This is a genomic window from Kitasatospora sp. NPDC048407, from assembly GCF_043200475.1.
In the GTDB taxonomy this organism is placed as follows: domain Bacteria; phylum Actinomycetota; class Actinomycetes; order Streptomycetales; family Streptomycetaceae; genus Kitasatospora.
The window spans coordinates 1-57,671 of sequence record NZ_JBICXW010000011.1 but is presented as its reverse complement, the minus strand read 5'-3'; the positions used below and the strand labels follow the sequence as shown (position 1 = coordinate 57,671).

Annotated in this window: 44 protein-coding genes (1 of these 44 running past the window's edge); 27 read left to right on the top strand and 17 right to left on the bottom strand. The window is 73.0% G+C overall.

Annotated features, from left to right (window positions below):
- From ACGFWJ_RS20985 to ACGFWJ_RS20975, 3 genes are all read left to right on the top strand, one after another.
- Nucleotides 1-836: the final stretch of a 3-hydroxyacyl-CoA dehydrogenase NAD-binding domain-containing protein gene (locus ACGFWJ_RS20985; protein ID WP_392951679.1), read on the top strand. The gene continues 1,291 nt to the left of window position 1, outside the view; 836 of the gene's 2,127 nt are visible here — the last part of the coding sequence; its start codon lies off the left edge, out of view; the stop codon is at nucleotides 834-836.
- A 109-nt stretch (nucleotides 837-945) separates the two neighbouring features.
- A complete protein-coding gene (locus ACGFWJ_RS20980; RefSeq protein WP_392951676.1) occupies nucleotides 946-1,311 on the top strand; it encodes a hypothetical protein in 366 nt (121 codons plus the stop codon).
- 168 nt (nucleotides 1,312-1,479) lie between these two features.
- Entirely contained in the window at nucleotides 1,480-2,073 is a 594-nt protein-coding gene (locus ACGFWJ_RS20975) for an alpha/beta fold hydrolase (protein ID WP_392951673.1), read from the top strand.
- On the opposite strand, the gene ACGFWJ_RS20970 is transcribed toward ACGFWJ_RS20975, so the two are convergent.
- The 7 genes from ACGFWJ_RS20970 to ACGFWJ_RS20940 all read right to left on the bottom strand — a co-directional run bounded on the left by ACGFWJ_RS20970 (nucleotide 2,060) and on the right by ACGFWJ_RS20940 (nucleotide 10,912).
- Nucleotides 2,060-2,509 carry a hypothetical protein gene (locus ACGFWJ_RS20970; protein ID WP_392951671.1) on the bottom strand — a complete coding sequence of 150 codons (450 nt, stop codon included), beginning with the start codon at nucleotides 2,507-2,509 and terminating at the stop codon, nucleotides 2,060-2,062. The genes ACGFWJ_RS20975 and ACGFWJ_RS20970 overlap by 14 nt on opposite strands.
- A gap of 6 nt (nucleotides 2,510-2,515) precedes the next feature.
- A complete protein-coding gene (locus ACGFWJ_RS20965) occupies nucleotides 2,516-4,033 on the bottom strand; it encodes an ArnT family glycosyltransferase (RefSeq protein ID WP_392951669.1) in 1,518 nt (505 codons plus the stop codon).
- Nucleotides 4,034-4,168: 135 nt separating this feature from the next.
- Nucleotides 4,169-6,070 (bottom strand): 1-deoxy-D-xylulose-5-phosphate synthase, encoded by a 1,902-nt coding sequence (dxs, locus tag ACGFWJ_RS20960; protein WP_387646516.1) that lies wholly within the window; start codon nucleotides 6,068-6,070, stop codon nucleotides 4,169-4,171.
- 206 nt (nucleotides 6,071-6,276) lie between these two features.
- Nucleotides 6,277-7,533: a sugar ABC transporter permease gene (locus ACGFWJ_RS20955; protein ID WP_392951665.1), complete on the bottom strand. Its 1,257-nt coding sequence runs from the start codon at nucleotides 7,531-7,533 to the stop codon at nucleotides 6,277-6,279.
- A complete protein-coding gene (locus ACGFWJ_RS20950; protein WP_387862704.1) occupies nucleotides 7,530-8,318 on the bottom strand; it encodes an ATP-binding cassette domain-containing protein in 789 nt (262 codons plus the stop codon). The genes ACGFWJ_RS20955 and ACGFWJ_RS20950 overlap by 4 nt, the downstream gene beginning before the upstream one ends.
- A gap of 140 nt (nucleotides 8,319-8,458) precedes the next feature.
- The gene (locus tag ACGFWJ_RS20945) at nucleotides 8,459-9,553 is read right to left on the bottom strand and encodes a sugar ABC transporter substrate-binding protein (RefSeq protein ID WP_387646521.1); all 1,095 of its coding nucleotides are present in this window, start codon (nucleotides 9,551-9,553) and stop codon (nucleotides 8,459-8,461) included.
- 189 nt (nucleotides 9,554-9,742) lie between these two features.
- Nucleotides 9,743-10,912 carry an ROK family protein gene (locus ACGFWJ_RS20940; RefSeq protein ID WP_387646524.1) on the bottom strand — a complete coding sequence of 390 codons (1,170 nt, stop codon included), beginning with the start codon at nucleotides 10,910-10,912 and terminating at the stop codon, nucleotides 9,743-9,745.
- Nucleotides 10,913-11,071: 159 nt separating this feature from the next.
- Between ACGFWJ_RS20940 and pepN the strand changes: the two genes are divergently transcribed.
- Nucleotides 11,072-13,636 carry an aminopeptidase N gene (pepN, locus tag ACGFWJ_RS20935; protein ID WP_392951661.1) on the top strand — a complete coding sequence of 855 codons (2,565 nt, stop codon included), beginning with the start codon at nucleotides 11,072-11,074 and terminating at the stop codon, nucleotides 13,634-13,636.
- Nucleotides 13,637-13,760: 124 nt separating this feature from the next.
- Here pepN and ACGFWJ_RS20930 read toward each other — a convergent pair whose 3' ends face one another.
- Nucleotides 13,761-15,305: a sensor histidine kinase gene (locus tag ACGFWJ_RS20930; protein WP_392951658.1), complete on the bottom strand. Its 1,545-nt coding sequence runs from the start codon at nucleotides 15,303-15,305 to the stop codon at nucleotides 13,761-13,763.
- Complete coding sequence (locus ACGFWJ_RS20925; RefSeq protein WP_392951656.1) at nucleotides 15,302-16,006, bottom strand: response regulator transcription factor; 705 nt, start codon at nucleotides 16,004-16,006, stop codon at nucleotides 15,302-15,304. The genes ACGFWJ_RS20930 and ACGFWJ_RS20925 overlap by 4 nt, the downstream gene beginning before the upstream one ends.
- Before the next feature lie 178 nt (nucleotides 16,007-16,184).
- On the opposite strand from ACGFWJ_RS20925, the gene ACGFWJ_RS20920 reads away from it, so the two are divergent.
- From ACGFWJ_RS20920 to ACGFWJ_RS20910, 3 genes are read left to right on the top strand one after another with little or no spacing between them, the layout of a single operon-like run.
- Nucleotides 16,185-17,543, top strand: coding sequence for a ferric reductase-like transmembrane domain-containing protein (locus ACGFWJ_RS20920; RefSeq protein WP_392951653.1), 1,359 nt, complete (start codon nucleotides 16,185-16,187; stop codon nucleotides 17,541-17,543).
- A 14-nt stretch (nucleotides 17,544-17,557) separates the two neighbouring features.
- A complete protein-coding gene (locus ACGFWJ_RS20915; protein ID WP_392951650.1) occupies nucleotides 17,558-18,043 on the top strand; it encodes an FMN-binding protein in 486 nt (161 codons plus the stop codon).
- Nucleotides 18,044-18,066: 23 nt separating this feature from the next.
- Nucleotides 18,067-18,753 carry an FAD:protein FMN transferase gene (locus ACGFWJ_RS20910; RefSeq protein ID WP_387646677.1) on the top strand — a complete coding sequence of 229 codons (687 nt, stop codon included), beginning with the start codon at nucleotides 18,067-18,069 and terminating at the stop codon, nucleotides 18,751-18,753.
- Between the two features lie 238 nt (nucleotides 18,754-18,991).
- Here ACGFWJ_RS20910 and psbW read toward each other — a convergent pair whose 3' ends face one another.
- Together psbW and malQ are read right to left on the bottom strand one after the other, a co-directional pair.
- Complete coding sequence (psbW, locus tag ACGFWJ_RS20905) at nucleotides 18,992-19,210, bottom strand: photosystem II reaction center protein PsbW (RefSeq protein WP_387646538.1); 219 nt, start codon at nucleotides 19,208-19,210, stop codon at nucleotides 18,992-18,994.
- 21 nt (nucleotides 19,211-19,231) lie between these two features.
- A complete protein-coding gene (gene malQ, locus ACGFWJ_RS20900) occupies nucleotides 19,232-21,388 on the bottom strand; it encodes a 4-alpha-glucanotransferase (RefSeq protein ID WP_392952011.1) in 2,157 nt (718 codons plus the stop codon).
- Between the two features lie 338 nt (nucleotides 21,389-21,726).
- Here malQ and ACGFWJ_RS20895 point away from each other — a divergent pair, with 338 nt between their 5' ends.
- On the top strand, nucleotides 21,727-25,533 hold the full coding sequence (locus ACGFWJ_RS20895; protein WP_392951647.1) for a beta-N-acetylglucosaminidase domain-containing protein: 3,807 nt from the start codon (nucleotides 21,727-21,729) through the stop codon (nucleotides 25,531-25,533).
- A 165-nt stretch (nucleotides 25,534-25,698) separates the two neighbouring features.
- Here ACGFWJ_RS20895 and ACGFWJ_RS20890 read toward each other — a convergent pair whose 3' ends face one another.
- Nucleotides 25,699-26,310 carry an HNH endonuclease gene (locus tag ACGFWJ_RS20890; RefSeq protein ID WP_387646544.1) on the bottom strand — a complete coding sequence of 204 codons (612 nt, stop codon included), beginning with the start codon at nucleotides 26,308-26,310 and terminating at the stop codon, nucleotides 25,699-25,701.
- Between the two features lie 308 nt (nucleotides 26,311-26,618).
- Here ACGFWJ_RS20890 and ACGFWJ_RS20885 point away from each other — a divergent pair, with 308 nt between their 5' ends.
- Nucleotides 26,619-27,686 (top strand): mechanosensitive ion channel family protein, encoded by a 1,068-nt coding sequence (locus tag ACGFWJ_RS20885; RefSeq protein ID WP_392951644.1) that lies wholly within the window; start codon nucleotides 26,619-26,621, stop codon nucleotides 27,684-27,686.
- Between the two features lie 77 nt (nucleotides 27,687-27,763).
- Here ACGFWJ_RS20885 and ACGFWJ_RS20880 read toward each other — a convergent pair whose 3' ends face one another.
- Together ACGFWJ_RS20880 and ACGFWJ_RS20875 are read right to left on the bottom strand one after the other, a co-directional pair.
- Entirely contained in the window at nucleotides 27,764-30,403 is a 2,640-nt protein-coding gene (locus ACGFWJ_RS20880; RefSeq protein WP_392951641.1) for a SpaA isopeptide-forming pilin-related protein, read from the bottom strand.
- Between the two features lie 223 nt (nucleotides 30,404-30,626).
- Nucleotides 30,627-33,257, bottom strand: coding sequence for an SdrD B-like domain-containing protein (locus ACGFWJ_RS20875; RefSeq protein ID WP_392951639.1), 2,631 nt, complete (start codon nucleotides 33,255-33,257; stop codon nucleotides 30,627-30,629).
- Between the two features lie 304 nt (nucleotides 33,258-33,561).
- On the opposite strand from ACGFWJ_RS20875, the gene ACGFWJ_RS20870 reads away from it, so the two are divergent.
- From ACGFWJ_RS20870 to ACGFWJ_RS20835, 8 genes are all read left to right on the top strand, one after another.
- The gene (locus tag ACGFWJ_RS20870) at nucleotides 33,562-34,752 is read left to right on the top strand and encodes an ROK family transcriptional regulator (protein ID WP_392951636.1); all 1,191 of its coding nucleotides are present in this window, start codon (nucleotides 33,562-33,564) and stop codon (nucleotides 34,750-34,752) included.
- A gap of 127 nt (nucleotides 34,753-34,879) precedes the next feature.
- On the top strand, nucleotides 34,880-36,241 hold the full coding sequence (locus tag ACGFWJ_RS20865; RefSeq protein WP_392951633.1) for an extracellular solute-binding protein: 1,362 nt from the start codon (nucleotides 34,880-34,882) through the stop codon (nucleotides 36,239-36,241).
- Nucleotides 36,242-36,246: 5 nt separating this feature from the next.
- Entirely contained in the window at nucleotides 36,247-37,194 is a 948-nt protein-coding gene (locus tag ACGFWJ_RS20860; protein WP_387646558.1) for a carbohydrate ABC transporter permease, read from the top strand.
- Between the two features lie 6 nt (nucleotides 37,195-37,200).
- Complete coding sequence (locus tag ACGFWJ_RS20855) at nucleotides 37,201-38,094, top strand: carbohydrate ABC transporter permease (RefSeq protein ID WP_392951630.1); 894 nt, start codon at nucleotides 37,201-37,203, stop codon at nucleotides 38,092-38,094.
- Between the two features lie 8 nt (nucleotides 38,095-38,102).
- Nucleotides 38,103-39,383: a 6-phospho-beta-glucosidase gene (locus ACGFWJ_RS20850; protein WP_392952008.1), complete on the top strand. Its 1,281-nt coding sequence runs from the start codon at nucleotides 38,103-38,105 to the stop codon at nucleotides 39,381-39,383.
- 46 nt (nucleotides 39,384-39,429) lie between these two features.
- Nucleotides 39,430-40,449 (top strand): N-acetylglucosamine kinase, encoded by a 1,020-nt coding sequence (locus ACGFWJ_RS20845; RefSeq protein WP_392951627.1) that lies wholly within the window; start codon nucleotides 39,430-39,432, stop codon nucleotides 40,447-40,449.
- A gap of 136 nt (nucleotides 40,450-40,585) precedes the next feature.
- Nucleotides 40,586-41,668 carry a MerR family transcriptional regulator gene (locus tag ACGFWJ_RS20840; RefSeq protein WP_392951624.1) on the top strand — a complete coding sequence of 361 codons (1,083 nt, stop codon included), beginning with the start codon at nucleotides 40,586-40,588 and terminating at the stop codon, nucleotides 41,666-41,668.
- Nucleotides 41,669-41,843: 175 nt separating this feature from the next.
- Nucleotides 41,844-42,395 carry a hypothetical protein gene (locus ACGFWJ_RS20835; RefSeq protein WP_392951621.1) on the top strand — a complete coding sequence of 184 codons (552 nt, stop codon included), beginning with the start codon at nucleotides 41,844-41,846 and terminating at the stop codon, nucleotides 42,393-42,395.
- A 69-nt stretch (nucleotides 42,396-42,464) separates the two neighbouring features.
- Here the strand turns inward: ACGFWJ_RS20835 and ACGFWJ_RS20830 are convergent, their stop codons facing one another.
- On the bottom strand, nucleotides 42,465-43,037 hold the full coding sequence (locus ACGFWJ_RS20830; protein WP_392951618.1) for a nucleosidase: 573 nt from the start codon (nucleotides 43,035-43,037) through the stop codon (nucleotides 42,465-42,467).
- Between the two features lie 180 nt (nucleotides 43,038-43,217).
- On the opposite strand from ACGFWJ_RS20830, the gene ACGFWJ_RS20825 reads away from it, so the two are divergent.
- The 10 genes from ACGFWJ_RS20825 to ACGFWJ_RS20780 all read left to right on the top strand — a co-directional run bounded on the left by ACGFWJ_RS20825 (nucleotide 43,218) and on the right by ACGFWJ_RS20780 (nucleotide 56,326).
- Entirely contained in the window at nucleotides 43,218-44,570 is a 1,353-nt protein-coding gene (locus ACGFWJ_RS20825; RefSeq protein ID WP_392951615.1) for a hypothetical protein, read from the top strand.
- Between the two features lie 14 nt (nucleotides 44,571-44,584).
- The gene (locus ACGFWJ_RS20820) at nucleotides 44,585-45,499 is read left to right on the top strand and encodes a glutamate ABC transporter substrate-binding protein (RefSeq protein WP_392951613.1); all 915 of its coding nucleotides are present in this window, start codon (nucleotides 44,585-44,587) and stop codon (nucleotides 45,497-45,499) included.
- A 107-nt stretch (nucleotides 45,500-45,606) separates the two neighbouring features.
- Nucleotides 45,607-47,046 (top strand): hypothetical protein, encoded by a 1,440-nt coding sequence (locus tag ACGFWJ_RS20815; protein ID WP_392951610.1) that lies wholly within the window; start codon nucleotides 45,607-45,609, stop codon nucleotides 47,044-47,046.
- Complete coding sequence (locus tag ACGFWJ_RS20810; protein WP_392951607.1) at nucleotides 47,039-49,603, top strand: tetratricopeptide repeat protein; 2,565 nt, start codon at nucleotides 47,039-47,041, stop codon at nucleotides 49,601-49,603. The genes ACGFWJ_RS20815 and ACGFWJ_RS20810 overlap by 8 nt, the downstream gene beginning before the upstream one ends.
- A gap of 2 nt (nucleotides 49,604-49,605) precedes the next feature.
- Nucleotides 49,606-50,721: a PP2C family serine/threonine-protein phosphatase gene (locus ACGFWJ_RS20805; RefSeq protein ID WP_387646581.1), complete on the top strand. Its 1,116-nt coding sequence runs from the start codon at nucleotides 49,606-49,608 to the stop codon at nucleotides 50,719-50,721.
- A gap of 31 nt (nucleotides 50,722-50,752) precedes the next feature.
- Nucleotides 50,753-52,090, top strand: coding sequence for a VWA domain-containing protein (locus ACGFWJ_RS20800; RefSeq protein WP_387862653.1), 1,338 nt, complete (start codon nucleotides 50,753-50,755; stop codon nucleotides 52,088-52,090).
- Between the two features lie 111 nt (nucleotides 52,091-52,201).
- Entirely contained in the window at nucleotides 52,202-53,611 is a 1,410-nt protein-coding gene (locus tag ACGFWJ_RS20795; RefSeq protein WP_392951604.1) for an FHA domain-containing protein, read from the top strand.
- Nucleotides 53,612-53,769: 158 nt separating this feature from the next.
- Nucleotides 53,770-54,687, top strand: coding sequence for an ABC transporter ATP-binding protein (locus ACGFWJ_RS20790; protein ID WP_392951602.1), 918 nt, complete (start codon nucleotides 53,770-53,772; stop codon nucleotides 54,685-54,687).
- Nucleotides 54,684-55,805, top strand: a complete 1,122-nt coding sequence (locus ACGFWJ_RS20785; protein ID WP_392951600.1) for an ABC transporter permease — start codon at nucleotides 54,684-54,686, stop codon at nucleotides 55,803-55,805. The genes ACGFWJ_RS20790 and ACGFWJ_RS20785 overlap by 4 nt, the downstream gene beginning before the upstream one ends.
- Nucleotides 55,806-55,927: 122 nt before the next feature.
- Nucleotides 55,928-56,326 carry a globin gene (locus tag ACGFWJ_RS20780; RefSeq protein WP_392952005.1) on the top strand — a complete coding sequence of 133 codons (399 nt, stop codon included), beginning with the start codon at nucleotides 55,928-55,930 and terminating at the stop codon, nucleotides 56,324-56,326.
- Between the two features lie 15 nt (nucleotides 56,327-56,341).
- Here the strand turns inward: ACGFWJ_RS20780 and ACGFWJ_RS20775 are convergent, their stop codons facing one another.
- Nucleotides 56,342-57,034 carry a hypothetical protein gene (locus ACGFWJ_RS20775; protein WP_392951597.1) on the bottom strand — a complete coding sequence of 231 codons (693 nt, stop codon included), beginning with the start codon at nucleotides 57,032-57,034 and terminating at the stop codon, nucleotides 56,342-56,344.
- Between the two features lie 58 nt (nucleotides 57,035-57,092).
- On the bottom strand, nucleotides 57,093-57,530 hold the full coding sequence (locus ACGFWJ_RS20770) for an acyl-CoA thioesterase (protein WP_387646600.1): 438 nt from the start codon (nucleotides 57,528-57,530) through the stop codon (nucleotides 57,093-57,095).
- Between the last annotated feature and the right edge of the window lie 141 nt (nucleotides 57,531-57,671).

Here is a 57,671-nt window from a genome sequence, read left to right as displayed (position 1 = left end):
GCGTCAAGCAGAAGGTGTTCGCGGAGCTGGAGGCGGTGGTCTCGCCGACCACCATCCTGGCCACCAACACTTCCTCGCTGTCGGTCACCGAGATGGCCTCCAAGCTCCAGCACCCCGAGCGCGTGGTCGGCTTCCACTTCTTCAACCCGGTCGCGATCCTCCCGCTGCTGGAGATCGTCCGGGCCGAGAAGACCGACGACGCCTCGCTGGCCACCGCGTTCGGTGTCGCCAAGAAGCTGAAGAAGACCGCGGTGCTCACCAAGGACGCCCCGGCGTTCGTGGTCAACCGCATCCTGACCCGCTTCATGGGCGAGATCCAGAACATCATCGACGAGGGCACCTCGTTCGAGACCGTCGAGGCCGCGGTCAAGCCGCTCGGCCTGCCGATGTCGCCGATCGCCCTGCTCGAACTGGTCGGCCCGGCCATCGCCCTGCACGTCTCCGAGACGCTGCACGGCGCGTTCCCGGAGCGGTTCACCGTCTCCGAGAACCTCGGCAAGGTCGTCAAGGCCGGCAAGCGCGGCTTCTACATCTGGCAGGACGGCGCCCAGGTCCTCGACCCCGAGGTCCTCGCCCTCCTCACCTTCGGCGACTCCGTCCTGACGGAGGACCAGGTCCGCGCCCGCGCCCTGGACGCCGTCGCCCAGGAGATCGGCCTGATGCTCGACGAGGGCGTCGTCGGCGAGGCGCAGGACATCGACCTGTGCATGATCACCGGCGCCGGCTGGCCCTTCCACCTCGGCGGCATCACCCCGTACCTCGACCGCGAGGGCGTCTCCGAGCGCGTCAACGGCAAGAAGTTCCTGGCCCCCGGCCTGGCTTCGATCCCCGCCTGACGCGAAGCGTTCCGTCCACGGGCGGGCAGCACTCCCCCACGGGGGACGGCTGCCCGCCCGTTGGCGTACCGGGGACTACGCTGGACCGGGCCGCCCCGGGGAGGATCTCATGACCGCGCAGCCCGACCACTCGGTTCACCCCGACGACGAGCTGATCCCGCGTCCCCAGAAGACCCCCGACGCCCTCCGAGCCGCCCTGGCCGCGGTGGCCCCGCACCGGCTCCCGGAGATGGCGGAGCAACAGGACGAGGTCTTCGCCCTCGCCGTCCGGGCCGGCTCCATCGACCCCCTCCGGGTCTTCCTGAACACCTGGGCCGCCCACATCGAGGTCGCCCGCCACCTCGACACCGCCGCCCGCATGCGCGCAGCCGAACACGCCGTGCAGACCCTGGACCGCGACGATCCCCGATGGAGCGAAGCCATCCGCGTATGCCTGGAGATCTTCAACCGGGCCCACGCGGCGGTGAACGGATGACCTGGTCCTGGGAGTACCACCCGGACGAGCAGTAGTTTGCCGCCGAAGCACCACCGGCCCTCCTGGCCAAGGTGGAGCAACGCGCCGACGAGCTGGTCCGCGCTGCTGAAGCCCGCCATCTCGACGGCACGGGCTCCCAGGGCCCCGGAGAGGCCATGAAGGGGGCTGGTGGCGGTGTTGGTCCTGGTGCATGGCGGGTTGTGGGACGAGGAGATGGACGGGGAGCGGTTCTGGGGGCGGACCGGGGTGGTGGCGGGGCTGGCCGGGATGGGGCTGGGGGTGGTGGCGCCGGATCGGGTGATGCGGGTGGGGAGTTGGGGGGCTGAGGCGGAGCATCTGGTGGCGGGGTTGCCGGACGGGCCGGTGGTGGTGGTCGGTGGGTCCAACGGGTGCTCGGTGGCGGTGCGGATGGCGCTCGCGGTGCCGGAGCGCGTACGGGGGCTGGTGTTGGCGTGGCCGGCGACGGCGGGGGATGCGCGGGTGGACCAGCGGCTGCCTGAGGAGGCGGCGCCGCTGCTGGGCGGTGGGGTGCTGCGCGGGGTCGCGGACGAGGAGTTGGCGGGGCTTCGGGTGCCGGTGGGTGTGCTGCCGTCGGCGCCGGAGGGCCTGGTGCACCAGCGGCGGACGGCGGACGGGCTGCTGGGGCTGATCCCGGGGGCGGTGGAGTTGCCGGGGTGTCCGGAGCCGCCGCATCCGGCGTTCCGGCCGGAGCCGCTGGTGGCGGCGCTGGCGGGCTTCGCGGCGTGGGTCAGGCGTCCTTGAGCCAGGCCTCGGTGCGGCGGTGGCGGCCGAGGCCGACGGCGTCGAACTCGTCGTGGTGGCCGTCCGCGTGGGCGCCGAGGTGGCGGAGGGCGAGGGAGATCGGGCCGGCGTTCGGTTCGACGAGGGGGCCGAGGGTGAGGGCGCCGCGGCCCCAGACGGCGACGGACTGGTCGCCGGTGCCGCCCCAGATGTCGGCCTCGATGTAGGCAACGGGGCCGGCGTCGGACCAGGCGGCCAGGGTGTGCTGGAGGCCGCCGGGGAACTCGTGGAACGGGGTGAACGGGCGGGTGCCGTCGTCGAGGGCCGCGCGCACGGCGTCCGGCAGCGGAAGCATGGCGAGGCCCTGGGCGAGCGGGACGACGCGGGTGCCGGGAAGGTCGGCGACGCGGCGCAGCAGGGGTTCGGCCGCGACGACCGCCGAGAGGACGTAGGCCACCGGCTGCTACTTCTTCTTGAGGCGGTAGATGACGGTGTCCCCGGTGACGCCGACGACCTCGTAGTGGGTGTTGAGCAGGGTGGCGATGCGGGGCACCATGTCGGGCTGGTAGGGGGAGGTGCCGGAGTCGTCGACGACGACCTCGGGGAAGCCGTTGGTGGAGATCTCGTTGTCGAAGGTCTGCCAGGCCTCGGCGACGGAGTACTGTTCGCCGACCTTGTCGGCGCCCTTGCCGCCGCTGAAGTTGGTGAGGAAGCCGGCGGTGAGGTAGCGGGTGGCGGGGCGTCGGTCGGCGAGCCAGTAGAGCTCGGGGTGCATGCCCCAGATCAGGACGGTGTCCTTGGGGGTGGTCTGGGCGGCGACGGCGGTGGCGACCTCGGTGGACTGGGTGAGGCGCTGGCCGGGCCAGAGGACGGCGAGGCCGCAGAAGAAGCTGCTGGCGAGGGCGGAGTAGATCAGGACCGGCCGCCACGAGATCGCGGAGGTGGCGACGGCGCCGACGCCGAGCAGGACCAGTGGGGGCATCAGCTGGAGGTAGTAGTGGCCGAAGAAGTGGAAGCCGACGGAGACGGCGATCACCGAGGAGACGAGCCACATCCACAGGTCGACCGTGGAGCCGTGTTCGGGTCCGCGGGCGGGGACGGGTCGTCGGCGGTGGCGCAGCCACAGGCGGTGCGCGAAGGGCAGCAGGAAGGCCAGTCCGGCGCCCATCAGGATGGCCGAGTTGCCGAGCGCGCGGCCGATCATCTGCGGCCAGTTGGAGCCGAGGCCGGCGTAGTCGCCGGAGCCGGTGACGACCCAGAACAGGAAGCCCTTGGGTTTGGTGAGGATGACGGCGACCAGCGCTATCGGCAGCGCGAACCCGAAGCCGATCTTGGCGAGTGCGGGGGGCCAGCGGACGCCGCGGCGGCGGGTGTCCTGGAGGAGCATCCACAGCACGGGGAGCATGACGGCGCCGCCGGTCTGCTTGGTGAGCGAGCAGAGGGCGACCGCGATGCCGGCGGCCAGCCAGCGGCGGCGTTCGGCGTAGCGGAAGGCGGCCACCATGGCGGGCAGCATGAAGACTTCGAAGGTCGCGGCCTGGGTGTCCTCGGGCGAGAGTCCGATGGAGACCAGCAGGTAGAGGATGCCGGCGCAGCGCCCGGCCTTGTCGCCCCAGCGGCCGCGGGCCAGCGAGGCGAGCAGGATGGCGGTGGTCAGGTGGGCGACGATCGCGAGGGTGCGCAGCGGCCAGAGCGAGGCGGAGCCGAAGAGCGCGAAGCAGGCTTCGTACAGCCAGGGCAGCAGCGGGGGTTTGCGGTCGACGACGGTGTCGTAGAGCACGCCGCCGTCGGCGAGCATCCGGGCCTGGGTGGCGAGGTAGCCCTCGTCGGGGCTCCACACGGGGCGCAGGAAGGACGGCAGGTGGGTCAGGGTGGCCAGCACGGCGAGCAGCGGGACCAGTCTGGTCCAGTACCCGGTGCGGAGGCGCTCTGGGAGGCGCTCGGCAAGGGCACGTGGGCTGCTCGTGAGGGTGAGGGACACGGGTGACAACCTACCGGGCGTGGACGGGCGTAGTCAGTGGCAGTCAGCGAATGGGTGTGACTGTCCGACAATAAGCGCACCGCCACGGGACTGAAATGCGGTCCCGTGACGGTGCGCTGGGGGGATTTCCGGTGGTCAGCTCCGGGCGAAGGAGCGGGTGGTGACCAGTGCTTCGATCTTCTTGGCGATGGCGGGCGCGGTGAGCCCGATCTCCTCGAGGATCTCGCCGCGCGAGGCGTGGTCGAGGAACTCCTGCGGGATGCCGAAGTCGCGCAGCGGCACGTCCACGTCCGCGTCACGCAGCGCCTGGGCGATCGCGGAGCCGACGCCGCCGGCCCGGCCGTTGTCCTCGACGGTGACCACCAGGCGGTGCTGCGCGGCCAGGCCCGGCAGCGCGGCGTCCACCGGCTTGACCCAGCGCGGGTCGACCACGGTGCTGGTGATGCCCTGCTCGGCGAGCAGCTCGGCGGCCTCCAGGCAGGTCGGGGCCATTGCGCCGATCGAGACGATCAGCACGTCGGCGACCTCGTCCGCGGTGCCGTCCTCGGGGCGGCGCAGCACGTCCATGCCGCCGACGGTGCCGACGGCGGGGACGGCGGGGCCGACGTTGCCCTTGGAGTAGCGGACCACGGTGGGGGCGTCGGCGACCTCGACGGCCTCGCGCAGCTGGAGCCGGACCTGCTCGGCGTCACGCGGGGCGGCGAGCCGCAGGCCGGGGACGACCTGCAGGATCGACATGTCCCACATGCCGTTGTGCGAGGCGCCGTCGGTGCCGGTGACGCCGGCCCGGTCGAGCACGAAGGTGACGCCGAGCTTGTGCAGGGCGACGTCCATCAGGACCTGGTCGAAGGCGCGGTTCAGGAACGTCGCGTAGACGGCGACCACAGGGTGCAGGCCGTTGGTGGCCAGGCCGGCGGCGCAGACGGCGGCGTGCTGCTCGGCGATGCCGACGTCGAAGATCCGGTCCGGGTAGGCCTTGGCGAACGGGGCCAGGCCGACGGGGTGCAGCATCGCGGCGGTGATGGCGACCAGGTCGCGGCGCTCGCGGCCGAGCGCGACCATCTCCTCGCCGAACACCGACGTCCAGTCCTTGCCGGAGGTCTTGACCGGCAGGCCGGTGTCGGGGTGGATCACGCCGACCGCGTGGAAGCGGTCCTCGTCGTTGTTCTCGGCGGCATGGTAGCCGCGGCCCTTCTCGGTGATGCAGTGCACGATGACCGGGCCGCCGAAGTTGCGGGCCTTGGTGAACGCGGACTCCAGCGCCTGCAGGTCGTGGCCGTCGATCGGGCCGAGGTACTTCAGGCCGAGGTCCTCGAACATGCCCTGCGGGGCGATGAAGTCCTTCAGGCCCTTCTTGGCGCCGTGCAGGGTGTCGAACATCGCCTGGCCGACCACGGGGGTGCGCTGCAGCGCGTCCTTGCCCCAGGACAGGAAGCGCTCGTAGCCCTGGGTGGTGCGCAGGGTGGCGAGGTGGTTGGCGAGGCCGCCGATGGTCGGCGAGTAGGACCGCTCGTTGTCGTTGACGACGATGACGACCGGCAGGTCCTGGCTGTCGGCGATGTTGTTCAGCGCCTCCCAGGCCATGCCGCCGGTGAGCGCGCCGTCGCCGATCACGGCGACCACGGGGCGGTCCTTGTGGCCCTGGATCTTGTTGGCCTTGGCGAGACCGTCGGCGTAGCCGAGGACGGTGGAGGCGTGCGAGTTCTCGATCACGTCGTGCTCGGACTCGGCGCGCGAGGGGTAGCCGGACAGGCCGCCCTTCATCTTCAGCCGGGAGAAGTCCTGGCGGCCGGTCAGCAGTTTGTGGACGTAGCTCTGGTGGCCGGTGTCGAACAGGATCCGGTCGCGCGGCGAGTCGAAGACCCGGTGCATCGCGAGGGTCAGCTCGACCACGCCGAGGTTCGGTCCGAGGTGACCGCCGGTCTTGGAGACCTCCTCCACCAGGAAGGCGCGGATCTCCTCGGCGAGTGCCGACATCTGCGCGGGGGTGAGTCGATCGAGATCGCGCGGTCCCCGAATACGGGTCAGCAGGGCCACCCGTTCCTCCTCGTCCAAGTTCTCGCGCCCGCATGGGCCCGGAGGGCGTACGCCCCGCTTGAGTCTAATTGCCATTACCCGGGCGTAGTGCGGCGGGCAACCCCGATCCCCTGTTCGGATGGCCGGGGCCGAAAAGCACCGAACCGCGCGACCGGCCCCGGTATAACGGGGAGGTGTGCCGGTCGCGCGGTTGCGGGTGGTGCGGGTCAGCCGCGTCCGTTGGACTTCTGGGTGCGGCGGGAGACCGAGTCCAGGACCACCGCGGCGAGCAGCACCGCGCCGGTGATCATGTACTGGATGGCCTGCTGGGCGTGGACCATGTCCAGGCCGGTGGTGATCGACTGGATGACCAGGATGCCGAGCAGCGCCGACCAGGTCTTGCCGCGGCCGCCGAACAGGCTGGTGCCACCGATGACGGCCGCCGCGATGCAGTTCATCAGCACGTTGGCGCCACCGAGGCCCTTGTCCGCCGAGCCCTGCTGGGAGGCGATGAACAGACCGCCGAAGCCGGCCAGGCCGGCCGAGATCATGTACACCGAGGTGCGCACCCAGGCGACGTTGATGCCGGCCCGGCGGGCCGCCTCGATGCCGCCGCCGACCGCGAAGATCTGCCGGCCGTAGGTGGTGCGGCGGAGCACGAAGTCGGCGATCGCGACGACGCCGACGAACAGCACCAGCGGCAGCGGGAGGCCGCGGTCCTGGTTGAACATGTAGGCGACCAGCAGCACGACCACGGCGAGCACGCCGGTGCGCAGCGCGATCTCGGCGATCGGGCGGGCCGGCAGGCCGGCGGCCGTGCGGCGGCGGGCGTCGAGCAGCTGGCCGGCCCCGAACAGCGCGATGGCGAGGATCGCGGCCAGCCAGGCCCAGATGATGTCGCCGTCGCCGAAGAAGTAGGTGTCCAGGTTGGCGATGACGCCGTCGTTGAGGTTGTTGACGGTGCCGAGCTTGCCGATGACCAGGTCCTGCAGGCCGCTCCAGGCGAGCATGCCGGCCAGCGTGACCAGCAGCGCGGGCACGCCGATCTTGGAGAAGAAGAAGCCGTGCAGGGCGCCCATGGCGACCGCGGCGGCGATGCCCAGCAGCACCGCCAGCCACTCGTTGACGCCCTGGCGGACGGCGAGCACCGAGGAGATCGCGGCGGTGGCGCCGGCCACCGAGCCGAGCGACAGGTCGATCTCGCCGAGCAGCAGCACGAAGACCACGCCGGTGGCGATCAGGCCGGGGCCGACGATCCACTTGGCGATGTTGGTGAGGTTGTCGGCGTTGAGGAAGGAGCCGGTCTTCCACTGGAAGATGGCGGCGATGATGATCAGGCCGACCACGACCGGCAGCGAGCCGAGCTCGCCGCCGCGGATCTTGCGGCCGAACTCGTCGAGGTAGCCGGCCAGGCCCTCCTTGCGGACCAGCAGGCGCGGGTCGACGGCGGGCGGGGTGGGCGTGGTGGGGGTTTCGGTGCTCACTTGGCGTCCTCCGCGATACGGGCCTGACGACGGGTCACCGCGTTGTCGGTGGCGCCGGTGATGGCGGAGATGATCTCCTCGTGCGAGGTGGTGGCCACCTCGAAGCTGCCGTTGTTGCGGCCCAGGCGGAGCACCGCGACGGTGTCCGCGACGGCCTTGACGTCGGCCATGTTGTGGCTGATCAGGATCACGCCGAGGCCGCGCTCGCGCAGCCGCTCGACCAGGTCGAGGACCTGGGCGGTCTGCTCGACGCCGAGGGCCGCGGTGGGCTCGTCCAGGATGACGATCTTCGGGTCGCCGACCAGGGCGCGGGCGATCGCGACCACCTGGCGCTGGCCGCCGGACAGGCCGGCGATCGGGATCCGGACGCTGGGGATGCGGATCGACAGGGTGTCGAGGAGTTCCCGGGCGCGCTTCTCCATGGCGACCTCGTCCAGGGTGCCGAAGCGCTTGAGCTCGCGGCCGAGGAACAGGTTGCCGACCACGTCGAGGTTGTCGCACAGGGCGAGGTCCTGGTAGACGGTCGCGATGCCGAGCGTCTGGGCGTCGTGCGGGCGGCCGATGGTGACCGGCTTGCCCTCCCACTCGATGACGCCCTCGTCGATCGGGTGGACGCCCGCGATGGTCTTGACCAGGGTGGACTTTCCTGCGCCGTTGTCGCCGACCAGGGCGACGACCTCGCCCGCGTGGACCTCCAGCTGCACGTCGGTGAGTGCCTGGACGGCACCGAAGCGCTTGGAGACCCCGCGCAACGCCAGTACGGGTGCGCCTGTCACGTGAACCATCTCCTTGAGTTCCGTGTCGGACCTGACGTTTCCGACACGGGCGACCCGCACGCCGGTCCGGGCGCGCGGGGTGGGACTGCTCCAACAAAAAGGGCCGGCGGGAGCTTCCGGGTGGTCAGGAAGCCCCCGCCGGACGGGAATTACTGCAGGCCGGCCGCGGTGCAGGCGGCGGCGAAGTCGGCGGTGCAGATGTCCGCGACCTTGTACAGGTTGTCGGCGATCACGGTGTCCTTGATGTTCGCCTTGGTGACGACCTTGGGCTCCAGCAGGGTGGCCGGGATGCCCTTGTCGGTGTCGCTGTCGACGGTCGCGGTGGCGACGCCCTTGATGTCCTTGCCCTGGAGCAGGTTGACCGCGAGCTCGGCGGCACCCTCGGCCAGCGGCTTGTAGGCCTTGTAGATGGTGTAGGCCTGGTCACCGGAGACGAGGCGCTGGACGGCGTCCAGGCCCGCGTCCTGGCCGCCGACCGGGACGTTGATGCCCTGGGCCTTCAGCTGGGTGATGATCGCGCCGGCCATACCGTCGTTGGCCGAGTAGACGGCCTGGAAGCCGTCCTTGCCGAGCGAGGAGATGGCGGCGCCGATCTTCTGGCCCGCGACGGTGGGCTTCCACTCGCCGCTCTGCTCGTAGACGACCTTCTTGACCTTGCCGTCCAGCACCTTGTGCGCACCGGACTTGAACTTGCCGGCGTTCGGGTCGGCGTCGTCACCGTTGATCATCACGATGTTGGCGTCGGCGGCCTTGGCACCGAGGGCGTCGACCAGGGCCTGGCCCTGCAGCTCGCCGACCTTCTCGTTGTCGAAGGAGACGTACGCGGAGACCGGGCCGGTGGCCAGGCGGTCGTACGCGATGACCTTGACGCCCTTGTCGGCGGCCTCCTTCACCCAGGACTGGGTCGACTTGGCGTCGAACGCGTCCAGGATGATCACCTTGACGCCCTGGGCGATCAGGGTGTCGAACTGCTGCTTCTGCTTCGAGGCGGAACCCTCGGCGTTGCTGTACTCGACCTTGCAGTCGGAGCAGAGCGCGTGGACCTTCGCCTCGATGAACGGCTTGTCGAACGACTCGTAACGGGTCGAGGACGCGTTCTCCGGCAGCAGCAGGCCGATCGACTTGTTGTTGCCCGAGGCCGCGCTGTCCTTCTTGTCACTGCCGGCCTTGCCACACGCGGCCATGGTGAGGGCCATCGAGACAGCGGCGGTGCCGACGACAACGCGACGCATCATTGCGTTCATGGTGGGGGGTGCCTCCCTGACAGAGCCGCAACGTTGCGGCGAGGTGGGCAGGAGTCAACCCCGTCACCAAGCTTGTCGTCAACAAGTAAAGCATCTGGCCAGGGGATTCAGACCTTTTCGTTATCTTCCTGAAGGCTCAGTCGAGATCGGACGGCCGCTCAGGAGCCGTCCGGAACCTCTCGCACCCCGTCAGAGCCCTCCCGTCTCACCCATCTCACTCATCACCAGGGCGAGCGCCCCGAGCACCTCGGCGCGGCCGCCGAGCGTCCCCGGGACCACCGACAGCTGGCGGGCGGCGCTGGGGATGGCGTACCGGGCCACCGAGTCCCGGATCGGGGAAAGCACCAGTTCACCGGCCTCGGCCAGGTCGCCGCCGAGGATCACCCGGCGGGGGTTGAGCAGGTTGCACAGGGTGGCCACGCCCATGCCGATCTGGCGGCCGGCGTCGGCGATCACCCGGCGGCAGCCCAGATCGCCCTGCTGGGCCAACTGCACCACCTTTCCGAGTGTCAGTTCGCCCGGGTGGTTGGCGTTCAAGAGGTTGAGCAGGTAACGGGAGCCCACGTAGGTCTCCAGGCAGCCGCGGTTGCCGCAGCGGCAGACCGGGCCCGCCTCGTCCAGCGTGATGTGCCCGATCTCACCCGCGGTGCCGCCCGGGCCGCGGTAGATCTGGCCGTTGATCACCAGGCCGGAGCCGACGCCGCTGGCCACCTTGATGTACGCCAGGTCGCCCAGGCCCCGCCCGGCGCCCCACACCAGCTCGCCCAGCGCGCCCAGGTTGGCGTCGTTGTCCACGTGCACCGGCATGCCCAGGCGGCGCGCCAGCTCCTGGCCGGGCGTCACCCCGGACCAGCCGGGCAGGATCGCGGTCGAGCCGAGCGCCCCGGTCTCCTGGTCGATCGGGCCGGGCACGCCCAGGCCCACGCCGATCACCTTGTCGTGCTGGAAGCCGGCCTGCTCCAGCAGCCGGGCCACCATCCGCTCGGCCAGGTCGAGGCCCTGCTGCGCGGAGACGTCCACGTCCAGCGGCTCGCTCTCCTCGGCCAGCACCCGGTGCGCCAGGTTGCCGACCGCCACCCGCAGGTGGGTGTGGCCGAAGTCGACGCCCACCACGATCCCGGCGTCCCCGCTCAGCGAGACGCTGCGCGCCCGGCGCCCGCCCGAGGAGGTGTCGGCGACCACCACGGTGCCGGACTCCTTGAGCTCCCGGACGATGTTGGACACCGTCGCGGCCGACAGCCCCGTACCCCGGGCGATCTCGGCCTGGGTCAGCGATCCGGCCATCCGCACCGCCCGCAGCACCCGTTCGAGATTCGCCCGGTGCAGCGAGGACTGCGATCCCGGTGTGTCCGTCGACATGTTCCACCCTCCAGGGCGCACTTCGTTCGTCCAAAGTTCAGCTTCAACTTGTGAACTCTATGCTCCGGTACAGATCGGAGGGGCCGTCAAGTACGAACACGGATCGTTACGCACGTGGGAGGATGCCGGTAACCGAGCCCTGACGAAGGAGTCCTGCGAGTGCCTGGCACCAACTTGACCCGTGAGGAGGCCCGCACCCGGGCCGCACTCCTGCATGTGGAGTCGTACGACATCGAGCTCGACCTGAGCTCGGCGCGCGAGGGCGGCACCTTCCGGTCCACCACCGTGGTCCGGTTCACCGCCACCGAAACCGGCGCTTCCACCTTCATCGACCTGGTCGCCCCCGCCGTCTCGGAGATCGTCCTCAACGGCCGCGCGCTGCCGCTGGAGAACTTCGCCGACAGCCGGATCGCGCTGCCCGACCTGGCCGCCGCGAACGAGCTGCGGGTGGTCGCCGACTGCGCCTACACCAACACCGGCGAGGGCCTGCACCGGTTCGTCGACCCGGCGGACGGCGAGACCTACCTCTACACCCAGTTCGAGGTCCCGGACGCCCGCCGGGTGTTCGCCAACTTCGAGCAGCCCGACCTGAAGGCCGCCTTCGCCTTCACCGTCACCGCCCCCACCGGCTGGGTGGTGGTCTCCAACTCGCCGACCCCCGAGCCCACCGGCGACGGCGACACCCGGGTGTGGACCTTCGAGCCCACCCCGCGCATCTCCACCTACATCACCGCGCTGGTGGCCGGCCCCTACGTCGGCGTGTTCGACGCCTACGAGAACGGCGCGCAGCGCGTGCCGCTCGGCGTCTACTGCCGCCCCTCGCTGCGCGAGTTCCTCGACGCCGACGCCATCTTCGCCGTCACCAAGCAGGGCTTCGACTACTTCCAGGACAAGTTCGACTTCGCCTACCCGTTCGCGAAGTACGACCAGCTGTTCGTCCCGGAGTTCAACGCCGGCGCGATGGAGAACGCGGGCGCCGTCACCCTCCGCGACCAGTACGTGTTCCGCTCCAAGGTCACCGACGCCTCCTACGAGATGCGCGCCGCGACCATCCTGCACGAGCTCGCCCACATGTGGTTCGGCGACCTCGTCACCATGGAGTGGTGGAACGACCTGTGGCTGAACGAGTCGTTCGCCACCTTCGCCGAGGTGGTCTGCCAGGCCGAGGCGCCCGGCTCCAAGTGGCCGCACTCCTGGACCACCTTCGCCAACCAGATGAAGACCTGGGCGTACCGGCAGGACCAGCTGCCGTCCACCCACCCGATCATGGCGGAGATCAACGACCTGGAGGACGTCCAGGTCAACTTCGACGGCATCACCTACGCCAAGGGCGCCTCGGTGCTCAAGCAGCTGGTGGCGTACGTCGGCCAGGACGCCTTCTTCCAGGGCGTGCGCGCCTACTTCAAGCGCCACGCCTGGGGCAACACCCGCCTCACCGACCTGCTCGGCGCCCTCGAGGAGGCCAGCGGCCGCGACCTGCGCGTCTGGTCCAAGGCCTGGCTGGAGACCGCCGGCATCAACGTGCTGCGCCCGGCCCTCGAGGTCGCCGCGGACGGCACCATCGAGTCCTTCGCCGTCCTGCAGGAGGCCCCCGCGCTGCCCGCCGGCGCCCGCGGCGAGGCCGTGCTGCGCCCGCACCGCATCGCCATCGGCCTGTACGAACTGGTCGACGGCAAGCTGGAGCGCGCCGAGCGGATCGAGCTCGACGTCGACGGCGAGCGCACCGAGGTCCCGCAGCTCACCGGCCGCCGGCGGCCCGCCGTGCTGCTGCTCAACGACGACGACCTGTCCTACGCGAAGGTCCGCCTCGACGCCGACTCGCTGGCCGTCGTCACCGAGCACCTCGGCGACTTCACCGACTCGCTCCCCCGCGCGCTGTGCTGGGCCTCCGCCTGGGACATGACCCGCGACGGCGAACTCGCCACCCGCGACTACCTGTCGCTGGCGCTGGCCGGCCTGCCCCGCGAGAGCGACATCGGCGTGGTCCAGTCCGTGCACCGCCAGGTCAAGCTCGCCCTCGAGCTGTACGCCGACCCGGCGTGGCGCGAGAGCGGCCTGCAGCGCTGGGCCGCCGCCGCCGAGACGGCGCTGCGCGAGGCCCCCGCCGGCAGCGACCACCAGCTCGCCTGGGCCCGCGCGCTCGCCGGCTCCGCCCGCACGGACGGTCAGCTCGCGCTGCTCGCCGGGCTGCTGGACGGCACCGAGACCGTCGAGGGCCTGGCCGTCGACACCGAGCTGCGCTGGACGCTGCTCGGCCGCCTGGTCGCCACCGGCCGCGCCGACGAGGCCGCGATCGACGCGGAACTCGCCCGCGACAACACCTCCTCCGGCCAGGAGCACGCCGCCACCTGCCGGGCGGCCCGCCCGACCGCCGAGGCCAAGGCCGAGGCGTGGGAGTCCGTGGTGGAGTCCGACACCCTGACCAACTACGTGCAGGAGGCCGTCATCGCCGGCTTCCAGCAGCCCGACCAGCGGGACCTGCTCACGCCGTACACCGAGAAGTACTTCGCCTCGGTCAAGCAGGTGTGGGAGACCCGCAGCCACGAGATCTCGCAGCAGATCATCGGCGGCCTGTACCCCTCGTACGCGGTCTCGCAGGCCACCCTGGACGCGACCGACGCGTGGCTGGCCTCGGCCGAGCCGGCGCCGGCGCTGCGGCGCCAGGTCGTCGAGGCGCGGGCCGGTGTGGAGCGGGCGCTGAAGGCTCAGGCGGCGGATCGCTGACGCGAGGTCTGTGCTTGATGAGGGGGCCCGGGGGACGTGTTCTCCCGGGCCTCCGGCGTGTTCGGGGTTGCTGCTGCTGCGCGGCAAGCGCCGGCCGGTCCGTCAGGGCGCGGTCACGTGCAGGTCATTGTCCTGGGTCGCGATCTTGCTGACGGGTGCGTTCCCCTTCGCGCAGTTCCCCGCGCCCCTGGCGGTGCTCTCCCTGGTCCTGCGCGGGCAGGGTGATGCGGAAGGTGGTTGCCCCGGGTTCGCTGTGCACGGTGGCTGTGCCGGCGTGGGCTTGGACGACGGCTTGGACGATGGCGAGGCCGAGGCCGGTGGAGCCGGTGCGGCGGGAGCGGGTGGGGTCGCCGCGGACGAAGCGGTCGAAGACGTGCGGGAGGAGTTCGGGCGGGATGCCGGGGCCGTTGTCGGTGACGGTGAGGGTCGCGTCGGTGGGGGTGGCCGAGAGGTGGAGGGTGACCTCGGTGCCGTCGGGGGTGTGGGTGCGGGCGTTGGCCAGCAGGTTCGCCACCACTTGGGTGAGGCGGTGGGGGTCGCCGGGGACGGTGACGGGTTCGGCGGGCAGTTCGAGCAGCCAGCGGTGCTGTGGGGCGGCGGCCCGGGCGTCGGCGGTGCAGTCCAGGGCGATCCGGGTGAGGTCGACGTCCTCGACGGCGAGCGGGCGGCCGGCGTCGAGGCGGGCGAGCAGCAGCAGGTCCTCGACGACGGTGCCCATGCGCTGCGACTCGGCGGTGATCCGTTCCAGTGAGTGCCGGACCGGCTCGGGCACCGGTCCTGGGTGCCGGAGCGCGAGTTCGGCGTGGCCGCGGACGGCTGCCACCGGGTTGCGCAGTTCGTGGCTGGCGTCGGCGGCGAAGGCGCGCAGCCGTTCCTCGACCTGCTGACGGCGGGTCAGTGCGTCCCCGATGTGGCCGAGCATCCGGTTGAGTGCGGTGCCGACCCGGCCGACCTCGGTGCCGGGGTCGTCGTCGGGGACGCGTTCGCCGAGGTCGACCGCGCCGCTGGCCAGCGGGAGGGCGGAGACGCGTTCGGCGGTGGCCACCACGCGTTCCAGCGGGCGCAGCGCGAGTCGGACGCCGATGGTGCCGGTGACCGCGGCGACCGCGAGGGCGACGGCGAACACCACGAGTTCGATCATCAGCAGGCGCTGGACGGTCTCGTCGATGGGGTGCAGTGGCAGGCCGGTGATCAGTACGTCCCCGTCGGAGCCGGTGACGGCGGCGGCCCGGTAGTGGCCGAGGGCGGAGAGTGTGAGGTCGCGCGGGTGGCCGCCGGCCGGGAGTGCGCGCAGGGCACGGACGTCCTGGTCGGTGAGCGGGACGGGGGCGTCGCTGCCGCCGCTTCCGGCGATCGGGACGGGATCGTCGTCGCCGGGCGGGATGCCGCCGACCACGGCGGCGTGGGTGACGGTGCCGTTCACCAGGCGGGCGCCGAAGGTGCCGGGCGACTGGGCGCGGGTGTCGTGGCCGTTCACGCCGGGGTGTTCGAGGCTGGCGGCGTAGCGTCCGCCGGCGGCGGCCAGTTGCTGGTCGGTCCGGTCGACCAGGAAGTGCCTCAGCGCCGAGGTGGTGGCGAAGCCGACGCCGACGCAGATCAGCGCGATCAGTACCAGGACGCCCGCGACCAGCCGCGCCCGTAGCGTGCGGGGCCGTCCGGCGGCCGTCATCCGGTGGCCGCCTTGAGTACGTAGCCGGCGCCGCGCACGGTGTGGATCATCGGTGGCCGGCCGGCGTCGATCTTGCGGCGCAGGTAGCTGATGTACAGCTCCACCACGTGGGCCTGCCCGCCGAAGTCGTAGGACCAGACGGCGTCCAGGATCTGTGCCTTGCTGAGCACCTGCCGCGGGTGCTCCATCAGGTAGCGCAGCAGGGCGAACTCGGTGGGGCTGAGGTCGATGATCTCGCCGCCGCGGCTGGTCTCCCGGACTGCCGGGTCGAGGTGCAGGTCGCCGACGGTGAGGGTGCCGGGGGCGGCCGGTCCGGCGGGGGCGGCGCGGCGCAACAGGCCGCGCAGCCGGGCCACCACCTCTTCCAGGCTGAACGGTTTGGTGACGTAGTCGTCGCCGCCGGCCGAGATGCCGGCGATCCGGTCCTCGACGGCGTCCCGGGCGGTCAGGAACAGCACCCGTACCTCGGGGTCGGTGCGGTGCACCCGGCGGAGCACTTCGAGCCCGTCGAAGTCGGGCAGCATGACGTCCAGCACGATGGCGTGCGGGTGCCAGTCGGCGGCGGCGGTGACGGCGTCGTGGCCGTCGGTGACGCCGCGGGCCTGCCAGCCTTCGTAGCGCAGGGCGCCGCAGATCACCTCGACCAGGTCGGGTTCGTCGTCCACCACCAGGACCCGCCATGGGGTTTCCGCGTGCTGCATGGGTCCATTCTGGCGTTCCGGCATGAGAAAGCGGTGAGATCATCCGACCGATTCGCGTAGAGTGCGGGCCCGGCGACCTGCGCGAACGCCCCGGGGAGGGCCTGGGGGCGGCGCCCTTTCATAGGGAACTGAGAGCTTCCGGTGCCACGGTGGCAGAGCACCACCGAAGGAGGGCCCGTTGACCGTACTGACCAGCCCGACCCGCGCCGCCCGCCGCGCCGCCCCGCGCCAGGGCCTCCCCCCCGACGCCGTCCGGCACGGCGCGCTCGCCCTGATCGCACTCGGCGCCCTCGCCGTGCTCGCCCTGTGGTGGATCGACACCCCGCGAATAGCCGGCGCCGCGGACTGGCTCACCGGCACCGCCCGGATCACCGGCCTGCTGGCCGGCTACGCCGCGCCCGTCCTGCTGCTGCTGATGGCGCGCATTCCGCTGCTCGAACGCGAGGTCGGCGCCGACCGGATGGCCCGCTGGCACGCCTTCGGCGGCCGGTACCTGGTGTCGCTGATCACCGTGCACGTGCTGACCGTCATCTGGGGCTACGCGCTGACCAGCGGCCAGGGCCTGTGGAACCAGGGCGTGGAGATCGTCCTGCACTTCCCCGACATGCTGAAAGCCACCGCCGCCACCCTGCTGATCCTCGGCACCGGCGCGGTCTCCGCCCGGGCCGCCCGCCGCCGGCTCAGCTACGAGGCCTGGTACTACCTGCACCTGGCCACCTACCTGGCCGTCGCACTCGGCTTCGGCCACCAGCTCACCACCGGCGCCGACCTGGCCGACAACAAGGCCAAGGCCCTCTGGTACCTGCTGTACCTCGGCACCGCCGCCGTCCTCGGCTGGTACCGGCTCCTGCGGCCGTTCCTGCGCGACCGCCGGCACCGGCTGCGGGTCGCCGAGGTCCGGCCCGAGGGGCCCGGCGTGGTCTCGGTCTTCCTGACCGGCCGGCACCTGGACGAGCTGCGCGCCGAGCCCGGCCAGTTCTTCCGCCTCCAGTTCCTCACTCCCGAGCTGCGCTGGGCCGCCAACCCCTACTCGCTGTCCGCTCCCCCGCACCCGCACTTCCTGCGCTTCACCGTCAAGGGCCTGGGCAAGCACAGCGCCGCCGTCGCCGGCCTCACCCCCGGCACCACCGTCCGGGCGGAGGGCCCGTACGGGGCGTTCACCGCACGGCGCCGCCACGGCGGGCCGGTGCTGCTGCTCGGCGCGGGCGTCGGCATCACCCCACTGAGGGCGCTCTTCGAGACGCTGCCCGGGCAGCTGACGCTCGTCCAGCGGGCCCGGCACCCCCAGGACCTGCTGTTCCGCCACGAGCTGGCGGCCGTCGCCGCCGGGGGCCGGGGCAAGCGGGTGCACGAGCTGCTCGGTAGCCGCGAGCAGGTCGGCGACCTCGGTGCGGCGCTGCGCCGGCTGGTGCCGGACCTCGGCCGCCACGAGGTCTACCTGTGCGGGCCGGAGGCGTTCACCGCCGAGGCGGTCCGCGCGCTGCGCGCCGCCGGGGTCCGGCCGTCCCGCATCCACCACGAGTCCTTCGTCTTCTAGGAGCCCCCACCGCCATGCGCCGAGCCGTCATCACCGCCTCCGCGACCGCCGCCGGGGTCGTCCTGCTGCTCTCCCTGAAGCCGCACGACCCGTCCGGCGCGGCCGCCATCTCCTCCTCCGCCGTGGCCGGGGGCACGGGGAGCACCAGCAGCCAGGCCTCGTCCCCGAAATCCCCGTCGTCCCCGTCGTCCCCGTCGTCCTCGCCCGGTACCGGCGGTGCCACCCGGACCGTCACCGGCAGCGCCATCAACACCCGGTACGGGCCGGTGCAGGTCCGGGTCACCATGAACGGCAGCGCGATCGGCAAGATCGACGTGATCCAGTACCCCAACCGGGACCGCCGCGACCAGGAGATCAACAGCTTCGCCGTCCCGCAGCTCAACCAGGAGGCGATGGCCGCGCAGAACGCGCACATCGACGTGGTCTCCGGCGCCACCTACACCAGCGACGGCTACACCCGCTCCCTGCAGAGCGCCCTGGACCAGGCGGCGAAGAAGTGACCGCCACCCACGTCGAGCACGTGATGGGGACGGTCTTCTCCTTCACCGTCCGCGACCCCGGCGCCGGGACCGCCGACGCCCTCGCCCGGATCGTCACCCGCCTGCACTGGATCGACGCGGTGTTCTCGCCGTACCGGCCGGAGAGCGAGATCAGCCGGCTCGGCCGCGGCGAACTCGCGCTCGCCGACTGCGACCCCGAGGTCGCCCGGGTGCTGGAGCGCTGCGCGGAGCTCGCCGCCGAGACCGACGGCTACTTCACCGCGACGCCCGGCGGACACCTCGACCCGAGCGGCTGGGTCAAGGGCTGGGCCGTCGAGGAGGCCTCCCGCACTCTGCGCGAGTCGGGCTCCGACCAGCACTGCGTCAGCGGCGGCGGCGACGTGCAGACCGCCGGCGGCCCCTGGCGCATCGGCATCGCCGACCCGCACCGCCCCGGCGCGGTGGCCCGCGTGGTCACCGGCCACGACCTGGCCGTCGCCACCTCCGGCACGGCCGAGCGCGGCCCGCACATCGTCGACCCGCACACCGGCCGTCCCGCGACGTCCTACGCCTCGCTCACCCTGGTCGGCGACCGCCTCGCGCACCTGGACGCCCTCGCCACCGCGGCCTTCGCGATGCCGCACGCCCTCGAGTGGCTCACCGCGAGGGGCGTGCCCGCGCTGCTGATCCACCCGGACGGACGGCAGGAGGAGACCCCCGGCCTGCCGTGACCGCCGGGGTGGACGGTGACGGTGTGTCAGGGTGCGGCGGGCTCGACCGGTCCGGTCTGCACGCCGAGCGCGGCGAGCGCCTGCCGGTGCTCGGCCCGTGCGCGTCCGGCCCGGGTCCGGGTACGACGGAACGCCCGGTGCTCCGAGGAGCGCCGGGCGTCCGGTGTTCCGTCCCGGGGGCGCTGGGCCCCGCCGTTCCGCGCACCCGGCGGGGTGTGCGCAGCGGCCTGACGCGGGATTACTTCTTCTTGCCCGGGATCATGCAGAGGCCCGCGATCACCAGGAAGGAGACGATCGGGAGGGCGACAAACAGGCCCAGGGTCTGGCCGACGCTCAGGCCGGCGCCCGGGTCGTCGCCGTCGTCGCGTACGAGCGCCATGGCGGGCGACGACATCAGCATCATCAGCGTGGCCGCCGCGGTGACCGCACCGGCGCGCATTGCGTTCCTCTTGTCCACGTTTCACAACTTACCGGCCCCCTACACCGGGTCGCCCGGCGGGGTGCGCCTGTCGGCGTGTCCCGCCGCCGGAGCGACGGACGGAACGCCGGACGGAACGCCTGGTAGGGCGCCGGGCGGGACGCCGAGCGGGGCGAGGGTGGCGGCGATGGCGGCGGTGCCGGGGGCGGCGGCGATCCGCTCGAGGGTGCGGGGCGTTCCGGTGCTGTCGGCGACGGGGAGCCGCCAGTTGGGGTACTGGTCCCAGGTGCCGGGGAGGTTCTGCGGGCGGGGGTCGCCGACGGTGTCGGGCAGCCAGACGCCGACCAGCCGGGCGGGGGTGGCGCGCAGGTAGGCGTGGAGCGCCTCGGGGGTGACGGGTGCGCCGTCGGCGAGCAGGCCGAGGCGGACGAGTTCGCGCTGCCAGTCGGCGAGTTCGGTGGCGGCGGCGTGCTGCTCCTCGGCCAGCGGGCGGGCCAGCAGGCCGAGTTGGTGACGCAGTGCGACGTGGTCGCCGGTGAGCCGGGCGGCGGTGCTGGGCAGGTCGTGGGTGGTGAGGGTGGCGAGGCAGCCGGCCCGCCAGCGTTCCGGGGGCAGGACGGCGCCGCCCGCGTGCCAGTCGCGTTCGAACCAGAGCACGGAGGTGCCGAGCACGCCGTGTTCGGCGAGCCGTTCGCGGACGCCGGGTTCGACGGTGCCGAGGTCCTCGCCGATGACGGCGGTGCCGGCCCGGTGGGCTTCCAGGGCGAGGACGGCGAGCATCGCCTCGGCGTCGTAGCGGACGTAGGTGCCTTCGGTGGGCCGGGCGCCGACGGGTACCCACCAGAGCCGGAACAGGCCCATCACGTGGTCGATCCGGATCGCGCCGGCGTGCCGGGCGGCGGCGCGCAGCAGTTCGGCGAACGGGCCGTAGCCGGTTTCGGCGAGGGTGTCGGGGCGCCAGGGCGGCAGGCCCCAGTCCTGGCCGTGGGCGTTGAAGGCGTCGGGCGGGGCGCCGGTGGAGATGCCGGTGGCGAGGACGTCCTGCAGGGCCCAGGCGTCGGCGCCGTCGGGGTGGACGCCGACGGCGAGGTCATGGATCAGGCCGATTGGCATGCCGGCGTCGGTGGCGGCGCGCTGGGCGGCGCGCAGTTGTTCGTCGACCAGCCAGGCCTGCCAGCGGTGGAACTCGACGCGGTCGGCCAACGCGGCTTTCTCGGCGGCGACTTGGGGGTTGGACGGGTGGCGCAGCCCCTTCGGCCAGGAGTGCCAGGCCGCGCCGTGCACCTCTGCCAGCGCGTTCCACACCGCGTACCGTTCCAGCCACTCGCCCTCGCGGCGGACGAACGCCCGGTACGCGGCGTCCCGGCCGACGCCGCGCGGCACGGTGTGCAGCAGTTCCAGTGCCTGCTGCTTGAGGGCGCGGACCGAGTCGCGGTCGATGAGCGCGTCGTGTTCGAGCACTTCCTCGCGCAGCAGCCGGGCGCGGCGGGCCAGGTCGCGGACCTCGTCGTGGCGGGTGTACTCGGGGATCGCCTCGATCCGCAGGTGCACGGGGTCGGCGAAGCGGCGGGAGGACGGGCGGTACGGGGACGGATCGGAGGGGACGCCGGGCATGCCCGCGTGCAGCGGGTTGATCTGCAGGAAGCCGGCGCCGAGTTCGGCGCCCGCCCACTGGGCGAGGTCGGCGAGGTCGGTGAGGTCGCCCATGCCCCAGGACTGGTCGCTGAGCACCGAGTACAGCTGTGCGAGAAAGCCCCAACTGCGCTGCCGCGGTTCGGGGATGCGCGCCGGGGCGACGATCAGCGCGGCGCGGCCCGCCCGTTCACCGGCTGTCACGTGCAAGACGTGCCGGCCGAGCGGGACGTCCTCCGGGAGCCACCAGGAGTGGTCGTGCGTCAACTCCCAGGAGCCGCCGCCCTCCAGTTCGACCCGCACCCCGGCGTCGGCCGGCAGGTCGAGCGCGGTGCGCCGGCCCTGCCAGGCGACCACGGTGGGCGGCAGCAGCCGCTGGGCCTGTTCGGCGCGGTGGCGTTCCAGTGCGGCGGCGGCCAGTTCGGGCGTTCCGGCGTCCACGCCGAGGGCGGCGAGCACCGTGGTGAGGGTGCGCGGCGCGACCTGGACCGGCCCGGCGCCGGCGTCGTAGCTGGTGTCCACCCCGTGCGCGTGGGCCAGTGCCAGCAGTTCCGGTGGTGCGGGCGGGTTGTCCTCCGCCGGCACCTGATCGGTTCCCAGCTGCTCTCGGTCAAGGTATGCGGCCACCCAGCGCACTCCGTCCTCGGGCTCCCGAACGCGACAGGCACAGTCCTACCCGCGCGCCCGTCCGCCGACCCCGACCGACACGGCGGCCCGTCGGCACCGGACGGGTGAACGTTCCGTCGGCGGGTTGCCGCGAGCGACGGCGATAGCACTGTAATACCGGGCGATAACGGACATAGCTGCCAGGGGCGTTGACAGGGACGCGGAGAGCTGATGGGCTGGTCGGGCCGGATGGCCATGGTGGGCCGGGGCGGGCTGTGGGGGCCGGTGAGCTGGATGTTTCGGGCGAGGAGGCTCCGGTGCAGGCGCGGGTGTCGGTGGCGGCCGGACGTCGGCTGCGGCAGCAGTTGGAGCAGGGAACGGCACTGCGTGAGGTGCTCTACCACCCCGCGGCGCTGACGGCGCGCCGGACGGCGGCCCGGACGGCCCGTCAACTGGCGCCGCGCGCCGCGGACCGGTTCATCGCCGACATCAAGGGAACGGACCCGCTGCTGGCCTCGGTGCGCGCCGAGCGGCGGGCGGGCCGGCGCGGCAGTTCGCTGCGGCTGGCGGCGACGCTGTCGGCGGCGGCCGTGGTCGGCGGGCTGCTGATCCCCGCGCAGAGTGTCGCGGCGCAGCCGGGCGGCCGGCAGACGGTTTCCGCCGAGGTGGACGTCCCGGGCGCGGCCGAGGCGCCGCTGCCGCTGGGTTCGCTGGCGGACCCCCAGGTGTTCCCGCGCCCGCAGCAGTTGCGGCCGGGCGGCAAGCCGGTGGCGGTGCCCAAGCGGGCGACGCTGGTGATGGCGGACGGCGCGGACGGCCCGGCGGTGGACGCGGTGCGCGCGCTGCTGACCAGGGCCGGCGCCGCCGAGGTGGAGACCGTCCCGGAGGCGCCGGCGACGCCGGCGGCGGGGTCGCTGGTGGTGTACGTGGGCGGCCCGCGCGAGGGCGCGGGCGGGCCGACCGACCGGGCGCTGCGCTCCCTCGCGACGGCGGCGGGCCTGAAGGACACCGAGGTACCGGCGCTGACCGGCCTGCCGTCCGGCGGCCACCTGCTGGCGGTGGGCCAGCTGCCCACCGCGGGCGGCGCGTACGGCGCGGTGGTGCTGGCGGGCATCGACGGCGAGGGCACGTTCTACGCGGCGCAGAGCCTGGCGCAGCTGCTGGCGCCGATCGGCCCCGGTCAGGGCCAGGGCGCGGCGGGCGACAAGGGCTTCCCGGGCGTGCTGGTGCGGGACTGGCCGACGGGTGCGGCGGTGCGCGGCACCGCCGAGTCGTTCTACGGGGAGCCGTGGAGCCCCGAGCAGCGGCTGGCGGCGGTGGACTTCCTGGGCCGCACCAAGCAGAACTTCTTCCTGTACGCGCCGGGCGGCGACCCGTACCGTTCGCGGCGCTGGCGCGAGCCCTACCCGGCCGACCAGGTGCGGGAGTTGACCGAGCTGGCGGGCCGGGCCCGGGACAACCACGTGACGCTGGCGTACTCGGTGAACCCGGGGCAGTCGTTCTGCTTCTCGTCCGGCAAGGACCTGGACGCGCTGATCGCGAAGCTCGACGGGCTGCGTCAACTGGGCGTCCGGGCGTTCCAGTTGGACTTCGCGAACGTCTCCTACGACGAGTGGCACTGCGGCACGGACCGCCGCAAGCTGGGCACCGGGCCGGCGGCGGCGGCGAAGGCGCAGGCCGCGGTGGTGGCGGCAGTGCAGAAGCGGCTGGTGGCGCCGCACCCGGAGCTGGCGCCGCTGTCGGTGGTGCCGACCGAGTTCCAGAAGCAGGGTGCGACGCCGTACCGGGCGGCGCTGGCGGCGGGGCTGCCCGCCGAGGTGCAGGTGGTGTGGAGCGGCGGCGCGGCGATCGCCAAGCAGGTCACGGGCGCTCAGCTCACCGAGACCGCCGAGCTGTTCCGCCGTCCGCTGATGACGCTGGACAACTATCCGGTGAACGACTCGGCGCCGGACCGGCTGTTCCTGGGCGGCTACGGCGGCCGCGATCCCGAGGTGGCGCAGCGCTCGGCGGTGCTGCTGACCTCGGCGATGAGCCAGCCGGTGGCGTCCCGGATCCCGCTGGCCACCGCCGCCGACTTCGGCTGGCAGCCGGGCGGCTACGTGCCGGAGCGTTCGCTGTCCTCGGCGCTGCGGCTGCTGACGGCCGGCCCGGCGCAGCGGGCCGCGGTGGCGGCGCTGGCGGGCAACAGCGCGTCCTCGCCGCTGGGCGACAAGGAGTCGGCGTACCTGGCGCCGCTGGTGGAGCGGTACTGGGCGACGGTGGAGCCGGCCTCGGGCGCGCCCGCCGACCAGGCGAAGGTCAAGGAGGCGGCGCAGCCGCTGCGCGAGGCGTTCGCGGTGATGGCGGACGCCCCGAAGACACTGGCGGGCGACCCGCTGGGTACGGACGCCGCGCCGTGGCTGGCCCGGCTGGCGGCGTACGGCGCGGCGGGCCGGGCCGCGCTGGACATGCTGACCGCGCAGCACGCCGGCGACGGCACCGCGGCCTGGCAGGCCCGGCTGGAGCTGGGCCGGCAGCGCGCGGTGCTGGAGCAGAACCCGGTGACGGTCGGCAAGGGCGTGCTGGACGCGTTCCTGGACCGGGCGACGAAGGCCGCCGACACCTGGGCGGGCATCACCACCGGCGCCTCCCCGACCACCACCCTGGGCACCGCGCACGACCACGGCCCGGCGCTGATGGCGGACGGTTCCGCGACGACGTTCTACTGGTCGTCGGCGCCGCCGCAGGTCGGCGACAGCTTCGGCCTGGACCTGGGCACCGCGAAGCCGCTGGGCACCGTGACGGTGCTGATGGGCGGCCACGGCGACGACCCGGACTCGGCCTCGGCGGCCGACGACTACCTGCACGACGGGGTGCTGGAGTACTTCAGCGGCTCGGGCGGCTGGCAGCCGCTGACGACGGTGCACGACCAGCGGGTGGTGATCGCGAACGCCCCGGCGGGCGCGGTCGCCAAGGCGGTGCGGCTGCGCGCCACCGGCGGGCAGAAGACCGCCGTCGCGGTGCGCGAGTTCACCGCCGGCGCGCCGAACGCGGTGGACGCCGAGGTCAGCGGCCCGCCCGCGGTTCCCGGCTCGTCCCCGGAGGCGGTGCTGTCGGGCGACCCGGACTCGGCGTTCCGGGCGGCGGCCCCGCCCAGCGCGGGCGACGCCCCGCTGACCGTCGAACTGGGCACCGCTCGCCCGCTGGACCGGCTCACCGTACTGACCGACCCGGCGGTGCGCGCCGAGGCGACCGTGCAGGTGCGGCACCCGGACGGCAGCTGGGCCGACCTCGGCCAGGTCCGCCCCGGCTACAACGAGCTGCGCGCCGACGGCAGCCAGGTGGACGCGTTCCGCATGGTGTGGCGGCCCGGCGGCGAGGCCCCGGTGGTCAACCAGGTGATCCCCTGGTACGCGGACGTCCCGGCGGCCCGGCTGACGCTGGCCGAGCCGACTCTGGACGTGGTGGCGGGCGCCGCCCCGGTGCAGACCAGGGCCACCGTGGAGTCGGGCCGCCCGGACGCGCTGACCGGCGAGCTGAAGGCCGAGGTCCCGGCCGTCGCCAAGGGCCTGACGGTGGCGCCGGCCGGGTCCGTGACGGTGCCGCGCGGCGGCAAGGCGGGCGCCCCGGTGCAGGTGTCGGCGGCCGCCGACACCCCGTCGGGCACCTACCGGGTGCCGCTGGTGTTCACCGCGGGCGGGGTCACCGTCCGCCAGGAACTCCAGGTGCACGTGGTCCCGCCGACCGGCGGCCCCGACCTGGCTCGTTCCGCCAGCGCGTCGTCCTCGGGCGACGACAGCGGCAAGACCCCGGCGGCGGCGATCGCCGACGGCAACCCGAAGACGTCCTGGAAGGCCCCCGCGAAGGACGACGCCTGGGTGCAGCTGCGGCTGCCGCAGCCGACCCGGCTGGGTGCGGCGGTGCTGCACTGGGGCGACGCGTACGCCTCCCGCTACCGGGTGCAGACCTCGCCCGACGGGCTGGTGTGGACCACCGTGGCGGTGGTGGACAACGGGCAGGGCGGCACCGAGACGGTCCGCTTCGACGCCGCCGACGCGCAGTACCTGCGGGTGCAGGGCGTCAGCCGGGCCGGCCGCTACGGCTACACGCTGTCCGCGGTCGAGCTGTACGGCGTCACCGGCTAGGTCTGTCGGCCGGACAGGCCCTGGTCACCGGCTAGGTCTGTCGGCCGGACAGGCCCTGGTCACCGGCCGGCCGGATACACGGCGGGCCGCCGACGCTCCCGCTGCGGGGTGCGCCGGCGGCCCATGAGGCGTACCGAATGTCGTGTCGGGCAGGCCCTTGTCTGGTCAGGCGGAGAGCGGAGCGTGCTGCTCGCCGCGTCGGACGGGACGGGTGCGGACCGGGGACGGAACGGCCAGCTCCGGATGGTCGTGGTGCTCGAAGTCCCGGAACTGGTCGAGGCCGCCGTACGGCTCCAGGTAGGGCCGCCAGCGCGGATCCTTGATCCCGGTGCCGATGACCCGCCAGGCCAGGCCGCTGGGCGCGGCCGGGGGGCGCTTCATCCGCCAGCCGAGGTCGGCGAGGTGCCGGTCGGCCTTGGTGTGGTTGCAGCGGCGGCAGGCCGCCACCACGTTGTCCCACCGGTGCTGACCGCCCCGGCTGCGCGGGATCACGTGGTCGACACTGGTGGCGGCAGCCCCGCAGTACACGCACCGCCCGTGGTCGCGGGCGAACAGCGCGCGCCGGGTGAGCGGCACGGGGCCTCGGTAGGGAACCCGCACGAAACGGGTCAGCTTGACGACGGACGGCGCCGGAACGGCGCTGGTGGCGCTGTGCAGAGTGGTTCCCGCGTCCTCCAGGGCGATCGCCTTGTGGTTGAGGACCAGGATGAGTGCGCGTCGCATCGAGACGACACCGAGTGGCTCGTACGACGCGTTGAGGACAAGGACATGCGGCACGGGGCCTCCTTGGACGCCTGCGGCGCGTGGCTCGCGCCGAGTCGAGCGGGCGATCGTGCCCCCTGCGGGACGCGATCTCCCTCAGTGTCGCCTTACGCCCTCGTACGACGCCACCATTTCTCTGTGAACGGGCCGCACGCCCGGGTGGACCCCGCACTGCCGCCCATAGGCGGTATGCCCAGCTCGGGGCCCACCTGCACCCACCGTGGCCGGGGCGGCGCGGACGGTGGCCGGAACCGGTCTGACGGGCCGTCCGGGCGGGTGAACGGGGGCGTGGGGGCCCGCACGGCAGGCCCTAGAGTGGGGCGATGCTCGCCGACTCTTCCCCCGACCCCACGACGCCGACGTTCAACCTGCCCACCAGTGCCGCCGATGTGACCGACTCCACCCGGCAGGCCGCCAGCTGGCTCGACGACAACTGGCAGGGCTGGCTGATCGACGGGCTGCGGATCGTCTTCATCCTGCTGCTCGCGCTGATACTGCGGGCGGTGGTCCGCAAGGTCATCGACAAGCTGGTCGCCCGGATGGGCCGCCCCGCCGAGGCGGACAACGACCACGGCGTGATCGGCGGGCTGCTGGCCAACAGCGGCGTCGTCAACACCGAGCGCCGCCAGCAGCGTTCCGAGGCGATCGGCTCGGTGCTGCGCTCGGTGTCGTCCTTCAGCATCCTCGGCACCGCCTCGCTGATGGCCCTGTCGGTGCTCGGCGTGGACCTCGCGCCGCTGCTGGCCTCCGCCGGTGTGGCGGGTGTGGCGATCGGTTTCGGCGCGCGCAACCTGGTCACCGACTTCCTCTCCGGCGTCTTCATGATCATGGAGGACCAGTACGGCGTAGGCGACGAGATCGACACCGGCGTCGCCACCGGCACCGTGCTGGAGGTCGGCCTGCGGGTCACCAAGCTGCGCGGCTCCGCCGGCGAGATCTGGTACATCCGCAACGGCGAGGTCAAGCGGATCGCCAACATGAGCCAGGGCTGGGGCACCGCCTCGGTGGACGTCCAGGTCGGCTACAAGGAGGACCTGGAGCGGGTCGAACTGCTGGTCACCGAGGCCGCCGAGCAACTCTCCAAGGAATCCCCCTACGACGAGCTGATCTGGGGCCGGGTCAAGGTCCTCGGCATCGAATCGGTCGCCGTCGACTCGGTCGAGCTGCGGATCGAGGCCCGCTGCACGCCCGGCAAGTCCGCGCAGGTCTCCCGCGCGCTGCGGCTGCGCATCAAGGCCGCGTTCGACCTGGCCGGCGTCAAGCTCAAGGAGGAGGCGGCCGCCGCCGTCCCCGCCCAGGCCCCCGCCCCCGAGATCCTGCCGCCGTCCGCGCTGGCTGACCCCAGCTCGGCGCGGTCGCTGGCGGCCAAGCCGATACCGCCCCAGGCGTAGGCGCTTTGCCGTACAACGACGGCCGGGGCCCGGGGAGTTCGCACTCTCCGGGCCCCGGCCGTCTGCTGTCCGCCTGGTCAGGCGCGGCGCCTGCGGACGGCGATCAAGAGACCGGTGCCCGCGAGAAGCAGGATCGCTCCGGCGGTCAGGGCGTACGTCAGGACCGTGTCGTTCGTGCCCGTGTAGGCCAGGCTGCCGCCCGACGGCTGCGAGCCGTTCTGCGACGGCTGTTCCGGCTTCGGGGTGGGGGCCGGGGTGGTGGGCGGCGGGGGGATCAGCTGGTTGACGGCGGTGGTGGTGATCCCGGCGTCGAGGTGGTCGTCGTCGAGGACGACCGGGCCGAGGACGGGCTGTTCAGGGGCCTGGTAGCCCTTGGGCGGGGTGACCTCCTGCCAGTAGTACGTGCCCTTGTCGGCGTTGGTGGTGCAGGTGCCGTCCTCGCCGGTGGTGCACGGGTCACCGACCTTGGTGTCGGCGTCCTGCTGCAAGCCCTCGGTGCCGTTGGATTCGCGCCACAGCTGGAACACCGCGCCGGGCAGCGGCTTGCCGTCCTGGTCGTGCTTGACCAGGCGCAGTCCGCCCTGCTGCTGCATGAAGCCGAAGTCGAAAGTGTGGTCGTTCTGACCGGGGCCACCGGTCTTCAGCGCCCGCTCGACGTAGGTACCGCCCTTCGGGACGGTGCCGTCGGAGTCGATCAGGCGGCTGTCACCGACGTTCGCCTTGGTCGGCACCCAGTGGTACAGCGGGCCGCCCTTCGCGTAGTCGGCGGGGTTGTCGAGGCGGATGGTGTAGGCCGTGTTGGGCTTGAGTCCGCCCGTGACGTTGGTGTTGTCGAAGTAGTACTCGCCGCGCGGGGTGGTCTTCGCCGTGCCGACCTTCTTGCCGTCCGCGTCGTACAGGTTGACGGTCGCGCCCGGAACCGGCTTCTGCTGCGGCAGTTGGAGACCCGAGCGCTCCGGGTCGTACCAGACCCGGTTGCCGATCTGGAGCGGCGCCCGGTCGCAGAGCACCTCCAGGTCCGCCATGGCCGCGCCCTTGCCGAAGCTGGAGCGGCCGTCGGAGAGTTCCTGGCCCATGCCCGGGTCCTTCTCGCCGGTGCGCAGGGTGAACATGGTGCCGGCGGTGACGATGTGTTCGAGCACGTCGTAGCCGGAGCTGGCGATGGAGTTCTCGACCTTGGAGAGCGCCATGCCCGCGTACGTGGCGTAGGTGTGCGAGTTGTTGAGCCGGCTTACGTCGTAGAAACCCTTGCCCCGGGTGGTCATCCCGCAGCCGAGGTTGACGTCCATCACGTAGCTGTCACCGGACTTGCACGCCTTGTTCAGGTCACCCGACGCGAGCGCCCTCACGCCGCCCGGCGGGGCCGGATTGTCGGCACTCGGATAGAAGTTGGCCTGGTCGGGATAGCGGTCGCGGAAGGACAGCAGCATGGAGCCGTCCGTCTCGAAGCCGATCTCGCCGAGCTCGGGCTGCCCGTAGAAGTTGCAGGTTCCGCTGGTCGGCCTGGCGTCCGTCCACGGGTACCAGTAGTAGCCGGAGCAGATCCTCGCCGGAGTACCCCGGTGGTCGAGCGGCTGGTTGAGGACGGCGGCGCCGAAATTCCCGGTGGCCGGGTCGAACGGCAGCACGATCGCCCGCACGTCGGCGAGCTTCTGGGTGGACTGGCCGGAGCAGACACCGCCGACGTACCCGACGCCGTCCTGCATGCCGAGGCCGAACGGCCGCCAGTCGTCCGCCGACGGGCAGTCGGCGGGGGTCGGGATGCTGTAGACCGCCTTGGGCTTCTCGGCCGTGGCCGTGGTCGCGTCGTAGCGGTACAGCTTGCGGTCGTTGAGGTTGACCACGTACAGGTCGTGGCCGTCCTCGGTGAGCTTCAGCCCGCCCAGGCTCTCCTTGCCGGGCGCCGCCATGAACGCCGGGTCGAGGTCGCCGCCGTGTGCGCTGCTGCCGGCGTCCGGGACGGTGGTGAACAGCTTGGTGGTCTTCGTCCCCGGGTCGGTGACGTAGATCGCGCCCGGGCCGCCGGGGCCGTAGCGGGTGTCGCGCTTGGCCTGGGCCGAGCTGAACAGGCGCCGGCCGTCCCGGTCCCAGGCGATACCGAACACGTTGCCGGTGTCGGTGGCGGTGCTGAGGTCGGTGACGTCCTGGTTGATGCCCCGGGACCGGTACGGGTAGCTCAGCAGGGTCCGCTTGCCCGCCGGGTCGATGATCGCGGGCTGGCAGGCCGTCGCCAGCGGGGCGTTCTGCTGGCAGTAGTCGGACGGGTTCCACAGGCCGGTCGTCAGCGTCGCCTGCTTGCCCGCCGACAGGTCGACGAACTCGGTGTTGCTGCTCAGCTTGCCCGGCCCGCCCGCCAGCCCCTCGTGGGACGCGAACGCCGGGTACAGCACGCCCGGCTTCGGATTGACCACGTCCACGCGGTACTTGCCGCTGGTGGTCGACTTGCTCGGCTTCAGCGTCACCGTGCCGTCGGCCGCCGTCACGGCTGTCCGCACCGCGCCGTCCTCGCCGGTCAACGTGACTGTCACCCCGGCCATGCCGGGCTCCAGCGCCGGGCTGTACGTCCCGCTCTCGTCAACGGCGCGGACCACCCGCACCGTCACCGAGCCATCCGCAGTCGCGGCGGGCGCGGAGACCGCCGGGCCCGTGGCTATCCCGGCCGCCAGCAGAGCGGCCAGCGCGGCAGAACGCCGATAACCGCTTCTCTTGATTTGCACCTTCTCCCCTCCTGTCGCGGCGCCCGCTCCCCCCGGAGCGGACGTCGATGTGTCGGAGGTTAGCGGTCCGGCGCGAACTTCGGAACTTGGCCCTCCACTTCCGTCGCCACAGAACAACAGGCGGGTGTGGCGGCCGGCTTGACGGGGCCTCAGGCTGTTCCTCGCTCGGACCGGAAAGGGCCCCGGGAGAGTGTCCCGGGGCCCTGTCACTGCTGCCGGGGCGTCAGTGGGTGCGGCGCTTGCGAACCGCGATCAGCAGACCCGCGCCGGCGACGAGCAGGATCGCTCCGCCGACCAGGGTGTACGTCAGGACGGTGTCGTTCATGCCGGTGAAGGCCAGGCCGCCCGAGGGCTGCGACGACGGCGCCGGGGTGGGCGTCGGGGTCGGGGTGGGGGCCGGGGTGGTGGGCGGCGGGGGGATGATGTGGTTGACGGCGGTGGTGGTGACGCCGGCTTCCAGGTGGTCGTCGTCGAGGACGATCGGGCCGAGGACAGGCTGCTCAGGGGTCTGGTAGCCCTTGGGCGGGGTGACCTCCTGCCAGTAGTACGTGCCCTTGTCGGTGACGGTGTGGCAGGTGCCGTCGTCGCCGGTGGTGCACGGGTCGCCGACCTTGGTGTCCGGCTTGTCACCGTCGGCCTGGAGGCCTTCGGTGCCGTTGGTCTCGCGCCACAGCTGGAACACGGCGCCGGGCAGCGGCTTGCCGTCCTGGTCGTTCTTGACCAGGCGCAGCGCGCCCTGCTGCTGCATGAAGCCGAAGTCGAAGCTGTGGTCGTTCTGACCGGGGCCGTTGGTGGTGAGCTTCCGCTCGACGTACGTGCCGCCCTTGGGGATGGTGCCGTCGGAGTCGATCAGGCGGTTGTCGCCGACGTTGTCCTTGGTCGGGACCCAGTGGTACAGCGGGCCGCCCTTGGCGTAGTCCGCCGGGTTGTCCAGGCGGATCGTGTACGCGGTCTTGGGCTTCAGGCCGCCGGTGACGTTGGTGTTGTCGAAGTAGTACTCACCGTGCGGCGTGGTCTTGGCGGTGCCGACCTTCTTGCCGTCCGCGTCGTACAGGTTGACGGTGGCTCCCGGAACCGGCTTCTGCTGCGGCAGTTGGAGACCCGAGCGCTCGGGGTCGTACCAGACCCGGTTGCCGATCTGGAGCGGCGCCTTGTCGCAGAGCACTTCGAGGTCGGCCATGGCCGCGGCCTTGCCGAACTTCGAGGTGCCGTCGGTGAGTTCCTGGCCCTGCCCGGGGTCCTGGGCTCCGTTGCGGAGGGTGAACATGGTGCCGGCCGACCACGCGTGGTCCATCACGTCGTAGCCGGAGGTGGCGATGGAGTTCTCCACCTTGGACAGCGCCATGCCCGCATAGGTGGCGTAGGCGTGCACGTCGCCGATGCGCCGGGTGTCGTAGAAGCCCTTGCCGCGGGTGGTGATCCCGCAGCCGAGGTTGACGTCCAGCACGTAGGTGTCGCCGGACTTGCACGCCTTGTTGAGGTCACCGGAGGCGACCGTCAGCATGTATTCGGCGCCGAAGACCGCGCTGGACTGGTCGGAGTAGCGGTCGCGGAACGAGAGCAGCATGGAGCCGTCGGTCTCGAAGCCGATCTCGCCGAGCTCGGGCTGCCCGTAGGTGTAGCAGGTGCCGTCCGTCGGCTTGGTGTCCCGCCACGGGTACCAGAAGTAGCCGGAGCAGACGCTCGCGGGCGTGCCGCGGTGATCCATCGGCTGGTTCAGCACGGCCGCACCGAACTTGCCGGTGGCCGGGTCGAACGGCAGCACGATCGCCCGCACGTCGGCGAGCTTCTGGGTGGACTGGCCGGAGCAGACACCGCCGACGTACCCGACACCGTCCTGCATGCCGAGCCCGAACGGCCGCCAGTCGTCCGCCGACGGGCAGGCGGCGACCGGAATCGGGTACACGGCCTTCGGCGCGGAGGCGGTGGCCGCCGTGGCGTCGTAGCGGTACAGCTTGCGGTTGTTGAGGTTGACCACGTACAGGTCGCGGTTGTCCTCGGTGAGCTTCAGCCCGCCGAGGCTCTCCTTGCCGGCCGCGGTCAGGTAGGCGACGTCGCCGTCGGCGGTGTGCGGGGTGTTGCCCGCGTCCGGGACGGTGGCGAACAGCGAAGTGGTCTTCGCCGCCGGGTCGGTGACGTAGATCGCGCCCTCACCGCCGGGGCCGTAGGGCGCGTCGCGCTTGGCCTGGGCGGAGCTGAACAGCCGCCTGTCGTCCCGGTTCCAGGCGATGCCGAAGACGTTGCCGGTGTCACCCGAGGTGCTGATGTTGGTGACGTCCTGGTTCACGCCCCGGGACCGGTACGGGAAGCTCAGCAGGGTGCGCTTGCTCGCCGGTTCGGTGAGCGCGGGCTGGCAGGCGGTGGCCAGCGGGGCGTTCTGCTGGCAGTAGTCGGACGGGTTCCACAGGCCGGTGGTGACGGTGGCCGTCTTGCCCGCCGACAGGTCGACGAACTCGGTGTTGCTGCTCAGCTTGTCCGGCCCGCCCGCGAGACCCTCGTGGGAGGCGAACGCCGGGTACAGCACGCCCGGCTTCGGATTGACCACGTCCACGCGGTACTTGCCGCTGGTGGTCGACTTGCTCGGCTTCAGCGTCACCGTGCCGTCGGCGGCGGTGACGGCGGCGCTGACCCTGCCGTCCTCGCCGGTCAGCGTCACCGTCACGCCGGCCATGCCGGGCTCCATGGCCGCGCCCGACCACGTCCCGCTCTCGTCCACCGCGCGGATCACCCGCACCGTCACCGAACCGTCCGCGGTGGCGGCGGGCGCGGAGACCGCGGGGCCGGTGGCGATTCCGGCGGCGAGTAATGCCGCCAGTGCGGCGGAGCGCCGGTAGCCGCTTCTCTTGAGTTGCACGTTCCTCCCCTCCTCTTGTCGGCGCCCGCTCCCCCGGAGCGGGCACACGATTCAACGGAGGTTAGCGTGTCCGGGTCGGGCTTCGGAACAGCGCCCTCCGCTTTCCCCACAAAGGGGTAACGAGCTTTGTTGACAAGGTGACTGACGGACCGTCAGTTCCCGGGATCCGAGGTCGCCCCACCCACCCCTGCCGACACTCCGGTAACGAACGCGCATCCGACCGTTGACAACCGCGCCCCGGCGATTGGAAACTTTCCTAACAGTTGGCCGTGTCGGCGTCACCGGATGGAGGATGATCGGGCCCGTGACCACCCAGAAGAGTTCCCGTTCCCCGCTGGCCGGCACGCCCAGCCTGCTCCGGGCCATAAACGACCGCGCCGCGCTGGAACTGCTGCTCGCCAACGGCCCATTGTCCCGCACCCAGATCGGCAGCCTGACCGGCCTGTCGAAGCCGACCGCGTCCCAGCTGCTGGCCCGGCTGGAGGCCGCCGGCCTGGTGGTGCCGGTGGGGACGACCGCGGGCGGGCCGGGGCCCAACGCCCAGCTGTACCAGGTGAATCCGGCGGCGGGGTACGTCGCGGGGCTGGACGTGACCAGCACGACGGTGCGGGTCGCGGTGGCCGACATCACCGGGGTGACGCTGGCGGAGCATCAGGTGCCGTGCAAGGGCTGGCCGGCGGCGAAGACGGTGGAGCGGGTCGCGGAGGCGGTCGCCGAGACGGTGCGCCGCGCGCAGCTCCCGCCGGGTTCGCTGCGCGAGGTGGTGATAGGGATCGGCGGCGCGCCGGACCCGGTGACCGGCAAGCTGCGGTACGCCTCGCACCTGCCGGGCTGGCACTCTCCGCGCCTGCTGGAGGAGTTGGCGACGGCGATCGGCGCGCCGGTGTCGATCGAGAACGACGTGAACCTGGCCGCGGTGGCCGAGCAGTCCGTGGGCGCGGCGGCCGGGTGCGAGGACTTCGTGCTGCTGTGGGCCGAGGAGGGCATCGGCGCGGCGATCGTGCTGGCGGGCCGGCTGCACCGCGGGTTCACCGGCGGCGCGGGCGAGGTCGGCTACATGCCGGTGCCCGGCGCGCCGGTGTCGTTGAGCGCCCGCCGGAAGCACTCCGGCGGGTTCCAGGACCTGGCCGGCGAGCCCGCGGTGCTGGCGCTGGCCCGGGCCCACGGGCTGCGAGGCGCCGACGCGGCGCAGGCGGTGGCCGCGGCCCTGGACGCCCCGGAGGGCGAGGCGTTCCTGGCGGAGCTGGCCGAGCGGTTGGCGGTCGGGCTGGCGGTGATCGCCTCAGTGGTCGATCCGGAGCTGGTGGTGCTCTCCGGGGGGACGCCGACCGCCGGCGGTGAGCGCCTGCGCGAGCTGGTCCAGCAGGCGCTGGGCCGGATGTCGCTCCCCCGGCCGGAGGTCCGGCTGTCCGCCCTCCCCGGGTCGCCCGTCCTGGCCGGTGCTCTGCAACGCGCGCTGGCGACCACCCGGGACGCCCTGTTCAGCACCCGCTGAGACCACCGATCCGAGCAGCACGAACGTCCGCCCCGCACGTCCGATCCGCACGTTCCGCTCCCCTTCCCCCGCACGGGTGCCGGCCGCCCGGTCCGCCGCCCGTACCCCTCGTCAGGAGTGCAATCCCGTGGACACCACCCGCAGCTCCCCACGCGCCCGCCGCCCGCTGGCCGCGCTCGCCGCCGCGCTCTGCACGGCCGTTCTGGCCTCCGCCTGCACCGGCACCGACTCCGGTGGCGCGGAGGACGGTTCGGCGTCCGGGCAGGACGTGACGATCACCTTCTGGCACGGCTGGAACCAGGACAACGAGGTGAAGGCGATCAACGACAACGTCGCCGCCTTCGAGAAGCTGCACCCGAACATCCACGTCAAGGTGCGGGGTGACATCGCCGACGAGAAGAGCGAGCAGGCGCTGCGGGCCGGCGGCCCGGACGCGCCGGACGTGGTGTCCTCGTTCAGCACCGACAACGTCGGCAAGTTCTGTTCCTCGCACGTGTTCGCGGACCTCGGGCCGATGCTGGCGAAGGACGGCATCGACCCGGCGAAGACCTTCCCGTCGGCGATGCTCAAGTACAGCCAGTACCAGGGCAATCAGTGCACCCTGCCGCTGCTCGGCGACGCCTACGGCCTGTACTGGAACAGGACCGCGTTCGCGAAGGCCGGGATCAGCGGCCCGCCGAAGACGTTCAGCGAATTCGCCGAGGACGCCGCGAAGTTGACGATCCCCAGCGGCGACTCCTTCCAGCAGCTCGGCTTCATGCCGAACTACCACGGCTACGAGACGCCGATCGCGCACTACCTCGGCCAGTTCGGCTCCAGCTACTTCGGCCCGGACGGCAAGTCCAACGTCGCGACCGACCCGACGGTGGCGGCCGAGCTGACCTGGCAGAAGCAACTCGTCGACCGGCTCGGCGGGTTCGAGAAGCTGGAGAAGTACCGGACGAGCTTCGGCGACGAGTACAGCGCGAAGAATCCGTTCAGCACCGGGCAGGTCGCGATGAGCCTGGACGGCGAGTGGCGGGCCGCCGCGCTGGCCGACGACAAGCCGTCCTTCGAGTGGGCGACCGCGCCGTTCCCGGTGCCGGACGAGCTGGCCTCCACCTACGGGCGCGGCTACCAGACCGGCACCATCATCGGTGTCGCCAACGGTTCGAAGAAGCGCACCGCGGCCTGGGAGTTCGTCAAGTACCTGACCACCGACACCGACGCGGTGGTGTCCTTCGCCAACGCGATCCACAACGTGCCGAGCACCCTGGCCGCGCTGGACTCGCCGAAGCTGGAGGCCGACGCGAACGTCAGGACCTTCCTGGACATCGCGCGCAACCCGAACTCCTCGACCACCCCCGCCAGCGTCAACGGCGGCGCCTACCAGATCTCGCTGCAGAACCTCAGCTACGAGGTCGAGTCCGGCAAGATCACCGACCTGAGGGCCGGGCTCACGGCCACCGCCAAGGAGATCGACGACGCCGTCGACCAGGCGAAGAGGTGACGGTCGTGAGTACCCCCGTCCCGCCGGCGCTGCGGGCCAAGCGCCGGCGGGAGCGGGCCAGGACGCTGGCGTTCCTGTCCCCGTGGCTGATCGGGTTCGGCGTCTTCTTCCTGTACCCGCTGGTCTCGACGGTCTACTTCTCGTTCACGCACTACGACGGGTTCCTCGCGCCGACCTTCTCCGGCCTGCGGAACTGGGAGTACGTGTTCACCAAGTACCCGTCGTTCTGGAAGGGCCTGGGCAACACCCTGTGGCTGGTCACCGTGATGGTGAGCCTGCGGGTGGTGTTCGGCCTCGGCATCGGGATGCTGATCACCAAGGTGAAGTCCGGCGCCGGGTTCTTCCGCACCGCCTTCTACCTGCCCTACCTGGCGCCGCCGGTGGCCGCCACCATGGCGTTCGCGTTCCTGCTGAACCCGGGCACCGGCCCGGTCAACCACCTGCTGGGCGAGCTTGGCCTGCCGCAGCCGGGCTGGTTCAACGACCCGGCCTGGTCGAAGCCGGCGCTGACCCTGCTGGCCATGTGGGGCATCGGCGACCTGATGGTGATCTTCATGGCGGCGCTGCTGGACGTCCCCAGGGAGCAGTACGAGGCGGCCGAACTCGACGGCGCGAGCGCCTTCCAGCGGTTCCGGTACGTCACGCTGCCGAACATCTCGCCGATCGTGATGTTCGCGGTGGTCACCGGGGTGATCCAGACCATGCAGTACTACACGCAGGCGATCGTCGCGGGAAAGGTCGCCTCCGGTGTGATCGGCGGCTCCGGGCAGCAGTTCGAGCCCGGGTACCCGTCCGGTTCGACCTGGACGCTGCCGCAGATGGTCTACAACCTCGCCTTCCAGCGCTCCGACTACGGCTCGGCCTGCGTGGTCGCGGTGATCCTGTTCGCCCTGTCGATGGCGTTCACCTCGCTCCTGCTGCGCCGCAGGTCCGGATTCCTGGCGGAGGACTGATCCCCGATGACACTCGCCCCCGCCCTGCCGCGCGAGGCCGCCGCCCCGGTCTCCACCGCCGCCCGCACCGCCCGCCGCCGGGCCGCCCTCCACTGGGTGGCCGTGCACGCGCTGGCGATCGCCGCCGCGCTGTTCTTCCTGCTGCCGTTCGTGTTCGTCTTCCTCACCTCGGTGATGACGGACCACCAGGCGCTCACCTCCGACCTGTGGCCCACCCGCTGGCAGTGGTCGAACTTCGAGAAGGTCTGGAACACCCCCGGCTTCCTCACCTGGTGGCGCAACACCCTGCTGTACGCGGCGGCCGGCACCGCGCTGACCGTCGCCTCCAGCCTGCCGGTGGCGTACGCGCTCGCCAAGTTCCGCTTCCGGGGCCGCAATCCGGCGCTGATGGCGGTGGTGTCGATGATGATGCTGCCGCCGCAGGTCACGATCATCCCGATGTACCTGTTCTGGGCGAAGCAGCTGCACCTGACCGGCTCGCTGTGGCCGCTGATCGTCCCGATGGCGTTCGGTGACGCGTTCTCCATCTTCCTGCTGCGCCAGTTCCTGCTGACGATTCCCCGGGAGTACCTGGAGGCCGCCCGGATCGACGGCTGCGGCGAACTGCGCACCCTGCTGCGGGTGGTGCTGCCGATGGCGAAGCCCGCCGTCGCCGCCGTCGCGCTGTTCCAGTTCTTCTACTGCTGGAACGACTACTTCGGCCCGCAGATCTACGCCAGCGACAACCCCGGCGCCTGGACGCTGAGTTACGGCCTGGAGTCCTTCAAGGGCGCCCACCACACCAACTGGAACCTCACCATGGCGGCCACGCTGCTGGTGCTGGCGCCGGTGATCGTTCTGTTCTTCTTCGCGCAACGCGCCTTCATCGAAGGCGTCACACTGACAGGGGTCAAGGGCTGATGTCCGCACTGAAGTTGGCAATCGTCGGCGGCGGTTCCACCTACACGCCGGAGCTGATCGACGGGTTCGCGCGGCTGCGCGACACCCTGCCGATCGGCGAACTCGTGCTGATCGACCCGGCCGTGGACCGCCTGGAGCTGATCGCCGGGCTCGCCCGCCGGATATTCGCCAAGCAGGGCCACGACGCCGTCGTCACCACCGCCACCGACATCACCGCCGGCGTCCAGGGCGCCGACGCGGTGCTGCTCCAGCTGCGGGTCGGCGGGCAGGCGGCACGCAACCAGGACGAGACCTGGCCGCTGGAGTGCGGCTGCGTCGGCCAGGAGACCACCGGCGCGGGCGGCCTCGCCAAGGCGCTGCGCACCGTCCCCGTGGTGCTGGACATCGCCGAGCAGGTCCGCCGCACCAATCCGGACGCCTGGATCGTCGACTTCACCAACCCGGTCGGCATCGTCACCCGCGCCCTGCAGACCGCCGGGCACAAGGCCGTCGGCCTGTGCAACGTCGCGATCGGCTTCCAGCGCAAGTTCGCCGCCCACCTCGGCGTCGACCCGGAGCTGATCCGCCTCGACCACGTCGGCCTGAACCACCTCACCTGGGAGCGCGGCGTCACCCTGCTCGACGCCCCGAACGCCGCCGGCGGCCGCGAGGTGCTGCCGCAGCTGCTCGCCGAGCACGGCGCGGCCATCGCGGCCGACCTGCACCTGCCGCAGCCGGTGATCGAACGGCTCGGCGTCGTCCCCTCCTACTACCTGCGGTACTTCTACCAGCACGACCAGGTGGTGGAGGAGCTCAAGGTCAAGGGCTCGCGGGCCGCCGAGGTCGCCGCCATCGAGCGGCAGCTGCTGGAGATGTACGCCGACCCGACCCTCGACACCAAGCCCGAACTGCTCGGCAAGCGCGGCGGCGCGTTCTACTCGGAGGCCGCCGTCCAGCTGATCGCCTCGCTGCTCGGCACCGACGGCGGCACCACCGTGCAGGTGGTCAACACCCGCAACGACGGCGTGCTGCCGTTCCTGCCCGACGACGCGGTGATCGAGGTCCCCGCCGAGGTCGACGCCACCGGCGTCCGCCCGCTGCCGCAGCGCCCCGTCGAGCCGCTGTACGCCGGCCTGATCGCCAACGTCACCGCGTACGAGCACCTGGCGCTGGACGCCGCCCTGCACGGCGGCCGCGACCGGGTCTTCGACGCGCTGCTCGCCCACCCGCTGATCGGCCAGCTCGAACTCGCCGACCAGCTCACCGACCGGCTGCTCGCGCACAACCGCGGCCACCTGAGCTGGGCGTGACCGGCGGCATGAGAACGATCAGGCACCACCACGAAGAGAGCGGCCGATGAGCCCCGTCGCACACCTGCCCGGCGTCCTCGCGATAGACGCCGGCAACAGCAAGACCGACCTCGCCCTGGTCGGCGCCGACGGACGGGTCCTCGGCACCGCCCGCGGCGGCGGCTTCCAACCGCAGAACACCGGCTTCGAGGCCGCGGTCGCCGCCCTCGCCCCGCTGGTCGACGACGTCGCCCGGCAGGCCGGCATCCCGCTGCGGCCCGGCGGGCAGCCGCTGACCAGCCACGTCAGCGCCTGCCTGGCCAACGCCGACCTGCCGGTCGAGGAGCAGCGGCTGCACGAGGCGATCACCGCGCACGGCTGGGCGCCGTCCGTGCACGTCGCCAACGACACCTTCGGCCTGCTGCGGGCCGGCACCGACGGGCCGCTCGGGGTGGCCGTGGTGTGCGGCGCCGGCATCAACTGCGTGGGCCTGCGGCCCGACGGGCGCACCGCCCGCTGGCCCGCGCTCGGCAAGCTCACCGGCGACTGGGGCGGCGGCGGCGGACTCGCCGACGCCGCGATGTGGCACGCCGCCCGCGCCGAGGACGGCCGGGGCGGGCCCACCCTGCTCTCCCCCATGATCGGCGCGCACTTCGGCCTGGCCGGGGCCAACGCGGTCGCCGAGGCCATCCACCTCGGGCAGCTCGCGCTGCCCCGGCTGCACGAGGTCTCCCAGGTGCTGTTCGCGGCCGCCGAGGCCGGCGACGCGATCGCACTGTCGCTGGTCGACCGGCAGGCCGACGAGATCGTCCGGTTCGCGACCATCGCGCTCACCCGCCTCGACCTGCTCGACCGGCCGGTCCCGGTGGTCCTCGGCGGCGGCGTGCTCGCCTCCCGGCACCCGCTGCTGATCGACAACCTGACGGCCCGACTGGCCGCCGCCGCCCCGCTCGCCGAACCGCGCATCGTGGTCGCCCCGCCGGTCCTCGGCGCCGCCCTGCTCGGCCTCGACCACCTCGACGCCGACCCCGCCGCCCACCGCCGCCTGCGCGACGCCTACCCCACCACCCACCCGGTCGCGGCCTGACGGCCCGCCACCACACGGACGCCGCCGCCGGGAGCAGGTCGCCCGGCGGCGGCGTGCGTTCGGGCCTTGACCTTCACCTTCGGGGAAGGTCCAGCATCGGTGGAGCCGGACACCGGTCCGGTACGAGGAGGCGGGGATGGAGCTGCTGACCATCGGGGCGTTCGCCCGGGCGGCCCGGCTGTCGCCGAAGGCGCTGCGCCTGTACGACGAACTGGGTCTGCTACGGCCCGCCGAGGTGGACCCGTTCACGGGCTACCGGCGGTACGCGCCGGGCCAGTTGGAGCAGGCCAGGCTGGTGCTGTGGCTGCGCAGGCTCGGCATGCCGCTGGCCCGGATCCGGCTGGTGCTGGCACTGGAGCCCGCCCGGGCGGCCGAGGAGGTCGCCCGGTACTGGGAGTCGGTGCGGGCCGAGACCGAGGCCCGCAGGGAGCTCGCCGCCCTCCTCGTCGACCACCTCTCGGGGAAGGCCACCACGATGGACACGACGACAAGTACCCTCCGGATCCGCTACGCCGCCCGGACGGACGCGGGCCTGGTGCGCGAACGCAACGACGACGCCGCGTACGCCGGCGCCGGACTGATCGCCGTCGCCGACGGCATGGGACCGCAGGGCGGCGGCGGGTCGGCCAGCGCCGCCGCGATCGAGGCGCTGAAGGAACTGGAGCTCCCCGCCGGGGAGTTGCTGAACGTCCTGGAGGACGCCGCCGCCCGGATCGACGGCCGGGTCGGGGCGGCGTCCGAACTCCCGGACACCGGAACCACCCTGACGGCGATGCTGTGGTCGGAGCCGCAGCTCGCCCTGGTGCACATCGGCGACTCCCGCGCCTACCTGCTGCGCGGCGGCGAGCTGTTCCAGATCACCCACGACCACACCCTGGTGCAGTCGATGGTCGACGACGGCCGCCTCACCCTGGCGGAGGCCGCCTCGCACCCCCAACGCACCCTGCTGGTACGGGCGTTGACCGGCTCGGGCGACAACCGCCCGGACGTGTCGCTGCACACCGCCCGCGCGGGCGACCGCTACCTGCTGTGCTCGGACGGCCTGTCCAGCTGGGTCTCCGACGACGCCCTGCACACCGTGCTGAGCACCGTCGCGGTGCCCGAGCAGGTGGTGCAGCAGCTGGTCGCGCTGGCCAACCGGGCGGGCGGGCCGGACAACATCGCCTGCGCGGTCGCGGACGTCGTGGCCGACCCCGAGGAGGGAGCTCCGCGCAGGTGACGGTACGTCACCGGGGTGACAGGTTCCGCTACCGCATCTCGATTGGGGAAAATCTCGGCGAACTGCGTGGGATGCCCGGTTCTGTCCGTTGAACGGCACCTCGCGGGGCGGCTAGCGTCGCGCACTCACAGCGTGTCCGACGGGGGTGCGCGCGGAGACCGGGAGCCGATGCCAGATGGCGATCCGTAAGTCCACCATGCAGGAGCAGGTCGCCGCGGCGATCGCCGCGATCGAGCCGAACGACCGTCCGGTGGTGACTTTCCACACCATTTCGGGCCCGAGCCCGTGGCTGATGAGCCAGCTCGGCCTGATCGGCCAGCTGTTCATCAAGTACTACTTCGTGACCGTGACCCACCGGGTCGTCACGGTGCACCGCGCCTCCCGGATGAGCAACCGCCCGCAGGAACTGGTGCACGTCATCCCGCTCGACCAGGCCCGCGCGTCGATCAGCGACGTCAACCGCGCCACCCTGTGGAGCTCGCTGAAGTTCCAGTTCCCGGGCGAGCCGAAGGTGACCCGCCTGAACATCGGCCGCTACTGGCGCAACGAGCTGGACACCTTCGTCAACACCCTGTTCAGCGGCGGCCCGGCCGTCCCGCCGCAGGGCCAGCCGTACCCCCCGCAGCAGGCCCAGCCGTACCCGCCGCAGCAGGCCCAGCCGTACCCGCCGCAGGCCCCGGCCTACCCGCAGCCGGGCCAGCCGGGCGCCAACCCGTACCAGTCCTGACGCACCGTCGAGGCGCCCGTCCGAACCCGGACGGGCGCCTCGGCGTACATCAGTCGCGCATCAGGGGCCTCAGCGCAGGTGCGCGGCGGCCCAGTCGGCGAGCAGCCGGGCGCAGCCGTCCACGGACGCCTGCCAGCTGAGCTCGGCGCCGTCGCCGGCCTCGTCGCTGACGTGCTTGACCAGGCGGACGGGCAGCCCGGCGCGGCTGGCGACGGTGGCGATCGCGTAGCCCTCCATGTCCACCAGGTCGGCGGCGCGGGCGAGTTCGTCGCGCTCGGTGTCGGAGGAGACGAACCGGTCGCCGGTGGCGAGCACCGGCCCGGCGGGGCCGAGATCGATCGGGCCGTCCATCGGGCGGCCGGTGAGCTGCTCCAGCAGCGGGGTGTCCAGGTCGTGCTGGAGCACCCGGCCGATCTCGTGGGTGCCGGCCAGGCCGGGCCGCAGCGCCCCGGCGGTGCCGAGATTGACCACGGCGGACGGCTTCGGGCCGCCCGCCAGCACGGTGGCCAGCGCGGCCGCCGCGTTGACCTTCCCCATGCCGGTCAGCAGCACCGGCAGCGCGGCGTCCAGGTACGCGGCCTCCTCGGGCAGCGCGAGGACGAGCAACGGGCGGTCGGGGGTGACGGTTCCGATCAGGCGCATGACCGAAAGCTTACGAGGACCCGGAACCGTCCGCCGTCGGCCACGCGTCGCAGCGGGCGCGGACCGCACCGCGGCCGAACGGGAACAAAGAGATCAACTCCCGCTCAAGTCAGGTGTGGTGGACGGCGCGGCCCGCCATACTGCGGGGTGACGGGGGACGTCGGACGGGGAGGTCGGACGGTGGCAGCACCGGCAGTGACGAAGCAGGCGGGCACACCCGCGCCCGCGGCGGCCCGCGAACCGGGGCCGGTGGCCAGGCTGCGCAGCGCGGCGGCCACCCCGCCGGGGCGGCTGCGTGCCGCAGGCGCGGCGCTGGCCGCGCTGATACTGCTGTTCGGCACGGTGGCGGTGTGGCAGTCCGCGCACCGGTCCCGGGCGGCCGGGCAGGTGGTGTCGGCCAGCGGCCCGCTCAGCCAGGACGCCGCCGAGATCCACCGCCGGCTGGCGGACGCCGACGCGACCGCCGCCGCCGGGTTCCTGCTGGCCGGCAACGAGCCCGCCGAGGTCCGCGCCCGCTACCAGGACGACCTGGCGACCGCCGCCCGGCTGCTCGCCGAGGCCGCGGGCCGCAGCGGCGGCTCGGCCGAGTCGCAGCGCGCGCTGGCCGAGCTCAACCAGCAACTGCCGCGCTACGCGGGCCTGGTGGAGACCGCCCGGGCCGTCGACCGGCAGGGCCTGCCGCTCGGCGGGGCCTACCTGCGGTACGCCTCCGACCTGATGCAGGGCACCGTACTGCCGCAGGCGCAGCGCCTCGCCGACGCCGAATCGGCCCGTCTGGACACCGACTACCGCGAGGCCGGCGCCTTCCCGTGGACGGCGCTGGCGCTCGGTGTGCTGGCGCTGGCCGCGCTGGTCCGCTATCAGGTGCTGCTGTTCCGGCGCACCAACCGGGTGTTCAACCTCGGGCTGCTCGTCGGCTCGCTGGCGGTGCTGGCCGCGCTCGGGTGGCTGATGGCGGGCACCGCGACCGCGTCCGGCGACCTGTTCGACGGCCGCGTCCACGGCACCCAGCCGCTGCGCCGCCTGGACGGGGTGCGGATCGAGGCGCTCCAGGCGCACACCGCGGAGAACCTGGACCTGGTGGCGCGCGGCTCGACCGACAAGTACACCAAGCAGTGGGACGCCCTGGCCGGGAAGCTGAACGGTCCGGCCCGGGCGGACGGTTCGCTCGGCGAGCTGCCGATCGACGCCCCGGCCGCGGCGGCCGGCCCGCTGAACGACGCGAAGCAGCAGTACCAGCAGTGGCAGGACCGGCACAAGGACGCCGCCGCGAAGAACTCGGCCGGCGACTACGAGGCCGCGCTGCAACGGACGTTGACGGCGGGCGGCACCGACACCGCCGACGCCGCGTTCCGGGCCGCCGACCAGCAGTGGGCGGCCGCCGCGAAGGCCGAGCAGGACATTTTCGCCCGGGCCACGGGCGGCGTGGACGGCGTGCTGGCCGGCCAGGCGGTGGCCGCCGGAGTGCTGACCGTCCTGGGCGCGGCCGCCGCGCTGCGCGGCATCGGCCGCCGACTGGCCGAGTACCGGTAGAGGGGGGACGAGGGATGCGTACGGCAAGGTCACGTTTCCTGGTGGCGGCGGTGGTGCTCGCGGCCGGGGTGCTCGCCACCGGCAGCGCCGACGGCGCGGGCGGGCCCGCCCCGCAGGCCGCGCCCCAGGCACCGGCAGCGGCCACCGACAGCTGCGATCCGACGGATTCGCTGCCGCCCCGTCAGACGGCCGGCGCGAAGATCGCCAAGATCCGCGAGCGCGGCACCCTGGTGGTCGGCGTCGACCAGAACAGCTACCACTGGGGCTTCCGCAACCCGCAGACCGGCCGGATCGAGGGCTTCGACCTCGACCTGGCGCACGCCATCGCCAAGTCGCTGCTCGGCGACCCGGACAAGGTCACCCTGAAGACCGTGCCCACCGCCCGCCGGGTCGAGGCGGTGAAGAACGGCGAGGTCGACCTGATCACCCGCACCATGACCATCACCTGCGAGCGCAAGAAGGACATCGCCTTCTCCGCGCCGTACTTCCGGGTCGCCCAGCGGGTGGTGGTGCCGAAGTCCGCGCACGCCAAGTCGCTGGCCGAGGCGCTGAAGGGCAAGCGGGCGTGCGTCGCGCAGACCTCCTCCTCGGAGGCCGAGCTGAAGCGCGACCCGCACGGCACCGTCTCGGTGCTCGCCCTGGAGAGCCAGCTGGACTGCCTGGTGCGGATGCAACTCGGCGAGGTGGACGCCACCTTGACGGACAGCGAGCTGGCCGCCGCGCAGGTCGCCCAGGACCCGCTGGTGGAGATGGTAGGCGAGCCGATCCTGCCCGCCTGGATGGGCGTGGCGATGAACCAGAACGACACCGATCTGATCGCGTGGGTCAACCAGGTGCTGGTCGACCGGCGGGCCGACGGCAGCTGGCAGGCGTCCTACGACCGCTGGCTGCGCGACACCATGGGGGCCCCGGACCCGTACCTGCCGTGACCGTCCGGCGGGGGACCGGCGTCCGCCCCGGGGCGGACGTCGGGGAGACTTGCCGCCGACGGAGCGACGCCCCGTCACCACGAGCGTGCCCGAGAGGAGGAACCGCGATGGCCGGAGGGAACCGCCCGGTGATGAACCGTGAGCAGGTGGACCGCGCGCTGGCCCGGCTGGGCGCCGAGCGCGACGCGGTCGAGGCGGCGCTGCTGGCGCTCCAGGACCACCCCGGGCTGCGGCTGCTGACCGGCGCCGAACTGTCCGGGCGCACCCAGGAGCGCTGGGCGGTCGCCGAGGGCGGCATGGCGCTGCTGTGGGCGCTGTTCGACCGGTACGCGGAGGCGCTGGCCTCGGCCCGCGCCGTGCGCTCGCGCCGCACCCGGCCCACCGCCGCCGAACTCGCCGAGCTCGGCGAACTGCTCTCCGGCCGCGCCGTCACCGTCTCCGGCGGCCGCCTCCCCGAGGCGGCCGGTCAACTCGGCGCGCCCGCCCGGCTGGTGGAGCGGGTCACGCTCGCCGAGCTGCTGGAGCGGATGAACGCCTGGTACGCCGTGGTGGTCGGGGTGGTCAGCGCCGTCGACGCCGTATGGTCGGCGCTGCCCGCCCGGATCGACCTGCTGCTCGCCGAACTCGGCCGGGTGCAGATGCTCGCGCTCTCCGTCGGAGTCCGCCCCGGCGGGCACCCGCTGGCCGACGACCTCGCGCAGCTGGCCGGGCAGTTGACGGCGCTGCGGGCCGAGGTGGTGGCCGACCCGCTGGCCCTGTGGCGGCCGTCCCGGGTGCCCGCGCAGCGCGGCCGCGCCGCCGAGGACGCCACCTGGGCCTCCCCCACCGGCGCCGTCGACACCTCCGGCTTCGACCGGATGGGCCGCGCCCTGGACGACGTCCGGGTCGAACTGGAGGCGCTACTGCGGCTGCGCGACGAGTCCCACGAACGCCTCCAGCAGGTCGCCGACCTGCTCCAGCGCGCCGACCTGACGCTCGCCGAGGCGAGACGGGCCCGCGGCGAGGTGCTGGCGAAGATCGCCGCCACCGAGGTACCCGCCGTACCCGGCCCGGCGTCCGCGCTGCGCGAGGCGATCACCCAGGCCGTCGGCTACCAGCAGACCGGCCAGTGGCACCGGCTCGGCCCGCTGCTGGACGCCCTGGAGGACGCCGCCGACAAGGAACTCGGCCGGGCCCGGCAGGCCCTCACCGAGGTCGCCCAGCCGCTCGCCGTCCGGGCCGAACTGCGCGGCCGGCTGGAGGCGTACAAGGCGATGGCCGCCCGGCTCGGCCTGGCCGAGGACCCCGAAGTGGTCGAACGTTTCGAGAAGGCCCGCTGGCTGCTCTGGAGCGCCCCGTGCGACCTGCGGGCCGGCGCCGAGGCCGTCGCCCGCTTCCAGCAGGCGCTGCGCGCCCCGGAGCGCCGGCCCGCACCGCAGCTGGAACCCGCACCGCAGCTCGCGCCCGCGCCGCCGAGCGAGCCCGCACCGCAGGCCGAGCCCGCACCGCAGGCCGAGCCCGCACCGCAGATCGAGGACAGTTCCGAGGGGGAGGAGACCGATGGCTGAGGCGTGTGCCCGTCCGGACTGCGACGGCGAGATCGACGGCGACGGCTACTGCACCGAGTGCGGTCTCGCCCCCGCCGCCGCCAACTCCGCGTCGCCGGACCGGCCCTGCGGCCGCCCCGACTGCGACGGCCGGATCGACGACGACGGCTACTGCACCGAGTGCGGCCTGGCACCCCCAACCGCCTCCGTCCCGGCCCCGCGCACGGCGTCCGGGCCCGTCTCCGCACCGGCCTCCGCCCCCGTCTCCGCGCAGGCCCCGCGCAAGGCCCCCGCCCCCGGCGAGCCGTGCGGACGCCCCGACTGCGCGGGCACCATCGACCCCGACGGCTACTGCGACGACTGCGGCCTGGCCGCCGAACCCGCCACCGGCACGACCGGCACCGGCACCGGCCGCGTCACCACCGAGTCCGGCGCCTCCACCTCCGCGTGGTCCGGCCCGGCCCCGACCTCCTCGGGCCGCTCCCGCCGCTCCGCCCGCACCGCCTCCGGCCGCTCGGTCTCGGTGCGCAGCTCCCGGGGCAGCAGCGGCAGCGGCCGGCGCGGCAACCTCGGCGCGGGCCTGGTCGCGGTGCCGCCGGTGCCGACCGCCGACCCGTCGAAGGCGGTGCTGACGGACCCGCAGGTGCCTGAGAAGAAGCGGTTCTGCTCGCGCTGCGACCACCCGGTGGGCCGGGAGAAGAACGGTGTCCCGGGCCGCCCGGAGGGTTTCTGCACCAAGTGCGGCACTCCGTACTCGTTCACCCCGAAGCTGGTGCGCGGCGATCTGGTCGGCGGCCAGTACGAGGTGATGGGCTGTCTGGCGCACGGCGGCCTGGGCTGGATCTACCTGGCGGTGGACCGCCGGGTCAACGACCGCTGGGTGGTGCTCAAGGGCCTGCTGGACACCGGCGACGAGGACGCGCTGGCGGTGGCGATCGCCGAACGCCGCTTCCTGGCCGAGGTCGATCACCCGAACATCGTCCGGATCATCAACTTCGTCGAGCACCCGGACGCCCGCACCGCCGCCGCCGACGGCTACATCGTGATGGAGTACGTCGGCGGCAAGTCGCTGAAGGACATCGCCGGCGAGCGCCGCACCCCGGACGGCCGCCGCGAGCCGATGCCGGTCGAGCAGGCCGTCGCGTACGCGCTGGAGGCGCTGCCCGCGCTCGGCTACCTGCACGCCCGCGGGCTGGTGTACTGCGACTTCAAGCTCGACAACGTGATCCAGTCGGACGACACCCTCAAGCTGATCGACCTGGGCGCGGTCCGCCGGCACGACGACGACGGGCCGATCTACGGCACCGTCGGCTACCAGGCCCCGGAGATCGCCACCGACGGCCCCTCCCCCGCCTCCGACCTGTACACGGTGGGCCGCACGCTGGCCGTGCTGACCTTCGACTTCCAGGGCTGGACCGGCCGCCGGCGGCACGAGCTGCCGGGCCCGGACGAGGTCGAGGTGTTCGCCCGCTACGAGTCCTTCCACCGCTTCCTGCTGCGCGCCACCGACCCGGACCCGGCCCGCCGGTTCGCCTCCGCCGAGGAGATGGCCGGGCAGCTCACCGGCGTGCTGCGCGAGGTGCTCAGCCTCCAGGACGGCCGGCCCCGGCCCGCCGTCTCCACCCTGTTCGGCCCGGAACTGCGCGTGGTGGACCCCGACTTCGGCGAGCAGCCGCCGGACCCCCGGGCCGCCGCGCTGGCGCTGCCCGCGCCGCTGGTCGACCCGGCCGACCCGAACGCCGGCTTCCTGTCCGCCCTGCCCGCCACCGACCCCGCCGAGGCCCTCACCGCCCTGCGCACGGCCGGCGCCGACTCCGCGGAGCTGCGCCTGCGGGTGGTGCGCGCCCACCTGGAACTCGCCGACGACGACACCGCGGGCCAGGCGCTGGCCGCCCTGGAGGACGAACACCCCGGCGACTGGCGGGTGGTGTGGTACCGCGGGCTGGCCGCGCTCGCCGCGGGCCGGGCCGAGACCGCCGCCGAGTCCTTCGACGCCGTGTACGACGCGTTCCCGGGCGAGGCCGCGCCCAAGCTGGCGCTCGCGGTCTGCGCCGAACTGCTCGACGACACCGAGGAGGCCGCCGCCCACTACGGGCTGGTCGGCGGCACCGACCGGTCGTTCGTCGGCGCCGCGTTCGGCCTGGCCCGGGTCCGGCTGCGGGCCGGAGACCGGCCCGGCGCGGTCGCCGCGCTGGAGTCGGTGCCGGAGAGCTCCAACCACCACACCGCGGCCCGGATCGGCGCCGTCCGGGCCCGGCTGCGCGGCCGCGCCGCCACCGAGCCGCTGGCCGCCGAGCTCGCCGACAGCTCCACCCAGCTGACAGCCCTCGCGCTGGACGCCCGGCGGCGCGCCGAACTCGCCGCCGAAGTACTGGAGACCGCCCTGGAGTGGGTACTGGCCGGAGCCGAAGGGAAGCCCGCCACGCTGACCGTGCTGGGACATCCCGCCGCGGAACGGGAACTGCGGCTCGCCCTGGAACACTCCTACCGGGTGTTGGCACGGTTGACCGACCGTGCCGAGAAAAGGATCGAGTGGGTGGAACGGGCCAACCGGGCCCGCCCCCGGACGTGGGTGTGAACATGCCGCAGCAGACCGAGTGCCCGACCTGTGCCGAACCGCTGGGGCCCCAGGACGCCTTCTGCGGGGCCTGCGGCACTGCCCTGACCGGACCGCCGACCCTCCGCGACCTGCCGGTGGTACCCAGCTGCCCGAACTGCGGCTCCACCGAGCTCGCCGACGGCTGGTGCCAGCGCTGCGGGCACGCCCAGCCCCGCGAACGCGACCACCAGGAACACCAGGTGACGGGCGTCGCCGCGGTCTCCGACCGGGGCCTGCGCCACCACCGCAACGAGGACGCGTTCGGCGTCGCCACCACCGACGGCCCGGACGGCGCGCCCGCCGTGGTCGCCGTGGTCTGCGACGGCGTCTCCTCCTCGGCCCGCCCCGACGAGGCGTCCGCCACCGCCGTCACCGCCGCCACCGACTCGCTGCTCGCCGCGCTGGCGGCCGGCCGCGACCCCGGCCGGGCCATGCACGAGGCGATCGGCGCCGCCAACCGGGCCGTCACCGCGCTCGCCCACGACGGCACCCCCGCCGAACCGGGCCGCCACAACAACGCGCCCGCCTGCACCTACGTCAGCGCGGTCAGCACCGGCGGCCTGGTCACCATCGGCTGGGTCGGCGACACCCGCGCCTACTGGATCCCCGACGACCGCGAGTCCGCCGAGCCGTACCGCCTCACCGAGGACGACTCCTGGGCGGCCCGGATGGTCGCCGCCAGGCTGATGGACGAGGCCGAGGCCTACGCCGACCCGCGCGCCCACGCCATCACCGGCTGGCTCGGCGCCGACGCCGAGGACCTCGACCCGCACACCGTCAGCTTCACCCCGCACGTCCCCGGCGTGCTGCTGATCTGCACCGACGGCCTGTGGAACTACGCCGAGGCCGCCACCGACCTGGCGTTCTTCGTCCGCGCCGACGCCCGCGCCGAACCGCTGGCCGCCGCCCGCGAGCTGGTGCGGTTCGCGGTCGAGCGCGGCGGGCACGACAACATCACCGTCGCCGTGCTGCCGATCGACCCGCACGTCGCCCCGTCCACCCACGACGCCACCCTGGTCGACGTCCCGCTGCCGCGCGCCGCCGCCGACCCGGACACCGTGCCGCTGCGCCAGGCCGCCGAACCCGCCGTGAACTGACCGTCCCGACTCTCCGACAGGAGCCCCACGCATGGCCTCGTTGTCCAAGCCCGTCGCGCCGAGATTCGACGTCGACGTGTTCCAGAACGAGTACCTCGCGCAGGGCTCCCGGGAGGTCAACGCGATCGTCACCGTCACCGCGACCGGCGGTGGAACCTCCGGCGGGCGGCCGCTCGGCGCGGCCCCCGCCCCCGGGCCGGGCGCCGCCGTGGTGCTGGTGATCGACTGCTCCGGCTCGATGGAGCACCCGAACACCAAGATGCGGCACGCCCGGGAGGCCACCGCCGCCGCCATCGACACCCTGCGCGACGGCGTCGCGTTCGCCGTGGTGGCCGGCACCCACGAGGCCGTCGACGTCTTCCCCGGCAACGGCCGGCTCGCCGTCGTCGACCGGTACACCCGCGGCCACGCCAAGGAGGCGCTGCGCCGCCTCAAGCCGTCCGGCGGCACCGCGATCGGCACCTGGATCACCAAGGCCCGGCAGCTGTTCGACTCGCACCCGCAGGCGTCGATCCGGCACGCCGTCCTGCTCACCGACGGCCGCAACGAGCACGAGAAGCCCGCCGACCTGCAACGCGCCCTGGACGCGGCGACCGGCGCCTTCACCGCCGACTGCCGGGGCGTCGGCACCGACTGGGAGGTCGCCGAACTGCGGAAGATCTCCTCCGCGCTGCTCGGCACCGTCGACATCGTCGCCGAACCCTCCGGCCTCGCCGACGACTTCCGCGCCATGATGGCCACCGCCATGGGCAAGCAGGTCGCCGACGTGGCCCTGCGGGTGTGGACGCCCGCCAACGCCCGGGTGAAGTTCGTCAAGCAGGTCGCGCCCGCCGTCGAGGACCTCACCGAACGCCGCACCGAGGCCGGCCCTCGGGCGGGCGACTACCCGACCGGCTCGTGGGGCGACGAGTCCCGCGACTACCACGTGTGCGTCGAAGTCCCGGCCGCCGCCGTCGGCAACGAGATGCTGGCCGCCCGGATCAGCCTGGTCCTGCCGCAGGCCGACGGCACCGCCGAGGTCCTCGGCCAGGGCCTGGTGCGCGCCGTCTGGACCGACGACCTGGCCTCCTCGACCCGGATCAACGCCCAGGTCGCGCACTACACCGGACAGGCCGAACTCGCCGACTCCATCCGCGACGGCCTGGAGGCCCACCGGGCCGGCGACCTGGACCGCGCCACCGCCAAACTCGGCGCCGCCGTCCGCCTCGCCCACGCCGGCGGCAACGAGGGCACCCTCAAGCTGCTGCGGAAGGTGGTGGACGTCGTGGACGCCGGGGAGGGTACCGTTCGGTTCCGTAAGAACGTGAGCGAGGCCGACTCGATGACACTCGAGACCCGATCGACCAAGACCGTACGCGTGAAGAAGTGAGCCGGACACCGCCGGACCCGAACCTGCTGGAGTGTGGGGGACCTGATGCCGATCTGCCCTAGGGGACACGAGTCTCAGGCCGAGGACTGGTGCGACTACTGCGGATTCCCGATGACCCCGCCGCCCGGGCTGGCGATCCCCGGATTCCCGGCCGCACCGGCCCAGCCCGGCGGCCCCGGCGGCCACGGCGCGCCCGCCGCGCCTGCCGCACCGCAGGCCCCGTACGGCGGCGGCTTCCCGCCCGCCGGGCCGGGCGGCACCCCGCCGGGCGGCACCCCGGCCGGGGGCGGCGGCGGCTACTTCGAGCCGCGCCGCCCCGCCACCCCGGCGAAGGGCACGCCCACCGGGCCCGCCGCCGGCGCACCCGGTGCCCCCGGCCCGTACGGCGCCCCGCCGCCGGCGGCCGCCACCTCGGCGCTGGCCACCTGCCCGATCTGCCGCACCCCGCAGACCGGCCGGTACTGCGAGGACTGCGGGTACGACTACAACCTGGCCGTCACGCCCCGCCCGCCGGGCGGTCCCGCCCCGGCCGGGCACCAGCCTCCGCCGCACGGCCGCCCCGAGCCGGGCCGGGCGCCGCAGGGCGCGCCGTCCGCGCAGCACGGCTACGGCTTCCCGCCGCCCGCCGCGCCGCCGGCCGCGCCCGCCGGGTTCGAGCCGTCCGCGTTCGAACCGGCCGCGCCCGCGCCCGGCTTCGAGCGGCCGACGCCGTTCGAGCGCCCGCAGCAGCCGTTCGAGCCGCAGAACCCGTACGAGCGGCCGGACTACGAGCGGCCCGACTACGAGCGGCCGGGCTACCAGCAGCCCGCGCCCGGCCCGGCCTCCGCGCCGCCGCCCGCCTACCCGGGCGCGCCCGCCGCACCGTCCGCGCCCGCCCACGGCGGGCCTGCTGCCGCGCCCGGCTTCGAGAAGCGCCCGCCGGCCGCCTTCCCCGACGGCGACTACGAGCGCCCGGGCCCGGTGTACGCCGAGCCCTCCGGCCCGCAGCCGGGGCAGCAGCAGCGTCCCCCGCAGAGCGGCGACGACTTCGGCACCTCGTTCCGGCTGACCCCGCCCGGGCAGCAGGGGCAGCCGGGTCAGCAGCAGGGCCAGCCGCCGGCCGCGCCGCAGCGCACCACCTGGTTCGCCGTGGTGGCCGCCGACCACGACTACTTCAGCGACATGATGACCCGCAGCGGCCCGGAGGCGGCCGGGCTGTTCTTCCCGCCGTACACCCAGGAGCGGCGGATCCCGCTGACCGGCCGGGGCCAGCTGCGGATCGGGCGGCGCAGCCAGCAGCGCGGCACCGTGCCGGAGATCGACCTGTCGGTGTCCCCGGAGGACCCGGGCGCCTCGCACCAGCACGCCCTGCTCGCCGAACAGCCGGACGGCAGCTGGGTGGTGGTCGACCAGGACTCCACCAACGGCACCACCCTCAACGGCGGCCCGGACACCCTGCCGCCGCACACCGCGATCCCGCTGAACGACGGCGACCGCATCCACATCGGCGCCTGGACCACCATCACGGTGCACCGGGCCTGACCGGCGGTCAGTTCGCTGACCGTGCATCACCACCGGCCCGGCGGCGGGGCGTTCATCGCTTCCACCGCCGGGCCGGTGGCGTGTCCGGCCATCACCGAACGATCAAAATTCGTACAAGGGTGTTCGTGGGCACTGCCCGCACCCCCTACGCTCGCCCCATGACTGAAGCAATAACCGCGGACGGGATCCGGAAGCGGTACGGGGATGTCCAGGCTGTCGACGGAGTGTCCCTCTCCGTCAGCACTGGCGAGTTCTACGGTCTGCTCGGACCGAACGGGGCGGGCAAGACCACCACACTGGAGATCCTGGAGGGCATCCGGGAGGCCGACGAGGGCCGGGTGGAGCTGCTCGGCCTGTCTCCGTGGCCGCGCAACAGCAAGCTGCTGCCGCGCATCGGGGTGCAGTTCCAGGCGTCGGCGTTCTTCAACAAGCTGACGGCGCGCGAGACCATCCGCACCTTCGCCTCCTTCTACGGCATCGGCCCCAAGGCGGCCGACGCGATGCTGGAGCGGGTCGGCCTGACCGAGTCGGCGGGCGCGCTGACCGACAAGATGTCCGGCGGCCAGGCCCAGCGCCTGTCCATCGCGTGCGCCCTGGTGCACGACCCGGAGCTGGTGTTCCTCGACGAGCCGACCACCGGCCTCGACCCGCAGGCCCGCCGCAACCTGTGGGACCTGCTGCGCGACATCAACGCCGAGGGCCGCACCGTCGTCCTCACCACCCACTACCTGGACGAGGCGGAGATCCTCTGCGACCGCGTCTCGGTGATGGACCACGGCAAGGTGCTGCGCACCGGCGCCCCCGCGGCGCTGGTCCGCGAGATCGACGACACCGTCCGGATCCGGGTGGAATCCGGAATGCTGACCGCCGACCGCGCCCGTGAACTGCTCACCGCCGCCGGCTCGGTGTTCAGCAACCTGGAGGACGACGGCATCACCCTGGCCCTGTCCACCGACGCGCCCGGGCCGGTGCTCTCCATGCTGGCCGAGGAGAACGCGCTGCGCGGCCTCGAGGTCCGCGGCGCCACCCTGGAGGACGTCTTCCTCCAGCTGACCGGACGGGAGTACCGGGCATGACCGCCACCGACCAGGCCCCCACCTCCCCCGCCTCCGACGGCGGCCGGGAGAAGGCCAACGCCTTCGTCGGACTGTCCCGGGTCATGCTGCTCGGCTTCGTCCGCGACAAGGGCACCCTGTTCTTCACGCTGGCCCTGCCGCTGATGTTCCTGGTGCTGTTCGGCGTCCTCTACAAGGGCGGCGGCACCTCGCACGTCAAGGTCGGCGAAGTCGGCCAGGTCAAGCTGCTGGACGCGCTGAAGGACCAGAAGGACGGCCCGCTGTCCGTCCTGGAGATCACCCCCTTCGCCGATGAGAACGAGGCCCTCGCCAAGGTCAAAAAGGGCGACCTCGACGGCCTGGTGACCGAGGGCCCCGACGGCAAGCTGGTGCTCCGCTTCAGCCAGGCCGACCAGGTCAAGTCCGGCACCGTGCAGGGCATCATGAACTCCCTGGTGCAGACCGCCAACCAGCAGGCCTCGCACGCCACCCCCGCCTTCACCCTGGACGCCACCAAGGTCGAGGACGACTCCACCAAGCCGATCCAGTACCTGACGCCCGGCCTGCTCGCCTACGCCATCTCCATGGGCGCGGTCTACGGCGCCTCGTTCACCCTGGTGACCTGGCGCAAGAAGCGGGTGCTGCGCCGCCTGCGGCTGGCGCCCATCTCGGCGGGCACCATCGTCGGCGCCCGGGTGCTGGTCAGCGTGATCGTGGCGCTCGCCCAGACCGCGCTGTTCCTCGCGGTCGCGCAGCTGGACTTCTTCGGCCTCAAGCTCACCGGCAACTGGTGGCTGGTGATCCCGCTGGTGATCTGCGGCACCCTGGCCTTCATGTCGCTCGGTCTGCTCACCGGCTCGCTGGCGAAGTCCGAGGAGTCGGCGAACGGCCTGAACCAGCTGATCATCCTGCCGATGTCCTTCCTCGGCGGCGCGTTCATCCCGCTGGACTTCGCGCCCACCTGGCTGCAGGACATCTCCAAGGCCCTGCCGCTGCGCTACCTGATCAACCCCGCCAAGTCGGTGCTCAGCCAGGGCGGCGGCATCGCCGAGGCCCTGCCCGGCATGGGCATCCTGCTGGGCTTCACGGTGGTGCTGTCCGCCATCGCCTGGCGCTTCTTCAACTGGGACGACGCGTAGCCGTCCGCACCCGCCCCGCGACGGGGGCCGTACACCGAAAGTCCCGGTGTACGGCCCCCGTCGGCGTCTGCGACCATGGACGGGTGACTGACACCGGGCGCGACACCGTACACGAGGAGACCGTGCAGCCGACGACGGCGGAGGAGGAACAGAGCTTCTACGACCGCGTCGGCGGCGAGCAGACCTTCCGCCGGCTGGTCCACCTCTTCTACCAGGGCGTCGCCCAGGACGAGTTGCTGCGCCCGATGTACCCGGAGGAGGACCTCGGCCCCGCCGAGGAGCGCTTCGCGCTGTTCCTCATGCAGTACTGGGGCGGCCCGCGCACCTACAGCGAGAACCGCGGCCACCCGCGCCTGCGGATGCGGCACGTCCCGTTCCAGGTCGACCGCGCCGCGCACGACGCCTGGCTGCGGAACATGCGCACCGCCCTCGACCAGCTCGCGCTGCCCGCCGAGGACGAGCGCGAGCTGTGGAACTACATGACGTACGCCGCCTCCGCGATGATCAACACCGCGGGCTGAGCGGGCCTCTGTCGCTCAGCGCAGCGGGCTGAGCCCCAGGCCCGCGCCGGGGGCGCCGCCGGAACGCAGGGCGACCGAGCCGGCCGGGGCGTCCAGACGCAGCCAGGGGCCGGCCCGGAACGCGTGCAGCGGGGCGCCGGGCCGCAGGAACCCGATCGCGTGGGCGGCGTGCGCGGCCCGCAGCGGCAGGCCCTCGGCGGCGCCCAGCGGCCGGGACCAGATCTCGTCCGCCATCGCGTCCACCGCCTGCCGGCTCCGGTGGTGCTCCGGCACCTCGGCGACGCGCTGCTTGAACTCGGCGACGGCGGTGCGCACTTCGTCCATCACCCGGTCGACCGGCGGCTGCCCGAGCGGCTGCCAGCCGGAGCGCGGCGGCAGCAGGCCCGCCCAGGACGGGCCGGTGACCGGGGAGGGCAGCGTCAGGTGGGCGCCCGGCTCGTCCACGGACTCCAGCAACTGCCCGGCGGAGACGGTCAGATCGGCCGCCGCCGGCTCACCGGCGAGCCGCACGGTACGCACCGCGAGCACCGCCGAGCCGCCCAGCGGCAGCCGCCCGAACACCGCCAGCACGCCGCCGCCGTCCGCCCCCGGAACCGCCTGCAGCCGGACCGCGGCGGCCCGGTCGAAGCGGAGCAGCCGGCCCAGAAAGGCCACCAGGTCGGCGGCCTCGCCCTGGTCGGCGAGGTCGAGGCGGGGGTTCGCGGTCACGGGGGTTCAGCTCGATTCGTGAGTGCGGCGGTCTCGGTGCGACGTGGTCCGAGGCCGGTCAGACGGCGGCGGGCTGCTCGTCCATGAAGCGGCTGAGGAACTCCCGCTCCACGGGGCTGATCCGGCGCGGGCGGCCCTCGACGAGGTTGTAGGGGACGACCACGGTGGAGGCGGTGACGTAGACCGTCTCGGTGCCGTCCTCGGCGATGTCCTTGATCTCGTAGGAGACGGTCAGCGAGGCTCCGCCGATCTTCGTCACCCAGGTCTCGATGGTGACCGGCTCGGGGCGGTGCACCAGCGGCCGCTTGTAGTCGATCTCGTGGCGGGCCACCACGGACCCGCCCGCGAACTCCCCGGCGCCGGCCTCGGCGGCCTGGGTGAACATGAAGTCGATCCGGGCCTCCTCCAGGTAGCGCAGGAAGACCACGTTGTTGACGTGACCGAAGGCGTCCATGTCCGACCACCGCAGGGGGCAGGCGTAGATGTGGCGTGCCACGGTGTTCTCCTCACATCAGGTGGACCCGCAGGAAGCCTACGGGCCGCTCGCAGGACCGGAGGACCAGTACGCGAAGATGCGCTCCGCCCTGGCCGTATGCGACAGGCCCGCGACCGCACTGAACTGGCTGCGGAACTCCCG

Coding starts and splice junctions, on each gene's coding strand:
- ACGFWJ_RS20980 (WP_392951676.1), top strand. CDS start 946: ATGACCGCGCAGCCCGACCACTCGGTTCACCCCGACGACGAGCTGATC.
- ACGFWJ_RS20950 (WP_387862704.1), bottom strand. CDS start 8,318: ATGGTTCACGTGACAGGCGCACCCGTACTGGCGTTGCGCGGGGTCTCC.
- ACGFWJ_RS20945 (WP_387646521.1), bottom strand. CDS start 9,553: ATGAACGCAATGATGCGTCGCGTTGTCGTCGGCACCGCCGCTGTCTCG.
- ACGFWJ_RS20940 (WP_387646524.1), bottom strand. CDS start 10,912: ATGTCGACGGACACACCGGGATCGCAGTCCTCGCTGCACCGGGCGAAT.
- ACGFWJ_RS20930 (WP_392951658.1), bottom strand. CDS start 15,305: ATGACGGCCGCCGGACGGCCCCGCACGCTACGGGCGCGGCTGGTCGCG.
- ACGFWJ_RS20925 (WP_392951656.1), bottom strand. CDS start 16,006: ATGCAGCACGCGGAAACCCCATGGCGGGTCCTGGTGGTGGACGACGAA.
- ACGFWJ_RS20915 (WP_392951650.1), top strand. CDS start 17,558: ATGCGCCGAGCCGTCATCACCGCCTCCGCGACCGCCGCCGGGGTCGTC.
- ACGFWJ_RS20910 (WP_387646677.1), top strand. CDS start 18,067: ATGGGGACGGTCTTCTCCTTCACCGTCCGCGACCCCGGCGCCGGGACC.
- ACGFWJ_RS20885 (WP_392951644.1), top strand. CDS start 26,619: ATGCTCGCCGACTCTTCCCCCGACCCCACGACGCCGACGTTCAACCTG.
- ACGFWJ_RS20855 (WP_392951630.1), top strand. CDS start 37,201: ATGACACTCGCCCCCGCCCTGCCGCGCGAGGCCGCCGCCCCGGTCTCC.
- ACGFWJ_RS20845 (WP_392951627.1), top strand. CDS start 39,430: ATGAGCCCCGTCGCACACCTGCCCGGCGTCCTCGCGATAGACGCCGGC.
- ACGFWJ_RS20840 (WP_392951624.1), top strand. CDS start 40,586: ATGGAGCTGCTGACCATCGGGGCGTTCGCCCGGGCGGCCCGGCTGTCG.
- ACGFWJ_RS20835 (WP_392951621.1), top strand. CDS start 41,844: ATGGCGATCCGTAAGTCCACCATGCAGGAGCAGGTCGCCGCGGCGATC.
- ACGFWJ_RS20830 (WP_392951618.1), bottom strand. CDS start 43,037: ATGCGCCTGATCGGAACCGTCACCCCCGACCGCCCGTTGCTCGTCCTC.
- ACGFWJ_RS20820 (WP_392951613.1), top strand. CDS start 44,585: ATGCGTACGGCAAGGTCACGTTTCCTGGTGGCGGCGGTGGTGCTCGCG.
- ACGFWJ_RS20815 (WP_392951610.1), top strand. CDS start 45,607: ATGGCCGGAGGGAACCGCCCGGTGATGAACCGTGAGCAGGTGGACCGC.
- ACGFWJ_RS20810 (WP_392951607.1), top strand. CDS start 47,039: ATGGCTGAGGCGTGTGCCCGTCCGGACTGCGACGGCGAGATCGACGGC.
- ACGFWJ_RS20805 (WP_387646581.1), top strand. CDS start 49,606: ATGCCGCAGCAGACCGAGTGCCCGACCTGTGCCGAACCGCTGGGGCCC.
- ACGFWJ_RS20800 (WP_387862653.1), top strand. CDS start 50,753: ATGGCCTCGTTGTCCAAGCCCGTCGCGCCGAGATTCGACGTCGACGTG.
- ACGFWJ_RS20795 (WP_392951604.1), top strand. CDS start 52,202: ATGACCCCGCCGCCCGGGCTGGCGATCCCCGGATTCCCGGCCGCACCG.
- ACGFWJ_RS20790 (WP_392951602.1), top strand. CDS start 53,770: ATGACTGAAGCAATAACCGCGGACGGGATCCGGAAGCGGTACGGGGAT.
- ACGFWJ_RS20785 (WP_392951600.1), top strand. CDS start 54,684: ATGACCGCCACCGACCAGGCCCCCACCTCCCCCGCCTCCGACGGCGGC.